Source organism: Blastococcus tunisiensis, from assembly GCF_900112815.1.
Lineage (GTDB): Bacteria > Actinomycetota > Actinomycetes > Mycobacteriales > Geodermatophilaceae > Blastococcus_B > Blastococcus_B tunisiensis.
The window spans coordinates 1-42161 of record NZ_FOND01000031.1; the positions used below are offsets into that span (position 1 = coordinate 1).

At 72.9% G+C, this 42161-nt stretch carries 39 protein-coding genes and 1 pseudogene; 29 read left to right on the forward strand and 11 right to left on the reverse strand.

Translation table 11 applies throughout. The features are described 5' to 3' along the window. Together BM142_RS23120 and BM142_RS23125 are read right to left on the reverse strand one after the other, a co-directional pair. Positions 1 to 231: pseudogene (locus tag BM142_RS23120) on the reverse strand (IS30 family transposase); the annotation flags it as partial. Positions 232 to 316: 85 nt separating this feature from the next. Further along, complete coding sequence (locus BM142_RS23125; RefSeq protein WP_092203739.1) at positions 317 to 1261, reverse strand: COX15/CtaA family protein; 945 nt, start codon at positions 1259 to 1261, stop codon at positions 317 to 319. Between the two features lie 166 nt (positions 1262 to 1427). Between BM142_RS23125 and BM142_RS23130 the strand changes: the two genes are divergently transcribed. From BM142_RS23130 to BM142_RS23165, 8 genes are read left to right on the forward strand one after another with little or no spacing between them, the layout of a single operon-like run. Beyond that, positions 1428 to 2228, forward strand: a complete 801-nt coding sequence (locus tag BM142_RS23130) for a helix-turn-helix transcriptional regulator (RefSeq protein ID WP_254791195.1) — start codon at positions 1428 to 1430, stop codon at positions 2226 to 2228. Further along, on the forward strand, positions 2225 to 3667 hold the full coding sequence (sufB, locus tag BM142_RS23135; protein WP_092203741.1) for a Fe-S cluster assembly protein SufB: 1443 nt from the start codon (positions 2225 to 2227) through the stop codon (positions 3665 to 3667). Before BM142_RS23130 ends, sufB begins: the two co-directional genes overlap by 4 nt. Continuing rightward, a complete protein-coding gene (gene sufD / locus BM142_RS23140) occupies positions 3667 to 4983 on the forward strand; it encodes a Fe-S cluster assembly protein SufD (protein WP_175527423.1) in 1317 nt (438 codons plus the stop codon). The genes sufB and sufD overlap by 1 nt, the downstream gene beginning before the upstream one ends. After that, a complete protein-coding gene (locus BM142_RS23145) occupies positions 4980 to 5333 on the forward strand; it encodes a Rieske (2Fe-2S) protein (protein ID WP_092203743.1) in 354 nt (117 codons plus the stop codon). Before sufD ends, BM142_RS23145 begins: the two co-directional genes overlap by 4 nt. 11 nt (positions 5334 to 5344) lie before the next feature. Then, positions 5345 to 6145, forward strand: coding sequence for a Fe-S cluster assembly ATPase SufC (sufC, locus tag BM142_RS23150; RefSeq protein ID WP_092203745.1), 801 nt, complete (start codon positions 5345 to 5347; stop codon positions 6143 to 6145). Further along, a complete protein-coding gene (locus BM142_RS23155) occupies positions 6142 to 7455 on the forward strand; it encodes a cysteine desulfurase (protein ID WP_092203747.1) in 1314 nt (437 codons plus the stop codon). Before sufC ends, BM142_RS23155 begins: the two co-directional genes overlap by 4 nt. Before the next feature lie 10 nt (positions 7456 to 7465). Then, entirely contained in the window at positions 7466 to 7990 is a 525-nt protein-coding gene (gene sufU, locus BM142_RS23160) for a Fe-S cluster assembly sulfur transfer protein SufU (protein ID WP_092203749.1), read from the forward strand. Beyond that, positions 7987 to 8388: a metal-sulfur cluster assembly factor gene (locus tag BM142_RS23165; protein WP_092203750.1), complete on the forward strand. Its 402-nt coding sequence runs from the start codon at positions 7987 to 7989 to the stop codon at positions 8386 to 8388. The genes sufU and BM142_RS23165 overlap by 4 nt, the downstream gene beginning before the upstream one ends. A gap of 114 nt (positions 8389 to 8502) precedes the next feature. Here BM142_RS23165 and BM142_RS23170 read toward each other — a convergent pair whose 3' ends face one another. Then, the gene (locus tag BM142_RS23170; protein ID WP_092203752.1) at positions 8503 to 10302 is read right to left on the reverse strand and encodes an SCO7613 C-terminal domain-containing membrane protein; all 1800 of its coding nucleotides are present in this window, start codon (positions 10300 to 10302) and stop codon (positions 8503 to 8505) included. A 65-nt stretch (positions 10303 to 10367) separates the two neighbouring features. Beyond that, positions 10368 to 12548, reverse strand: a complete 2181-nt coding sequence (locus BM142_RS23175; protein WP_092203754.1) for an SCO7613 C-terminal domain-containing membrane protein — start codon at positions 12546 to 12548, stop codon at positions 10368 to 10370. Positions 12549 to 12679: 131 nt separating this feature from the next. Here BM142_RS23175 and abc-f point away from each other — a divergent pair, with 131 nt between their 5' ends. The 8 genes from abc-f to BM142_RS23215 all read left to right on the forward strand — a co-directional run bounded on the left by abc-f (position 12680) and on the right by BM142_RS23215 (position 20227). Then, a complete protein-coding gene (gene abc-f / locus BM142_RS23180) occupies positions 12680 to 14281 on the forward strand; it encodes a ribosomal protection-like ABC-F family protein (RefSeq protein WP_092203756.1) in 1602 nt (533 codons plus the stop codon). Positions 14282 to 14561: 280 nt separating this feature from the next. Next, complete coding sequence (locus BM142_RS23185) at positions 14562 to 14789, forward strand: helix-turn-helix domain-containing protein (RefSeq protein ID WP_092203758.1); 228 nt, start codon at positions 14562 to 14564, stop codon at positions 14787 to 14789. Next, complete coding sequence (locus BM142_RS23190; RefSeq protein WP_092203760.1) at positions 14786 to 15568, forward strand: enoyl-CoA hydratase/isomerase family protein; 783 nt, start codon at positions 14786 to 14788, stop codon at positions 15566 to 15568. The genes BM142_RS23185 and BM142_RS23190 overlap by 4 nt, the downstream gene beginning before the upstream one ends. 249 nt (positions 15569 to 15817) lie before the next feature. After that, a complete protein-coding gene (locus BM142_RS23195; RefSeq protein ID WP_092203761.1) occupies positions 15818 to 17698 on the forward strand; it encodes an ABC transporter ATP-binding protein in 1881 nt (626 codons plus the stop codon). Positions 17699 to 17720: 22 nt separating this feature from the next. Then, the gene (locus BM142_RS23200; protein ID WP_092203763.1) at positions 17721 to 18344 is read left to right on the forward strand and encodes a GNAT family N-acetyltransferase; all 624 of its coding nucleotides are present in this window, start codon (positions 17721 to 17723) and stop codon (positions 18342 to 18344) included. A gap of 174 nt (positions 18345 to 18518) precedes the next feature. Then, positions 18519 to 18983, forward strand: a complete 465-nt coding sequence (locus BM142_RS23205) for an SgcJ/EcaC family oxidoreductase (protein ID WP_092203764.1) — start codon at positions 18519 to 18521, stop codon at positions 18981 to 18983. Between the two features lie 103 nt (positions 18984 to 19086). Next, positions 19087 to 19905 carry a sulfurtransferase gene (locus BM142_RS23210; protein WP_092203766.1) on the forward strand — a complete coding sequence of 273 codons (819 nt, stop codon included), beginning with the start codon at positions 19087 to 19089 and terminating at the stop codon, positions 19903 to 19905. Between the two features lie 43 nt (positions 19906 to 19948). Further along, on the forward strand, positions 19949 to 20227 hold the full coding sequence (locus tag BM142_RS23215) for a hypothetical protein (protein ID WP_092203768.1): 279 nt from the start codon (positions 19949 to 19951) through the stop codon (positions 20225 to 20227). Between the two features lie 2 nt (positions 20228 to 20229). Here BM142_RS23215 and BM142_RS23220 read toward each other — a convergent pair whose 3' ends face one another. From BM142_RS23220 to BM142_RS23230, 3 genes are read right to left on the reverse strand one after another with little or no spacing between them, the layout of a single operon-like run. Then, positions 20230 to 20940, reverse strand: coding sequence for a sirohydrochlorin chelatase (locus BM142_RS23220; protein WP_092203770.1), 711 nt, complete (start codon positions 20938 to 20940; stop codon positions 20230 to 20232). 58 nt (positions 20941 to 20998) lie between these two features. After that, positions 20999 to 21754: an SDR family oxidoreductase gene (locus BM142_RS23225; protein ID WP_092203772.1), complete on the reverse strand. Its 756-nt coding sequence runs from the start codon at positions 21752 to 21754 to the stop codon at positions 20999 to 21001. Positions 21755 to 21779: 25 nt separating this feature from the next. After that, positions 21780 to 24635, reverse strand: coding sequence for an aconitate hydratase (locus tag BM142_RS23230; protein ID WP_092203774.1), 2856 nt, complete (start codon positions 24633 to 24635; stop codon positions 21780 to 21782). Between the two features lie 246 nt (positions 24636 to 24881). Here BM142_RS23230 and BM142_RS23235 point away from each other — a divergent pair, with 246 nt between their 5' ends. The 7 genes from BM142_RS23235 (at position 24882) to BM142_RS23265 (ending at position 33623) form a co-directional block, all read left to right on the forward strand. Then, positions 24882 to 25925, forward strand: coding sequence for a phosphatase PAP2 family protein (locus BM142_RS23235; protein WP_092203776.1), 1044 nt, complete (start codon positions 24882 to 24884; stop codon positions 25923 to 25925). Continuing rightward, the gene (locus tag BM142_RS23240; RefSeq protein ID WP_092203806.1) at positions 25922 to 26677 is read left to right on the forward strand and encodes an SIR2 family NAD-dependent protein deacylase; all 756 of its coding nucleotides are present in this window, start codon (positions 25922 to 25924) and stop codon (positions 26675 to 26677) included. The genes BM142_RS23235 and BM142_RS23240 overlap by 4 nt, the downstream gene beginning before the upstream one ends. A 317-nt stretch (positions 26678 to 26994) precedes the next feature. Next, complete coding sequence (locus tag BM142_RS23245) at positions 26995 to 28530, forward strand: AMP-binding protein (RefSeq protein WP_092203778.1); 1536 nt, start codon at positions 26995 to 26997, stop codon at positions 28528 to 28530. A gap of 337 nt (positions 28531 to 28867) precedes the next feature. After that, positions 28868 to 30172, forward strand: a complete 1305-nt coding sequence (locus BM142_RS23250; protein ID WP_254791197.1) for a C40 family peptidase — start codon at positions 28868 to 28870, stop codon at positions 30170 to 30172. Between the two features lie 264 nt (positions 30173 to 30436). Next, positions 30437 to 31642: an AAA family ATPase gene (locus BM142_RS23255; protein WP_254791199.1), complete on the forward strand. Its 1206-nt coding sequence runs from the start codon at positions 30437 to 30439 to the stop codon at positions 31640 to 31642. Further along, positions 31639 to 32670 (forward strand): DUF58 domain-containing protein, encoded by a 1032-nt coding sequence (locus BM142_RS23260; protein ID WP_092203780.1) that lies wholly within the window; start codon positions 31639 to 31641, stop codon positions 32668 to 32670. Before BM142_RS23255 ends, BM142_RS23260 begins: the two co-directional genes overlap by 4 nt. Further along, positions 32667 to 33623 (forward strand): VWA domain-containing protein, encoded by a 957-nt coding sequence (locus BM142_RS23265; protein ID WP_092203782.1) that lies wholly within the window; start codon positions 32667 to 32669, stop codon positions 33621 to 33623. The genes BM142_RS23260 and BM142_RS23265 overlap by 4 nt, the downstream gene beginning before the upstream one ends. A gap of 34 nt (positions 33624 to 33657) precedes the next feature. Here BM142_RS23265 and BM142_RS23270 read toward each other — a convergent pair whose 3' ends face one another. Beyond that, positions 33658 to 34629, reverse strand: a complete 972-nt coding sequence (locus tag BM142_RS23270) for a quinone oxidoreductase family protein (protein ID WP_092203784.1) — start codon at positions 34627 to 34629, stop codon at positions 33658 to 33660. Positions 34630 to 34950: 321 nt separating this feature from the next. On the opposite strand from BM142_RS23270, the gene BM142_RS23275 reads away from it, so the two are divergent. Both BM142_RS23275 and BM142_RS23280 read left to right on the forward strand, forming a co-directional pair. Further along, a complete protein-coding gene (locus BM142_RS23275) occupies positions 34951 to 35154 on the forward strand; it encodes a hypothetical protein (protein ID WP_092203786.1) in 204 nt (67 codons plus the stop codon). Position 35155: 1 nt separating this feature from the next. Next, complete coding sequence (locus tag BM142_RS23280; protein WP_092203788.1) at positions 35156 to 35800, forward strand: hypothetical protein; 645 nt, start codon at positions 35156 to 35158, stop codon at positions 35798 to 35800. 60 nt (positions 35801 to 35860) lie between these two features. On the opposite strand, the gene BM142_RS23285 is transcribed toward BM142_RS23280, so the two are convergent. After that, entirely contained in the window at positions 35861 to 36562 is a 702-nt protein-coding gene (locus tag BM142_RS23285) for a hypothetical protein (RefSeq protein ID WP_139228997.1), read from the reverse strand. Positions 36563 to 36853: 291 nt separating this feature from the next. Here BM142_RS23285 and BM142_RS23290 point away from each other — a divergent pair, with 291 nt between their 5' ends. Further along, a complete protein-coding gene (locus BM142_RS23290) occupies positions 36854 to 37612 on the forward strand; it encodes a hypothetical protein (RefSeq protein WP_139228998.1) in 759 nt (252 codons plus the stop codon). Between the two features lie 480 nt (positions 37613 to 38092). Here BM142_RS23290 and BM142_RS23300 read toward each other — a convergent pair whose 3' ends face one another. Beyond that, entirely contained in the window at positions 38093 to 38536 is a 444-nt protein-coding gene (locus BM142_RS23300) for a winged helix-turn-helix transcriptional regulator (RefSeq protein WP_092203794.1), read from the reverse strand. A 96-nt stretch (positions 38537 to 38632) separates the two neighbouring features. Between BM142_RS23300 and BM142_RS23305 the strand changes: the two genes are divergently transcribed. Continuing rightward, the gene (locus BM142_RS23305; protein ID WP_092203796.1) at positions 38633 to 39979 is read left to right on the forward strand and encodes an MFS transporter; all 1347 of its coding nucleotides are present in this window, start codon (positions 38633 to 38635) and stop codon (positions 39977 to 39979) included. A 155-nt stretch (positions 39980 to 40134) separates the two neighbouring features. Here BM142_RS23305 and BM142_RS23310 read toward each other — a convergent pair whose 3' ends face one another. Then, positions 40135 to 40740 (reverse strand): dihydrofolate reductase family protein, encoded by a 606-nt coding sequence (locus tag BM142_RS23310; protein ID WP_092203798.1) that lies wholly within the window; start codon positions 40738 to 40740, stop codon positions 40135 to 40137. A 331-nt stretch (positions 40741 to 41071) separates the two neighbouring features. On the opposite strand from BM142_RS23310, the gene BM142_RS23320 reads away from it, so the two are divergent. Both BM142_RS23320 and BM142_RS23325 read left to right on the forward strand, forming a co-directional pair. Beyond that, positions 41072 to 41803: a dienelactone hydrolase family protein gene (locus BM142_RS23320; RefSeq protein ID WP_092203802.1), complete on the forward strand. Its 732-nt coding sequence runs from the start codon at positions 41072 to 41074 to the stop codon at positions 41801 to 41803. Positions 41804 to 41888: 85 nt separating this feature from the next. Then, positions 41889 to 42161: transposase (locus BM142_RS23325; RefSeq protein ID WP_175527424.1), on the forward strand; the 273-nt coding region annotated here is incomplete at its 3' end.

Genomic DNA, 42161 nt, shown 5'->3' on the forward strand with positions numbered 1-42161 from the left:
TGCCCGATCCAGGGCGATCTCCTCGCGCTCGCTGAAGGACAGGTATCGGCCTTTGGGCTCGGCCAGATGTACCGGCGGGATGCCGCCGGCCCCGAGGAACCACCGGCGCCCGGTGCTGCCGGTGACCCCGACAGCTGCCGCGGCGTCCTCGGTGGAGGATCCCGCGGCGATCAACCGCCAGAACCGTCGGCGCACCTCGTTCGGGAGCGGAACATGCCCGGTCGTACCCATCGACAACACCTCGTCTTCATCGAGGTGTTGCGTCGACTCCTTGAACCCGAGGGCCCAGAACTGCCGACCAGCGCACACCGTCCGATCAGCGGGTGGCGGCCGCGGGCTCCGTGCTCGGGGACAGCGGGACGTCGGAGGCGGGACCGCGGACCGACCAGACCAGCCGGGCGGTGTACGCGGTGATCAGCACCGCGCCCAGCATGTGCAGCAGCACCAGGGCGATCGGCAGGTCGGTGAAGTACTGGACGTAGCCGACGACGCCCTGGGCCAGCTGCACGATCAGCAGGTCCCGCGCGGCCCGGCGGACGCGGCCGGGGGAGTCGGTGGCGTGCAGCGCCACCAGCAGCGCGACCGTCAGGCCGAGGAGCAGGAAGACGGCGTCGGCGTGCAGCTGGCTCATCAGCCCGGGGTCGAAGCCCATCCGCACCGGTGCGGCCGCGGGGTCGTCCGGCACGTCGCCGCTGTGCGGCCCGCTGCCGGTGACGACGGTGCCCAGCACCAGGACGACGGCGGTGACGGCGGCGATGCCGTGGACCAGCAGCACGAGCGGCCGGCGCAGCAGCGGGCGGCCCACGCCCGGTTCCCGCGAGCGCAGCCAGAGCGTGGTCGCCAGCGCCACGAGGCCGGCGGAGACGAGGAAGTGCGCGGCCACCGTCCACGGGTTGAGGCCGGTCAGCACCGTGACGCCGCCCAGGGCCGCCTGCGCCGGGATGCCGAGGAACACGAGCACGGCGAGGGGGCGGAGGTCGCGCCGCGAGGAGCGCCAGACCGCCACCACGGTCGCGATCGCCGCCGCGGCGAGCACGAAGGTGAGCAGCCGGTTGCCGAACTCGATGACCCCGTGCCCGGCGAGCTCCGGCGTCGCCACAAAGCTCTCGTCGGTGCAGCGTGGCCAGGTCGGGCAGCCCAGCCCGGAGCCGGTGAGCCGGACGAGGCCGCCGGTCACCACGATCAGGCCGTTGGCCACGGCGTTGACCAGAGCGATCCGGGAGATCGTCGCGGAGGAGAAGGCGGTGGGCAGGACCGGCACGGCTCCGATGCTATGCGCCGCCGCCGCGGGGGCGGCCCGCTGCGGGGCCCAGGTCGCGGTCCGCGCGTGAGCCTGCTCACGGTCGGTCGCCCGCGGGGCTGATTCTTAGGTCGACCTTGGTTGCGATGATCTCGAAATAGGACACACTCGTGTTGTGGAAAGCGCTGTGGCACCCCCGCGTCCGTCGGCTCCGGCCGACGACGGGCGCACGCGCGACCGCGTCAGCGCCCTGCTCATGGAGCACGGGCCGCAGACCGCCACCGAGCTCGCCACCCGCCTGGGCATCTCCCCGGCCGCCGTCCGCCGGCACCTGGACTCCCTCGTCGCCGCGGGCCGGCTGGAGGAGCGGCTCACGCGGGACGCGCACCGCGGCCGCGGCCGGCCCGCCCGCCGCTTCCACCTGACCGACGCCGGACGGTCGGCCTTCCCGCACGCCTACGACGACCTCGCGCTCACCGCCCTGCGGTACGTGGCGGCCTCCGGCGGACCCGACGCCGTCCGCGCCGTGGCCGAGCAGCAGCTGGCCGGTCTGGAGCGGCGCGCGTCCGACGCCGTCGCGCAGGCCGCCGCGGCCCACCCCGGCGAGCCGGTGGACCGCGCCCAGGCCCTGGCCGCCGCCCTCACCGCCGAGGGCTACGCTGCCACCGCCTCGGCGCTCTCCGGCGGTGGGCAGCTCTGCCAGCACCACTGCCCGGTGGCGCACGTCGCGGCGGAGTTCCCCCAGCTGTGCGAGGCGGAGACCGCGGTGATCGGCCGGCTCGTGGGCACCCACGTGCAGCGGCTGGCCACGATCGCCCACGGCGACGGGATCTGCACCACACACATCCCCGGGCCACTGCGGCCGGGGAACAGATCAGCCCCCGCACGCCCTGTACCAGGTGAGCGAGCAGCGCCGCACCGCGAGCGCCCCGCACCGTCCACCACGAGCACCACCCCCACGATCGACCGGGAGAGGACGCCCGCATGACCAGCACCCAGCAGCCGGTGAGCAGCACGCCGCTGACGCAGGACGAGCAGATCGACCAGCTCGGCCGCTACAAGTACGGCTGGGCTGACGCCGACACCGCCGGTGCGTCGGCCCGCCGCGGGATCGACGAGGACGTCGTCGCCGACATCTCCCGCCGCAAGAACGAGCCCGAGTGGATGCTCGAGCGCCGGCTCAAGGCCCTGAAGCTCTTCGGCCGCAAGCCGATGCCCGACTGGGGCTCGGACCTGTCCGGCATCGACTTCCAGAACATCAAGTACTTCGTGAAGTCCACCGAGGCGCAGGCCACGTCGTGGGAGGAGCTCCCCGAGGAGATCCGCAACACCTACGACCGGCTGGGCATCCCCGAGGCGGAGAAGCAGCGGCTGGTCGCCGGCGTGGCCGCGCAGTACGAGTCCGAGGTCGTCTACCACCAGATCCGCGAGGACCTCGAGCAGCAGGGCGTCCTCTTCCTGGACACCGACTCCGCGCTCAAGGAGCACCCGGAGATCTTCCAGGAGTACTTCGGGTCGGTGATCCCGTCCGGCGACAACAAGTTCGCCGCGCTGAACACCGCCGTCTGGTCAGGTGGCTCGTTCATCTACGTGCCGCCGGGCGTGCACGTCGACATCCCGCTGCAGGCCTACTTCCGGATCAACACCGAGAACATGGGCCAGTTCGAGCGGACCCTGATCATCGTCGACGAGGGCGCCTACGTGCACTACGTCGAGGGCTGCACCGCGCCGATCTACAAGAGCGACTCGCTGCACTCGGCCGTCGTCGAGATCATCGTCAAGAAGAACGCGCGCTGCCGGTACACGACCATCCAGAACTGGTCGAACAACGTCTACAACCTGGTCACCAAGCGGGCCGTGGCCCACGAGGGCGCGACCATGGAGTGGGTCGACGGCAACATCGGCTCCAAGGTGACGATGAAGTACCCGGCCGTCTGGATGACCGGCGAGCACGCCAAGGGCGAGGTCCTGTCCATCGCCTTCGCGGGCGAAGGCCAGCACCAGGACGCCGGCGCCAAGATGGTGCACGCCGCCCCGCACACCTCCTCGACGATCGTGTCGAAGTCGGTGGCCCGCGGCGGTGGCCGCACCTCCTACCGCGGCCTCGTCCAGATCGACGAGGGCGCCTACGGCTCGAAGTCGACGGTCAAGTGCGACGCCCTGCTGGTCGACACGATCAGCCGGTCGGACACCTACCCCTACGTCGACGTCCGCGAGGACGACGTGGCCATGGGGCACGAGGCCACCGTCTCCCGCGTCAGCGACGACCAGCTCTTCTACCTGATGAGCCGCGGCCTGTCCGAGGACGAGGCCATGGCCATGGTGGTGCGCGGGTTCGTCGAGCCGATCGCCCGCGAGCTGCCCATGGAGTACGCCCTCGAGCTCAACCGGCTCATCGAACTGCAGATGGAAGGTGCCGTCGGCTGATGTCAGCCCCCGACCACACCAGCACGACCGACCTCACCACCCAGCCGAGCACCCTCGCCTCGGAGCTGTTCGCTCCGGGCGTGGGCGCCCAGGCCGGGCCGCCGACGACCCCGGCCGCCGACACCGGCAGCGCCGGGGAGGCGGTCCCGGGTGCGCACTCGCACGGTGGCCCCACCCCGACCGGTTCGCCGGCCGAGCGCTTCACCTCCACCGATCCGGACGCCTTCGGCGTCCCGACCGGCCGAGAGGAGACGTGGCGCTTCACGCCGATGAAGCGGATGCGCGCGCTGCTCGACGGTGCGCCGTCGGACGCCCACCTCGCGTGGACGACCGACCTGCCCGAGGGCGTGGAGCTGACCAGCGTGGAGGCCGACGACCCGCTGCTCAAGGGCCTGCCCGAGCCGGTCGACCGGCTCGCTGCGCTGACCCGCGCGCGCAGCGGCGGCGCCGCCGTCGTCCGCGTGCCGCAGGAGGCCCAGCTCGACCGGCCCGTCACCCTCGCCCTCGCCGGCAACGACGACGACGCGGTCGTGTGGGGCCAGCTGGTCATCGAGGTCGGCGCGTTCGCCACGGCCACGATCGTGCTCGACCACACCGGTCTGGCGAAGTACTCCGGCGGCGTCTCGGTGCTCGTCGGTGACAGCGCCCAGGTGAAGCTCGTCTCGGTCCAGGACTGGGCCCCCGGCACGGTCCACGGCGGCCAGTACGACGCCGTCGTCGGCCGGGACGCGACCTTCCAGCAGGTCGTGGTCACCCTCGGCGGCGACCTGGTCCGCCTGGTCAGCAACGTGCAGTACGCCGGTCCCGGCGGCAGCGCGGAGCTGTTCGGCGTCTACTTCGCCGACGAGACCCAGCACCAGGAGCACCGGCTCTGGGTCGACCACGCCGTGCCCAACTGCACCAGCAACGTGCTCTACAAGGGAGCGCTGCAGGGCGAGGAGGCGCGCACGGTCTGGATCGGCGACGTCCGTATCCGCCCCGCCGCGACCGGCACCGAGACCTACGAGCTCAACCGCAACCTGGTGCTCACCGACGGCGCGCGCGCCGACTCGGTGCCGAACCTGGAGATCGAGACCGGCGAGATCGTCGGCGCCGGCCACGCCAGCGCCACCGGCCGGTTCGACGACGAGCAGCTGTTCTACCTCTGCTCGCGCGGCATCGACGCAGAGACCGCGCGCCGCCTGGTCGTCCGCGGCTTCTTCGCCGACGTCGTCCAGCACATCGGGATCGACTCCCTGCAGGACCGGCTGATGGGCACCATCGAGGCCCGCCTCGGCGCCCTTCCTGGCCTGGAGGAGCAGGAGGTGCCGGCATGAGTTTCGAGCGCGTCTGCGCGCTGTCCGACATCAAGGAGCCGGGGTCGCTCCGGGTCGAGCTGGACGACATCGACATCGCCGTCGTCCGGTTCGAGGGTGAGGTCTACGCCCTCGAGGACCGTTGCTCGCACGCCGACGTCCCGTTGACCGACGGAGACGTCGAGGAGTTCAAGGGCGCCCCGACCATCGAGTGCTTCCTGCACGGGTCGTGCTTCGACCTGCGCACCGGCGAACCCACCAACCTGCCGGCCACCGAGCCGGTGCCCGTCTACCCGGTCCGCGTGGAAGGAGAGGACGTGTACGTCGACACCGAGTCGGACGGCGCCCTCCCCGCCGCGGCCAGCAACTGAGGAGCGAGAAGTTGTCCGTCCTGGAGATCCGCGACCTGCACGTCAGCGTCGGAGAGGGTGACGACGCCAAGGAGATCCTCCGCGGCGTCGACCTCACCGTCCGCTCGGGTGAGACGCACGCGATCATGGGCCCGAACGGCTCGGGCAAGTCGACCCTGGCCTACTCGATCGCCGGCCACCCCAAGTACACGATCACCGGTGGCACGGTGACTCTCGACGGCGAGGACGTCCTCGCCATGGCCGTCGACGAGCGGGCCCGCGCCGGCCTGTTCCTCGCCATGCAGTACCCGGTCGAGGTGCCCGGCGTCTCGGTGTCGAACTTCCTGCGCACCGCCGCCACCGCGCTCAAGGGCGAGGCGCCGAAGCTGCGCACCTGGGTCAAGGACGTCAAGACCGAGATGGCCGGCCTGGAGATGGACCCGGCGTTCGCCGAGCGCAACGTCAACGAGGGCTTCTCCGGTGGCGAGAAGAAGCGCCACGAGATCCTGCAGATGCGGCTGCTCAAGCCGAAGATGGCGATCCTCGACGAGACCGACTCCGGCCTCGACGTCGACGCGCTGCGGATCGTCTCCGAGGGCGTCAACCGGACCCGCGAGGAGGGTGACGTCGGCGTCCTGCTGATCACCCACTACACGCGGATCCTGCGCTACATCAAGCCCGACTTCGTGCACGTGTTCGTCGCCGGCCGCGTCGTCGACGAGGGCGGCCCGGAGCTGGCCGCGAAGCTCGAGGACGAGGGCTACGCCGCCTACATCAAGGACTCCAACGAGCAGGCGAGCGCCGAGAAGGCAGCGGAGGTCGTGCAGGCATGACCCAGACCGTCTCGCGTCCCGGAGCCGGGGCGCAGCAGGTGCCCCTGCCCCTGGACGTCGAGGCGATCCGGGCGGACTTCCCGATCCTGTCCCGCACCGTCCGGGACGGGAAGCGGCTGGTCTACCTCGACTCCGGGGCGACGTCGCAGAAGCCGCGCCAGGTGCTCGACGCCGAGCGCTGGTTCTACGAGAACGTCAACGCCGCCCCGCACCGGGGCGCCCACCAGCTCGCCGAGGAGGCGACCGGCGCCTACGAGGCCGCCCGCGCCACCATCGGCGCGTTCATCGGCGCCCCCGAGCGGGAGATCGTCTTCACCCGCAACACCACCGAGGCGATCAATCTCGTCGCCTACGCCCTCTCCAACGCCGCCACGGCCAAGGAGGAGGAGTTCCGCACCTACGCGGTGGGCCAGGGCGACGAGATCGTGGTCACCGAGATGGAGCACCACGCCAACCTGGTGCCGTGGCAGCAGCTCTGCGAGCGCACCGGGGCGACGCTGCGCTGGCTGGGGCTCACCGACGACGGCCGGCTGGACCTCTCCGACCTGGACAGGGTGGTCAACGAGCGCACCAAGCTGGTCGCCGTCACCCAGCAGTCGAACATCCTCGGCACGATCAACCCGCTGGGCGAGATCGTGGCGCGGGCACACGAGGTCGGTGCGCTGGTGCTGGTCGACGGCGCCCAGTCGGTGCCGCACCAGCCGATCGACGTCGCCGAGCTGGGCGCGGACTTCCTGGTGTTCTCCGGGCACAAGATGCTCGGACCCACCGGCGTCGGCGTGCTGTGGGGGCGCTACGACGTCCTCGACAAGCTGCCGCCGTTCCTCACCGGTGGCTCGATGATCGAGGTCGTGCGGATGGAGGGCAGCACCTTCGCCGCCCCGCCGCAGCGCTTCGAGGCCGGCGTGCCGATGACCGCGCAGGTGATCGGCCTGGCCGCCGCCGTCGAGTACCTGCAGGGGCTCGGCATGGACACGGTCGAGGCGCACGAGAAGGCGCTCACCGGCTACGCCCTGGAGAAGCTCGCCGAGATCCCCGGCGTCACGGTGATCGGCCCACCCGACACGGTGGCCCGCGGGGGAGCGATCTCCTTCGTCGTCGAGGGCATCCACCCGCACGACGTCGGGCAGGTCCTCGACGACTCCGGCATCGCCGTCCGGGTGGGGCACCACTGCGCGTGGCCGGTCGTCCGGCGGTTCAAGGTCCCCGCGACCACCCGCGCGACCTTCTACGTGCACACCGGGTACGACGACATCGACGCCTTGGCCGACGGAATTCGTGCGGCCCAGAAGTTCTTCGGAACGGTGTGAGGTCGGATTGATGCAGCTCGAGTCGATGTACCAGGAGATCATCCTGGACCACTACAAGAACCCGCACGGACGCGGTCTGCGCGAGCCGTTCGAGGCCGAGGTGCACCACGTCAACCCGACCTGCGGTGACGAGGTGACGCTGCGGCTGCACGTGCAGGGCGACACCATCGCCGACGTCTCCTACGAGGGCATGGGCTGCTCGATCAGCCAGGCATCCATCTCGGCCATGTACGACCTGGTCGTCGGCAAGACGGTGCCGCAGGCGCTGGAGGCCGGCGAGCACTTCATGACGCTGATGCAGGCCAAGGGCGACCCGGCCGTCGCCGAGAAGCTCGAGGACGAGCTGGAGGACGCCGTCGCGTTCGCCGGTGTGTCCAAGTACCCCGCGCGGATCAAGTGCGCGCTGATGAGCTGGATGGCCCTGAAGGACGCGTCCGCACGGGCCCTGTCCGCCGCCCCTGGATCCTCCGCCCACCCCGCCACCGCTGGATCCTCCGCCCACCCCGCCACCCCGACCGGAGGGAACGACCGATGAGCGAGACCACCGAGACCCCGGCCACCACCGACGAGACCCCCGCCGAGGTGCCCGCGTACAAGTCGGCCCTCATCGAGGACCTCGAGGAGGCCATGCGCGACGTCGTCGACCCCGAGCTGGGCGTCAACGTCGTCGACCTGGGCCTCGTCTACGGCCTGGACGTCGACGAGAGCAACGGCGACTCCAGCGTCGCCATCATCGACATGACGCTGACCTCGGCGGCCTGCCCGCTGACCGACGTCATCGAGGACCAGGCCCGCCAGGCGCTGACCGGTGGCCCCGGCCCCGGCCTGGTCGACGACATCCGGATCAACTGGGTCTGGATGCCGCCGTGGGGCCCGGACAAGATCACCGACGACGGCCGCGAGCAGCTCCGGGCGCTCGGCTTCCGCGTCTGACGCGGACGCGCGAGCCGGGTCCGGCGTGACCCGGGGAGGACACGCGGCCTGATGGGCAGCCGCGTCGTGGCGCGGCTTCCCATCAGCCGGTGCGGCCGGCCATGAGGAGCGAGGTCAGCGGAGGTCGGCGACGCGGACGCCGAAGCCGGCGATCGGGCTCCGTTCGCGCCGCATCCCCAGGGCCAGGAGCGCGCAGCCGACGACGAGTGCCGCCGCGAGCGGCCACGGCAGCGCGCGGGCGGTGAACCCGAGACCGAGGAACAGCGCCGTCCCGGCACCGATCGACAGCGGCGCCCGCACCCCCGTCCGGGCACCGGCCACGAGCACCGCGGCGGCGACGAGCAGCACGCTGACCGCCCGCTCGCCGTCCGACGTCGTGACGGCGAGGACGGCCGAGGGGACGGCGGCGACCAGCAGTCCTGGGCCCCACGCCGGCCAGGACGGTCCCTCCACCAGCCTCGGACCGGCGGCGATCAGCAGGCCGAGCGCCGCGGGCAGGGAGTACCACTCGACCGCCGCGAGCCCGGCGGCGGCGGCGAAGAACCAGGCGGCGGCCACGAACTGCAGCGCCCCGCCGCGCCAGGCCGTCGCGGACGTGGCGTCGAGCGGCTGGCCCGGGATGTGCGTGCGCCACGCCCAGCTCAGCGTGAAGGCGGACTGGACGGCGAGGAGCACCGCCAGCGTCGTCCGCTCGTCCTCGGCGCGGAGCAGCACCGCGGCAGCGAGCGCGCAGACCGCCGCGGCACGCGCCGTCGCGCTGCGGGAGGTGGCGTCCAGCCCGGCGCCGGCCAGCATGGCCACGCAGTAGAGGGCCGTGAGCAGCACACCCACCGCCACCGGCCCGAGCAGGCCGTCCGGCAGGGCGAGCAGGGCAGCGCCGGCCAGGCAGAGCACGGCCACCGGCAGCGCCACCGGCCGGTCGTCGGGCCGCCGGGCGGCGACCACGACGGTCGGCAGCGCGGTGAGCAGCAGCAGGAGGCTCAGCTCGGACCACCGCTCCCGGGCGACCAGCTGGGTGACCGACAGCAGGGCCATGGCGATCCCCGCCGCCAGGGCCACCGGCAGGAGCAGTCCCCGGCGCCAGCCGGTGAGCGTCGCCGCGGCGGTGTTCGCGAGCAGCACGCCCGCGTAGCCGGTGAGGGTCATCGCGACCGTGCCCAGCGACGAGAAGGCACCGGTGACCGCCGCCCCGGCGACGGCGCCGGCCACGACCGGCACGGCCACCGGTGGACCCAGCAGCGGCTCGAGCTCCGTGCGCAGCCGGGCCAGGAGCAGACCGGCGGCCGCCGCGACCATCAGCCCGGCCGAGAACCAGCGTTCCCCTCCGGTGCCGTTCCATGCGCTCGACGAGCCCCCGATGACGCCGGCCGCCCACCAGGGGGCCGTGGTGACCAGCGCGGCCCGCGCGACCAGCCGGCGGCCGAACAGCGCGACGCCCAGGCCTCCGAGGGCGACCGAGAGCAGCGCGCCCGTGTGCAGGGCCGGAGGGACGGCGTCCAGCGAGCGCAGTGCCGCCAGCTGCACGGCACCCCAGGCCGCCAGCGGCCAGGTCAGCGTGGTGGGCGCCGCCCACCGCAGCACGAGGAAGCCGGCGGCCAGCACCACGGCCGTGACCGGGTTGCCCTCGAGCACCGGGGCACCGAGCTCGGCGCCGGAGAGCACCAGCCCGACCGCCGACGCGGCCAGGGTCTCCTCCGAGCTGCGCAGGCGGGCGCGTGCCGCCCGGAGCGAGTGCCACACCGCCGCCCCGGCGAGCCCCAGCAGCAGGAGGCGCACGGGGTTCCCCCCGTAGGCGGAGGCGACCGCCCCCCCGGCGCTGACCAGCAGCACCGCGCCCACGCCGAGCAGCACCTGCGGCGGCCGCACGCGGTAGGGCAGCGGAGGGAGCGGAGCCGTGCTGACCGGCCGGCCCATGTCGCCCTCCTTCCGGTCCCCAAGGCGTTCCCACCGTAGGGCGGCCCACTCGCCGGGGCATCCGGTCAGCGCATCTGGGCCACCCAGGCGACGGCTTCGCGGGCCTGCTGACGACGGCGCTCGTAGGTGGCCCCGACGACCAGGAGCAGCAGCCCGGCGGTGCCCAGGGTGACCCAGCGGGGGAGGAGTGGCGCGTACGGGCCGAGCCGGCCGGCGGCGACGACCAGCAGCACGACCGCCCCGATGACGAACGGCGCCTGACGGTGCAGCAGCGTGCCCGCCACGGTGAGCAGGGCCGCCGTGGTGATCACCAGGACCAGGCGGAGCGCGGTCGGCTCCGCGACCACCACCAGTGCGGACGGCACCAGGGCCACTCCGGCGGCCGCACCCTCCGCCGCCCACGACGACGCCCCGGCGCGCAGCTGCGGCAGGGCGACCAGCAGCAGTCCGAGCGCGGCCGGCAGCGTGTAGGCCTCCGGCGTCTCGATCCCCGCTCCACCCACGGCGATCCACGTGGCGGCGACGAGGTCGGCGACGGCCGCCACGCCGACCCACCGCCGGGACGTCACGACCGCGTAGGCCCCGGCGGCCACCCCGGCGACGCCGAGCTGCAGGCCGACCTGTCCCCACGCCTCCACCGAGCCGCTCGTCGCGCCCGCAGTGAGCGCGGCGGCAGCGGCGGAGGCGGCCGCGCCCCACTCCTCGGGCCGCCCGGTGCGGAGGGTGGCCACCGCGAACCCCGCGGCGGCCAGGAGGGCCAGCAGCAGGCCGGCGACGGGAGCCGACAGCACGCCGGCGGCGTGGGTGAGCAGCGCGGCGGCCGCGGGAGCCAGGACGGCCACGGCCGTTGCCGGCGATCGCACGACGGGGAGCCGGATCGCCGCGAGCACCGCCGGCACCGTCGCGACCAGCGCCACGACCGCCAGCTCGCCGTAGCGCTCGCCGTCCGCGAGCACCGCCGCGTGCACGAGGGTCAGCGCCGCCCCGGCGGCGGCCAGACCGGCCGCCGGCGCGGTCCGGGCCGCGAGCAGGACGGCGACCACGAGCACCACCGGGCCCAGTCCGACGGCCACCCACGACCCGACGTCCCCGGCCGTCTGCAACGACGCGGTGAGAGCCACCCCGATGATGCCGCCGACCGCGGCCGGGATCCGCTCGGGGAATCGTGGCGGGCGGCCGGCGCGGACCCAGCGGTCGAGCAGCAGCGCGCCGGCCCCCGCGAGGCCGAGTACCGCCGTCGCCGTCCAGGAGTCGACGGCGTCCGCTCCGGCCGCCGTGGCCAGGCCGCCCAGAACGCCGGCCGCGCCGAGGACGCCCGCGAGGACGATCGCGACCGGTGCCAGGCCCGGCCGCAGCCGCCGTGACGCGACCACGTCGGCCGCGGCCATGGCGAGGGCGACGGCCACTCCCGGCGGACCGGTCAGCAGCTCCCCGGTCAGGAGCAGGAAGGGCAGCGGCTGCGCGGCGAGGAGGGCGGCGAGCGGCCAGGTCGCGGTGGTCCGCGTGAGGCGGGCGAGGACCAGGGCCACGACCAGGACGACGGCGCAGGACACCGCCCACCAGGTGCGGAGGGGGACGTCCTCCAGGCGAAACAGGCCGAGCGCGCGGGCCCCGCCCAGGTCGACGGCGAGAAGGGCGGCCCCGGCCGCGGCCAGCGCCTCCTCGGTGGCCCGCAGCCCGCGGCGGGCGCTCCAGGCCGACACGCCGCACGCGAGCGCGGTCACCACGATCATCAGACCGGCCTGGAACACCACGCCGAACCGCGTCCACGCGACCGCGACGAAGGTGATGGCCGCGGCGACGACGAGCAGTGCGCCCAGCCCCAGCAGGACCTGCTGCGGACTGAGGTGCGGTGGCCGGCGTCGGGCCGGGGGAGGGATGCCTGCGCCCGGCGCTGGTGCCGACCCGGAGGACGGGGGCATCCGGACGGGCTGAGGTGGGACCCACGGCGGGAGAGCCGCCGGTGGCGGCGCCGGCACGGGAGATGCCTGCACGGGAGGTGCCGGCGCGGGCGGCACCGGGGCGCGGACCGTCCCGGCGCCCGGCGCGGCGGCACGGAGGGTCGCCAGCAGCTGGTCCCGGTCGCGGACCAGGTCGTCGAGCGTCGTCCCGATCCGGGCGACGACCAGCGCGGCATGGGCGACGGCAGGCAGTCCGCACGACGGGCACGAGCCGGTGCCGACGTCCACCGCCGGGCGGCCGCAGACGGGGCAGGCCGGCGCCCAGGAGGCGCCGTGCGGGTTCATGGGGGCATCCTGGCGCGCCACGAGACCGCGCGGTGCCGATGCCGGGGACAACACGCCCGGGCGGGTGATCCCGCCCATGTCACCCCGCGTGCGGTCGTGGTATCGCGCCGGGAGCGCCTACCCTGGGATCAGTGATCACGACGACCGGCCTGGAGCTGCGCGCCGGCGCCCGCATCCTCATCAGCGACGCCGACCTCCGCGTGCAGCCCGGCGACCGGATCGGCCTCGTCGGCCGCAACGGCGCGGGCAAGACGACCACCCTCACCACGCTGGCCGGGGAGCGCGTCCCGCACGCCGGGAAGGTCGACGTCTCCGGCGAGATCGGCTACCTGCCGCAGGACCCGCGCAGCGGCGACCTCGACATCACCGCCAGCGACCGAGTCCTGTCCGGCCGCGGGCTCGACGTCCTGCGCGCCCAGCTGGTCAAGGCCCAGGTGGCCATGGCCGAGCCGGCCGACGACGCCGAGCGGGACAAGGCGGTGCGCCGCTACGGGCGGCTGGAGGACCAGTTCGCCGCCATGGGCGGGTACGCCGCCGAGAGCGACGCCGCCCGCATCTGCACCAACCTGGGGCTGCCCGACCGCGTGCTGGCCCAGCCGCTGCGCACCCTCTCCGGTGGCCAGCGCCGCCGGGTCGAGCTGGCCCGCATCCTGTTCTCCGACGCCGAGACGCTGCTGCTCGACGAGCCGACCAACCACCTCGACGGCGACTCGATCACCTGGCTCAAGGGGTTCCTGTCCAGCCACCGCGGCGGGCTCATCGTCATCAGCCACGACGTGGAGCTGCTGGAGGCCGTCGTCAACAAGGTGTGGCACCTGGACGCCAACCGCGCCACGGTCGACATCTACAACCTCGGCTGGAAGCGCTACCTGCAGCAGCGGGAGACCGACGAGCGGCGCCGCAAGCAGGAGCGGGCCAACACCGAGCGGAAGATCGACACGCTCAACGCCCAGGCGGACAAGATGCGCGCCAAGGCCACCAAGGCCAAGGCGGCCAAGAGCATGGACAAGCGCGCCGAGCGGCTGGCCGCCGGGCTGGCCGACGTGCGGGTGCAGGACAAGGTCGCCAAGCTGCGCTTCCCGACCCCGGTGGCCTGCGGGAAGACCCCGCTGACCGCCGAGGGGCTGTCGAAGAGCTACGGCTCGCTGGAGATCTTCACCGACGTCGACCTGGCGGTGGACCGGGGGACGCGGGTCGTCGTCCTCGGCCTGAACGGAGCCGGTAAGACGACGCTGCTGCGGATGCTGGCCGGCACCGAGAACCCCGACACCGGCGAGGTCAAGGCCGGGCACGGGCTGCGGGTGGGCTACTACGCGCAGGAGCACGAGACCATCGACATGGATCGCAGCCTGCTCGAGGTCATGCGGTCCGCGGCCCCGGACAGCACCGACACCGAGCTGCGGCGGATCCTCGGCGCCTTCCTCTTCTCGGGCGAGACGGTCGACCAGCGGGCCGGCACGCTGTCCGGTGGCGAGCGCACCCGGCTGGCGATGGCCACGCTGGTCATCTCCGGCGCCAACGTGCTGCTGCTCGACGAGCCGACGAACAACCTCGACCCGGCCAGCCGGGAGCAGGTGCTCGAGGCGCTGCGCACCTACGCCGGCGCGATCGTGCTGGTCACGCACGACGCGGGTGCCGTCCGCGCGCTGAACCCGGACAAGGTCATCCTGCTGCCCGACGGCACCGAGGACACCTGGAGCGAGGACCTGGCCGACCTGGTCGAGCTGGCCTGAGCAGGTCGGCGCACGGCCACCTGCGGCCCCGAGTGCGACGAAGCGGTGGTCGTCGACGCCTGATCGCCACCAGTTCGTCGCACTCGTCCTGATGTGGCCGGGGGGCCGCCTTCCGTCGGTCTCTCGCGTCGCGGGTGGCCGGATTGTGCGTGATCATGGCTGCAGGGACGTCGTGGTCAGCGGGACGGCGGCGCCCGAGGGGACGGACTGCCATTCCCCGCGGCGCTGACCGGCCGCATCCCGGGATGGCGCGCACCGGCGGCTGACACGGAGGAGAGTCATGGCCGACTCGAACACTGCCGAACTGGGCAAGGGCAAGCGCATCACCGGAGGGGACCGGTCGACGCTCGCCGACGAGCTGCGCAAGCGCTACGACGGCGGCGAGAGCATCCGCTCGCTGGCGACCTCCACGAACCGCTCCTACGGGTTCATCCACCGCCTCCTGTCGGAGTCCGGGGCGACCCTGCGCAGCCGCGGTGGGGCCAACCGGAATAGTAAGAAGGCGTGAGCACGGACGACCTCGAGACCGACGGCTGGGTCCGCACGAGCCGGGAGGGTGCCGTCCTCACGGTCACCCTCGACCGGGCGGACCAGCTCAACGCCCAGACCCCGGCCACCTGGTCGGCCCTCGCGGCCGTGGGTGCCTCGCTCGACGACGACGTCCGCGTCGTCGTGCTCCGCGGCGAGGGCCGGTCCTTCTCCGCGGGGCTGGACCGGAGCATGTTCAGCCCCGAGCCGTCCACCAACGGCGGCCTGGGCGAGCTCGGCCACCTGCCCGCGGAGGAGGCGCAGGAGCGGATCCGCGGCTACCAGGGCGGGTTCCGGTGGCTCCGCTCCCCGGGCATCGTGTCGGTGGCCGCCGTGCAGGGGCACGCGATCGGTGCCGGCGCCCAGCTGGCCCTGGCCTGCGACCTGCGGGTGTTCGCCGACGACGCGCAGCTGCGGCTGCCGGAGGCGACCCTCGGCCTGGTGCCGGACCTGACCGGGACCAGCACGCTCATGGAGCTGGTCGGCTACTCGCGTGCCATGGAGATCTGCCTGACCGGCCGCGCCGTGACGGCCGCCGAGGCGCAGGCGGTGGGTCTGGCCAACGCCGTCGTCCCGCGCGCCGAGCTGGACGCCGCGGTCGCCGACCTGGTCGCCGCGATCACCGCCGCGCCGGCGGCGGCCAGCCGGGCGACGGCGGCCCTCGTCCGCTCCGCCGTCCGCAACGACTTCGCGGCCCAGGACGCCGCCGAGCGGGCCGCCCAGGTCGAGCGGCTGCACGAGCTCGCCGGCGGCCGCTGAGCCGTCCACCGCAGGAGGTGCGACCCGGCGCCCGGCCACGGTCGTCGTTCCAGCGAGTGCGCGCACAGCGTGGCCATCCCACCCGGATGACCACGCTGTGCGCACACTCGCGGTGGCTCCACGCCGATCATGGCGACGTCCAGCGGGTCGGCTCTGTCGTAGGCGCCTGAGAGGCTCCGCGGAACAGCCCGGCGCGGATCGGTGTTGGCCGGGCTGACGAGAGGGGGCGGTGTGCACGGGAGTGGGTCCATGACCTCCATGGCCGCCATGCGGTCGTTCCGGCGCGACCCGTCGGTGACCGCGCGGGAGCTGCCCGAGGGCACGGTGCGCCGGATCCTCGGCATCGCCCGGCCGTACCGCCGGGAGCTGTCCTTCTTCCTGGCGTTGGTGGTCGGCTCCTCGCTGATCGGGGTCATCACCCCGCTGCTGGCCGGCAACATCGTGAACCGGATCGCGAGCCTGGAGGGCACGGCCGGCGACATCGTCCGGATCGCGTTGTTCATCGCGGCGCTGGCGGTGGTCGACGCCGTCATCTCCCTGGCCACCCGCTGGTACTCGGCGCGGATCGGCGAGGGGGTCATCTACGACCTGCGCAGCCGGGTGTTCGACCACGTCCAGCGCCTGCCGGTCGCCTTCTTCACCCGTACCCAGACGGGTGCGCTGGTCAGCCGGCTGAACAACGACGTCATCGGCGCCCAGCAGGCGTTCACCTCGACGCTGTCCGGTGTCGTCTCCAACGTGATCGGCCTGGTGCTGACCGCCGGCGTCATGCTCACGCTGTCGTGGCAGATCACGCTGCTGTCGCTGGTGCTCGTGCCGCTGTTCGTCCTGCCGGCCCGCCGGATCGGACGGCGGCTGCAGGACATCACCCGCGAGTCCTACGGGCTCAACGCCTCGATGAACGCGTCCATGACCGAGCGGTTCAACGTCGCCGGGGCGCTGCTGGTGAAGTTGTTCGGCCGGCCCTCGGCCGAGGCGGCGTCCTTCAGCGACCGGGCCGCCCGCGTGCGCGACATCGGCATCCTGTCGGCCATGTACGGCCGCTTCTTCTTCACCGCCCTGACCCTGGTCGCCGCGCTGGCCACCGCGCTGGTCTACGGGCTCGGCGGGTGGCTGGCGTTCACCGGGTCGCTGAGCCCGGGTGCGGTCGTCGCGCTGGCGCTGCTGCTGTCGCGCCTCTACGGCCCGCTGACCGCACTGGCCAACGTCCGGGTGGACGTCATGAGCGCGATGGTGAGCTTCGACCGGGTCTTCGAGGTGCTCGACCTCGAGCCGATGATCGCCGAGGCGCCCGACGCCGTCCCGGTGCCGGTCGACGACCGGTCGATCGAGTTCGACACGGTCTCCTTCAGCTACCCGTCCGCCTCCGCCGTCTCGCTGCCGTCACTGGAGGAGGTCTCGCTCCCCGAGCACGGTGGACCGGTCGACGTGCTGCACGACATCTCCTTCCGGGTCGAGCCCGGGCAGTTGGTCGCCCTGGTCGGGCACTCCGGGGCCGGCAAGTCGACGATCGCCAACCTGGTCCCGCGGCTGTACGACGTCACCGGGGGAGCGGTCCGCGTCGGCGGGATCGACGTGCGTGCGGCGACACTGGACTCGTTGCGGGACGTGATCGGCGTGGTGAGCCAGGACGCCCACCTCTTCCACGACTCGATCCGGGCGAACCTGCTCTACGCCCGCCCGGAGGCCACCGAGGAGCAGCTGTGGGCGGCGCTCGAGGGTGCCAGGATCGCGGCGCTCGTGCGGTCCCTGCCCGAAGGGATGGACACCGTCGTCGGCGACCGCGGCTACCGGATGTCGGGCGGGGAGAAGCAGCGGCTGGCGATCGCGCGGGTGCTGCTCAAGGCGCCCGGGATCGTGATCCTGGACGAGGCGACCGCGCACCTGGACAGCGAGTCCGAGGTCGCCGTCCAGCACGCTCTCGACGCCGCGCTCAGCGGCCGGACGTCGCTGGTGATCGCGCACCGGCTGTCCACGATCCGCAGCGCCGACCAGATCCTGGTCATCGACAACGGTCGCGTGGCTGAGTCGGGCACGCACGAGGAGCTGCTGGCACTCGGGCAGCGGTACGCGCACCTGTACCGGACCCAGTTCGCCGACGGCGAGCGCCGAACGGTCGAGGTCGCATGACCGGGACCGCGCTCCGCGGGGCATGAGCCCTGCGCCGCCGACCGTGCGGGCCTACCGCGACAGCGATCTCGCGGACGTGTACGACGTCTGCGTGCGGACCGGGGCCGCCGGCGCGGACGCGCGGGGGAGGTACTCCAGCGATGCGCTGATCTCCGACGTCTTCGCCGGTCCCTACCTGCACCTCGAGCCCGACCTGGCGGTCGTCCTCGACGACGGGGAGCGCGTCGTCGGCTACGTGCTCGGCACCGCCGACACCGCACGCTTCGTCGAGGCCTACCGGGAGCGCTGGATCCCGCGAGTGGCCCACCGCTACGAGGAGCCGGAGCGCGCGGGGCGCACGGCCGAGGAGGAGCTCGTCGCGACGCTGCTGCGGCCGGAGCGGATGCTCCGCGCCGAGCTCACGGGGTATCCGGCCCACCTGCACATCGACCTGCTTCCCGCTCACCAGGGCGCCGGCCACGGTCGCCGGTTGATGGGTGCCTTCCTGCGGGCGGTGGCCGGCGCGGGGGCGCCCGCCGTGCACCTGGGTGTGGCCACCGGGAACACCCGGGCCCGCACCTTCTACGACCGCCTCGGATTCCACGAGATCCCGTTGCCGGGCGGGGGGCAGGACACCACCTACCTGGGCCGGAGCACCTCATGGTGACGGATCGTCGCTCGCAGCGAGCGGTCGACCGGACACGCAGCGTTGTCGGCGCTCGGTGAGGGGCACATCTGCCTCCGCCGGACGCAGGTCACCGACGGCGAGCGTCGAACGGTCGAGGTCGCCTGAGCACTACCGTCACTCCTGTCCCAGTACTCGAAGAGGAGTTCCACGAGCGTGACCGCAGCCCACCCGCACGACGCCCAGATCCGTGCGCTGTACCACCAGTTCCTCGACGGGTGGAACCGGCGCAGCGGCGCGTCCGTCGCAGCGGGGTTCGCCGACGACGGGGACATCATCGGCTTCGACGGCAGCCACCACCGGGGCCGGCTGTCCATCGCCGCCGACCTGCGGGCGATCTTCGGCAGCCACCAGACGCCGGCCTACGTGGGCATCGTGCGCTCCGTGCGGCCGATCGCCCCCGGGGTGGCCGTGCTGCTGGCGCACGCCGGGATGATCCCGCCGGGGGAGAGCGACCTCGACCCCGACCTGCACACGGTGCACACCCTGGTCGCCGTCGACGAGGGCGGTGGCCGCTGGCGGATCTCGCTGTTCCAGTCGACCCCGGCCGCCTACCACGGCTTCCCCGAGGAGCGCGAAGCGCTGACCGAGGAGCTGCGCGGCCTGCTCGCGCCGCAGTGAGCACGGCTGAGGCGCGGTGAGCGGACAGGGCGGTACGCAGCGCAGCGAGGACCGAGCGAGGAGCGCAGCGTCCCGCGGCGGCGCACCATCCGGAGCAGCGAGCGTGCTGGTCTCCGCGGCGGACCTGCTGGCCGGCAGCCACGCCGGCCTCGTGCTGCTCGACGTCCGATGGGCGCTCGGCGACGACCACGGCCGCGAGCGGTACCTCGCCGGCCACCTGCCCGGCGCGGTCTTCGTCGACCTGGAGACCGAGCTGGCCGGTCCGCCGTCGTCCACTCAGGGCCGGCACCCGCTGCCCCCGGTACAGCGACTGCAGGAATCCGCGCGGCGCTGGGGGATCACCCGGGACAGCCGGGTGGTCGCCTACGACGCCACCGGCGGTCTCGCCGCGGCGCGGGCGTGGTGGCTGCTGGCGTGGGGCGGCCTGACCGACGTCCGCCTGCTGGACGGCGGGCTCGATGCGTGGCGCCGGGCCGGTGGGCCGGTGGAGACCGGGGACGTCGTGCCGACAGCGGGGGACGTGACGCTGGCCGGTGGTGGCCTGCCGGTGCTCTCGATCGACGAGGCGGCCGCGTTGCCGTCGTCCGGGGTGCTGTTGGATGCCCGGGCCGGCGAGCGATACCGGGGCGAGAGCGAGCCGGTCGACCCGCGGGCCGGCCACGTCCCCGGCGCGGTGAGCGCACCCACCAGCGACAACCTCGCGCCCGACGGCACCTTCCGGTCGCCGGACGAGCTGCGGCAGCGGTTCGCCGGCCTCGGCGTGCAGCCCGGCGGGGCGGTCGGCGTCTACTGCGGGTCGGGAGTCACGGCCGCGCACGAGGTGGCCGCGCTGGCCACCGCCGGCATCGAGGCGGCGCTCTGGCCGGGATCGTGGTCGCAGTGGTCGGCCGACCCCGGACGGCCCGCCGCGAGGGGGGAGTGACCGGTTCCCACCGGGCCGGCGCCTTCCCGGCCATACTCCCGCCGTGCCCACCGACACCGCCCGCTCGACCGGTCCGCTCGTCCTCGCCGGCCTGTCGGCGATCGCGCACCTGGTCGTCGGGTACTTCTACGCGGTGGGCGGTCTCGTCATCCCCGGCTACGCGCTGATCCCGCTCTGGCTGTTCTGGGTGGTGCTGGCGCTGTGGCTGATCCGGCTGGCCATCCTGCGCTCCTGGTGGACGCCGGCCGTGCCGGTGGTCGCCGCCGCCGTCCTCGCCCTGGCCCTGGTCGTGGGCGGGAACCTGCTCGGCTGGCAGGCCTGAGCTCAGCGCGGGGCGAGGGCCGCGTCGTAGCGGTCCAGCAGGACGGCGGCGATCCGGTCGTCGGGCAGCAGCGGCGCGGTGACCGCGTCGGCACCGGCGCCGGCCAGCTTGTCGTGGAAGTGCCCGGGTGCCAGCAGGTACGCGGCGACGACGACCCGTTCGGCCCCACCCCGCCGGGCGGCGAGGACGGCCTCGGGGACCGGCGGCTGCGCGGCCGAGCCGTAGCCGGTGGTCACCGGCCCGGCCCAGGACCGCTGGAGCAGGTCGGCGGTGTCCTCCACGTCGGCGACCGCGCGGGGATCGCTGGACCCGGCCGCGGCCAGGACGACGGCGGTCAGCGGGTCGCGCGGGTCGGCCCCGGCCTCCTGCAGCCGGTCGTGCAGCACCCCGACCAGGCGGGCGTCCGGCCCGAGCGGGCGGGCGGCGACGGCGGACCCGGCGCCGGCCACCGCGCCCGCGATGTCGACGTGCACGTGGTACCCGCCCGACAGCAGCAGGGGGACGACGACCGCCGGACGGCCCTCGGCGGACAGGCCGGCGACCACGTCGACGACGGTCGGAGGCTGGACGTCGACGAAGGCCGCCGTCGTGACCAGTCCCGGTCGCTGGGCGCGGGCGGCGAGCGCCAGTTCGGCGATCAGCCGGCGGCCGGTCGGGTTGCGGGTGCCGTGGGCGCAGGCGACGAGGACCGGTGATTGCGAATGTGCGCTCATCGGGGCATCCGTGCTCCTGTTACCCCGTTCCGTGCACAGTGGCGACCCCGCACGGGCATCACGGGGAACGGAGCCGGCCGCCGTCGACGGCGACCACCGTGCCGGTGACGTAGGAGGCGGCGGGGGAGAGGAGGAACGCGGCGACCCGGCCGAACTCCTCGGGCTGCCCGATGCGGCCCAGCGGGATGGCCGCCTCGGTCTGCGTGCGGTAGGTGTCGGCGTCTCCGGAGGCTTCCGCGATCTCGGCGATCCGCTCGGTGGCGATCGTCCCCGGCATCAGCCCGAACACGCGGATGCCCCGGGGGCCCAGCTCGTCGGCCAGCCCCTTCGCCGTCATCGCCAGCCCCGGGCGCAGGCCGTTGGAGATGGCCAGCCCGTCCAGGGGCTGGCGGACCGACGTGGAGAGCACGAAACCGATGCAGGCGCCGGCGGTGAGATGCGGGACGAGCGCCTTCACCAGCCGCAGTGGTCCCAGGAGCACGCTGTCGACGCCGGCCCGCCAGTCCTCCTCGGCGGTGCCGAGGACGGAGCCCGGCTTCGGCCCGCCGACGCTGATCAGCGCACCGTCGATCGTGCCCAGGCGGTCGAGCGCGGTGCTGACCAGCCGGTCGGCGTCACCCGGCTCGGCCAGGTCGGCCGGAACGCCGGACGCCGCCGTCCCCAGGGAGGAGACGGCGGCCTCGACCGAGCCGGCGGAGCGCGAGCTGATCAGCACCCGGGCCCCGTCGTCGACGAGGGCCCGGGCGGTCGCGAATCCCAGCCCCCGGCTCGCGCCGGTGAGCAGGTATCCGCGACCACCCAGGCCCAGTTCCATCAGCGGGTCCTCAGGTGCCCGTCGGTCAGGCCGCGCTGCCGCGCAGCGACCGCAGGACGTACTGCATGATCCCGCCGTTGCGGTAGTAGTTCGCCTCACCGGGGGTGTCGATCCGGACGCGGGCGTCGAACTCCACGTCGCCGGCCTTCACCTTCACCGTGCGCGGGACCGAGCCGTCGTTCAGCGCGGTGATCCCGGTGATGGTGAACTCCTCGTCGCCGGTCAGGCCGAGCGACTCCCGGTTCTGGCCCTCGGGGAACTGCAGCGGCAGCACGCCCATGCCGATGAGGTTGGAGCGGTGGATGCGCTCGTAGCTCTCGGCGATGACCGCCCTGACGCCCAGCAGCGCCGTGCCCTTGGCCGCCCAGTCGCGGGAGGAACCGGAGCCGTACTCCTTGCCGGCCAGCACGACCAGCGGGATGCCGGCGTCGATGTAGGCGCGCGAGGCGTCGTAGATCGTCGTCGTCTCGCCGGTCAGGTGATTCTTCGTGACGCCACCCTCGGTGCCGGGCACCAGCTGGTTGCGCAGCCGGATGTTGGCGAACGTGCCGCGGATCATGACCTCGTGGTTCCCGCGCCGGGAGCCGTAGGAGTTGAAGTCGCGGCGGTCCACACCGTGCTCGCGCAGGTACTTCCCGGCGGGGCTGTCGGCCTTGATGGAGCCGGCCGGGGAGATGTGGTCGGTGGTGACCGAATCGCCGAGTACCGCGAGGGTGCGGGCACCGGCGATGTCCTCGACCGGGGCCGGCTCGGCCGGCATGCCCTCGAAGTACGGAGGTCGCCGGACGTAGGTGCTGTCCTCGGCCCACTCGAAGGTGTCCCCGGTCGGGGTGGGCAGGTTCTGCCACTGCTCGGTGCCGGCGAAGACGTCGGCGTAGTCCTTGGTGAACATCTCCGCGGACACGGCGTGGTCGATCGTCCGCTGGACCTCCTGCGGGGAGGGCCAGATGTCGTGCAGGAAGACGTCGTTGCCGTCCTGGTCCTGGCCCAGCGGGTCGTTGTTCAGGTCGACGTCCATGGACCCGGCCAGGGCGTAGGCGATGACCAGCGGCGGCGACGCCAGGTAGTTCATCTTGACGTCCGGGTTGATCCGGCCCTCGAAGTTGCGGTTGCCCGACAGCACCGAGACGACGGCGAGGTCGGCGTCGTTGACCGCCTTGCTGACCGGCTCGGGGAGCGGGCCGGAGTTGCCGATGCAGGTGGTGCAGCCGTAGCCGACCAGGTAGAAGCCCAGCTTCTCCAGGTACGGGGTGAGCTCGGCCTTCTCGTAGTAGTCCATGACGACCTTGGACCCGGGGGCCAGCGTCGTCTTCACCCACGGCTTGCTGGTCAGGCCGCGCTCGACGGCCTTCTTGGCCAGCAGCGCCGCGCCGATCATCACCTGCGGGTTGGAGGTGTTCGTGCAGGACGTGATGGCCGCGATCACCACGTGCCCGTGGTCGACCTCGGTCTCCGTGCCGTCCTCCATGACGACCTTGGTGGGCGTGGAGGGGCGGCGGCTCACGTCGTGGCCGTCGAAGTGGTGCGGCTTGCCGGCCTCACCGTTGCCGTCGGACGACGGGGCGGCGGGGTCGGAGGCGGGGAAGGACTCGGCCGAGGCCTCGTCGACCGAGGAGGTGACGCCGTACGGCTTCTCCTGCGCGGGGACGCCGGCCTTGCGGTCCTCGCCGCCGGTCTCGTCGGCCTGCACGTAGTCGGCCAGCGCGGCCCGGAAGGCCGGCTTCGCCTCGGTGATCGCGACGCGGTCCTGCGGGCGCTTCGGGCCGGCGATCGAGGGGACGACGGTGGACAGGTCGAGCTCGAGGTACTCGGAGAACGCCGGCTCGCGGGACGGGTCGTGCCAGAGGCCCTGCTCCTTGGCGTAGGCCTCGACCAGGGCGACCTGCTCCTTCGAGCGCCCGGTGAGCTCCAGGTAGGTGATGGTCTCCTCGTCGATGGGGAACATCGCCGCGGTCGAGCCGAACTCCGGGCTCATGTTGCCGATCGTGGCGCGGTTGGCCAGCGGCACCGCGGAGACGCCGGCGCCGTAGAACTCGACGAACTTCCCGACGACACCGTGCTCGCGCAGCATCTCGGTGATCGTGAGGACCAGGTCGGTGGCGGTCGCGCCGTCGGGCAGCTCGCCGGTCAGCTTGAAGCCCACCACGCGGGGGATGAGCATCGAGACGGGCTGGCCGAGCATGGCCGCCTCGGCCTCGATGCCGCCGACGCCCCAGCCCAGCACGCCGAGCCCGTTGACCATCGTCGTGTGGCTGTCGGTGCCCACGCAGGTGTCGGGGTAGGCGATCGTGCGGTCCCCCTCCTGACGCGGGAAGACCACGCGGGCCAGGTGCTCGATGTTGACCTGGTGCACGATGCCGGTGCCCGGGGGGACGACCTTGAAGTCGCTGAACGCGCCCTGGCCCCAGCGGAGGAACTGGTAGCGCTCGCCGTTGCGCTCGTACTCGATCTCGACGTTGCGCGCGAAGGAGTCCTCCGTGCCGAAGACGTCGGCGATGACGGAGTGGTCGATGACCAGCTCGGCCGGCGCCAGCGGGTTGATCTTCTGCGGGTCACCGCCGAGGGTGGCCATGGCCTCGCGCATCGTGGCGAGGTCGACGATGCAGGGGACGCCGGTGAAGTCCTGCATGACCACGCGGGCCGGGGTGAACTGGATCTCCTGGTCGGGCTCGGCCGACGGGTCCCAGTTCGCGATCGCCCGGATGTGGTCGGCGGTGATGTCCGCGCCGTCCTCGGTGCGCAGCAGGTTCTCCAGGAGGACCTTCAGGCTGAAGGGCAGCTTCTCGGAGCCCTCCACCGCGTCGAGTCGGTAGATGTCGTAGTCGGAGCCCTCGACGGTGAGCGTCGACCGGGCTCCGAAGCTGTCCTTGCTGGCTGCCACTCTTCTGCGCCTACCCCTCGCTGGTTCGTCGCGGCTGGATCGTCGCGCTCGGTTCCACCCCCGATCATCCCAGCTCGGCGGCGGGAGCACCGGGTCAGGCCACCCTTCCTTCACCCGGTGACCTCGATCACCGGCAGCGTCCCGGCGGCCCCACCCGCCCCGGGGAGCCCCTCCGGCCACGCCGCCGGGTGAACTCGCCGCGAAATGCCCGCGACCGGGCGGTGCGGCCGCCTAGCGTCGCCCGCCATGACCGTGGCCGAGCCGGCGGCGTACACCGCCACGATCCCCAGCCCCCGCGCCCCCCTGCCCGACGAGCGGGTGGGCGGCGGCCGGGTCGCGGCCGGCGGCCCTGGGCGCGGGCGGCGCCGGGGGATCCGATGGCTGGCCCTCGGGGCCCTCGGGGCCGCCTTCGTCGTGACCTGCGCGGGTGTCGGGCTCCCGACCGACCGCGTGGTCCTGCTCGGCTGGGTCCTGGCCGGTCTGGTGCTGTACGCCGCCGCGGACGGGCCGCGGCGCGTGGTCCGGCTGCTCGTCGACTGGCTGCCGCTGGTGGCCGTGCTGCTGGCCTACGACGCCAGCCGGGGCCTGGCCGACGGGTTCGGTGCGACGGTGCACGTCGCCGAGCTGGCCACGGCCGACCGGTGGCTCGCCGGGGGCGGCCTGCCGACGGTGGTGCTGCAGCAGTCCTGGCAGGCCGACTGGTGGAAGGCCGTCGCCTCGCTCGTCTACGCCAGCCACTTCGTGGTGACACCGCTCGTGCTGGGCGTGCTCTGGGTCCGCAACCGCGAGCGGTGGACGACCTTCGCCCGGCTCGTCGTCGGGCTGTCGGCGGCCGGGCTGGCCACCTACGTGCTCTACCCGGCCGCACCCCCGTGGCTGGCGGCCAAGGAGGGCGTCATCGAGCCGGTCCGCCGGCTCAGCGGGGCCGGCTGGGAGGTGCTCGGGCTGCCCCGCGCCGGGGCGCTGCTCGCCGACAGCCAGGGCCAGGTGAACCAGGTGGCGGCCGTGCCGTCGCTGCACACCGCGTTCGCGGTCCTCGTCTGCCTCGTGCTCCTCCCGGTCGCGCGGCGGAGCTGGCAGCGGCTGGTGCTGCTCGGCTACGGGCCGGCGATGGCCCTGGTGCTCGTCTGGTCGGGGGAGCACTACGTCGTCGACACCCTGCTGGGTGCGGCCTACGCGGGAGCGGTCGTCGCCGTCGCGGCCCGGTGGCGGGCCCGGCGACGGCGGACCGCTCCCGCCCGGGCGACGGCCGGGGACGGGGCGGTGCGCGCCTCTACCGTGGACGCGTGACCGGAGCCGTTCCCGAGCCGCTGCCCGACTGGCTGACCGACGCCCGCCGGATCGTCGTCCTCACCGGCGCCGGCATCTCCACCGAGAGCGGCATCCCGGACTACCGCGGGCCGGACGGCGTGTGGACGAAGGATCCCGACGCCGAGAAGCTCGTGACGCTGTCCTACTACGTGGCCGACCCGGACATCCGCCGGAGGGCGTGGCTGATGCGCAGGGACCTGCGGGGCGACATCGCGCCGAACGACGGACACCGGGCGCTCGCCGAGCTGGAGCGCCGGGGTCGGCTGCGCGCGGTGCTCACCCAGAACATCGATGGGCTGCACCAGCAGGCGGGCAACTCACCCGGCGTCGTCCTGGAGCTGCACGGGACCATCCACGAGGTCGCCTGCCTGTCCTGCGGCGACCGGACGACGATGGACAGCGCCATGGCGCGCATCGACGCGGGGGAGCCGGACCCCGACTGCCGGCACTGCGGCGGGATCCTGAAGTCGGCGACGATCAGCTTCGGGCAGATGCTCGATCCCGACGTCCTCACCGCCGCGGCCGAGGCGGCTGCCGACTGCGACGTGTTCCTGGCCATCGGCACCTCGCTGACCGTGCACCCGGCCGCGGGCCTCACCGACATCGCCGCGGCGTCGGGCGCGCGGGTCGTCGTCGTCAACGCCGAGCCCACGCCGTACGACGAGAGCGCCGACCTCGTCGTCCGCGAGCGGATCGGCGCCGCCCTGCCGTGGCTGCTCGCCCCCGCCTGACCTCGCACCAGGTCGGGGCGCACCGAGCCCGAGCCGCCGGCCCGCATCCGCTCGGCCGGGGTCTCCCTGCGGGACCAGCTCCGGCTCACCCCCTCCCGGCGACGGGCCCGTCCGGGGAACTCCGGCCGGGTCGGGCAGCAAGCCGTCACCCGCCCTCGTGCACCAGCCGCCCGCCGCCGGTGCGATCGCCTCCATGCGCAGTCCGCCCGGAACCACTCGTCGTGCGGCGGGCGGCGGGTTAGCGTGACGGCGACCACGTCGAGCGGTCCTTCCCCGCGGATCTGCGCGCGGCGGGGCCACTGAGCCGGGAGCCGTCCATGCGCGTGCCCTTGACCACCCGTGACTTCCTCGACCGGGCCGAGCTGGTCTACGGCGACCGCGTCGGCATCGTCGACGAGCCGACCCAGCCCGCGCCGTCGCTCGGCGAGGTGAGCTACCGCGAGGTCGCCCGCCGGGGCCGCGCCCTGCAGGCCGGCCTGGACGAGCTGGGCATCGCGGAGGGCGAGCGGGTGGCGATCGTGAGCCACAACGCCGGCCGCCTGCTGGAGCTGCTGCTGGCGGTGCCGTCGTCCGGGCGGGTCGCGGTGCCGATCAACTTCCGGCTGTCCCCGGAGGAGGTCAGCTACATCGTCGGCCACTCCGGCGCCCGCGTGCTGCTGGTCGACCCGGAGCTCGAGTCCTCGCTCAAGGGGGTGGAGACCGAGCACCGTTTCGGCACGGGGGAGGAGTACGAGCAGCTGCTCCGTTTCGACACGGAACCGCGGCCGTGGTCGGCCCCCGACGAGGACGCCACCGCCACGATCAACTACACCAGCGGGACGACGGCGCGGCCCAAGGGCGTGCAGATGACCCACCGGAACCTGTGGGTCAACGCGGTCACCTTCGGCATGCACATGCAGGTCAGCGACCGCGACGTCTACCTGCACACGCTGCCGATGTTCCACTGCAACGGGTGGGGCCTGCCCTACACGATGGCCGGCGTGGGGGCCAGGCAGGTGGTGCTGCGCAAGGTCGACGGCGCGGAGATCCTCCGCCGGGTCGAGCAGCACGGGGTGACGGTCATGGCCGGTGCGCCCGCCGTCTGGAACGCCGTCCTCGAGGCGGCCGCCGACTGGGACGGCGAGATCCCCGGCCGGGACCGGGTGCGGATCATCGTGGCCGGCGCGCCGCCGCCGTCGAAGACCATCGCACGGGTCGAGGCCGAGCTCGGCTGGGAGTTCAACCAGATCTACGGCCTCACCGAGACCGCGCCGCTGCTCACCATCAACCGGCCGCGCGCCGAGTACGACGACCTCGAGCCGGAGGAGCGTGCCAAGCGGCTGTCGCGGGCCGGGGTCCCCGCCCTGGGGACGCGGCTGCAGATCAGCGAGTCCGGCGAGGTGCTGGCCCAGGGCAACACCGTGCTGGCCGGCTACTGGGAGAACCCGGACGCCTCGGCGGAGGCCCTCGACGGCGGCTGGTTCCACACCGGCGACGGCGGCACGATCGACGACGGCGGCTACCTCACGATCTCCGACCGCAAGAAGGACGTGATCATCACCGGCGGGGAGAACGTCTCCTCCATCGAGGTGGAGGACCTGGTGTTCAGCCACCCGGCGGTCGCGGAGGTCGCGGTCATCGGCGTCCCCGACGACAAGTGGGGCGAGATGGTCACCGCGATCGTCGTGGTCGGCGAGGGCGAGCAGGTGACCGCGGAGGAGATCATCGCCCACTGCCGCGGCAAGATCGCCGGCTACAAGATCCCCAAGCGGATCGAGTTCCGCGACGAGCTGGCCCGCACCGCCACGGGCAAGATCCAGAAGTTCAAGCTGCGCGAGTCGTTCTGGAAGGACGCCGAGCGCCAGATCAACTGAGGGAGCTCCCTCACCGCCGGCGCCGGATCCCGCCGGCCCCGCCTCCCTGCCGAGAGGGCAGTTGTGGTCGGCGACACGCGCCGACATGCCGTGCGCGGCGACCGCAACTGCTCGTTCGGCGGGGCGCGCCCGGATGACCCCGGGACGCCCCGGCGGCGCCACCGGCTGTCCTCCGTGCGTGTCGTCTCCCCCCGAGGGGTGAGACCGGCCGCCCGTTCCCTGTCCTGCTCACCCGAACCGGTCGATCTGGCCCGTGTGCACCTCCACGGTGCGCGACACCAGTCGAGACCGGTGACCCCCGCGAGGGGGTAGGCCGGGCAGCGGAGGAGTCGGGTTCGTGAGCGAGCAGGCCGGAGCACGGTTCGGGACGCAGCGGCGGGGTGCCCACTGGGTGCACCGCCTGATCGGGGCCGGAGCCGTCGCGGTCATCTGCCTGGTGGGCGCCCCGGGGGTGGCCGCGGCCGCGCCGCGGAACCCGAGCGACGCCCAGCTCTCCGAGGCCCAGCGGCAGAAGGCCGAGGCCGCCGAGCGGGTCGGCGCCATCGCCGCGCAGCTCGCCCAGGCCCGGGCCGATGCCGAATCGGCCCACCAGGCGGCGCTGATCGCGCTGCAGGACTACGAGGACAAGCAGGCGGCCTACGAGACCGCCCGCATCGCCGCCGACACCGCCGCCGCCGCGGCCGACCAGGCGGCGGCCGACCTGCAGGAGGGGCGCAAGGACGTCGCCGCCTTCGCGCGGGCCAGCTACATGCAGGGCACCACCGCCCCGGCGATGACCGCGCTGCTCAGCTCGGGCGGACCGGCGGAACTGGTGCAGCGCGCGGCGCTGCTGGACGCCGCCGGCGTGCACAAGACGGACGTGCTCTCCCAGCTCACCGTCCTCGAGGTGCAGGCCGGGGCCACCCGGCAGGCCGCCGTGCAGGCGGTCGAGGAGGCCGAGACCATCCAGACACAGGCCGCCGAGCTGCTGGCGAGCGCCCAGACGCAGGAGGTGTCGGCGCGGGCCCAGGCCGACGCCATCGACGCCGAGGAGGACGGCCTGCAGGCCGAGCTCCAGCAGGCGGAGCAGGTCCTGTACGGGCTGGAAGGCGCGCGCACCGCCGCGGAGCAGGCCGCTGCCCGGCAGGCCGCGGTGGCTCGCCCCACCGCGCCGGCCCCGTCGGCGCCCGCCCCGCAGGCCCCGCGGCCCACTCCCAGCACCCCGGCCGGCCCGCCGTCGGCATCGGCCGCGCAGACGGCCATCGCCGCCGCGCAGTCCCAGATCGGCGTGGCCTACTCCTGGGGCGGCGGCGGGCGCAACGGCCCGAGCTACGGCATCTCGCCGGACACCGCGGTGTTCGGGTTCGACTGCTCCGGGCTCACCGAGTACGCCTACGCCCGTGCCGGGATCTCCATCGGCGGGACCAGCCGCGACCAGTGGTGGCTCAACCGCACCAAGCAGGTGGCCACGGCGAACCTGCAGCCCGGCGACCTGCTCTTCTGGGGCGGCGACCGGAGCGACTACATGTCGATCACCCACGTGGCGCTCTACATCGGCAACGGCCAGATGATCGAGGCGCCGGACCGCGGGAAGACCGTGACGATCGCGACCGCGCGGACGTCGAGCTCGACCTACTTCGGCGCCGTCCGCCCCTCTGCCTGAGCAGTTCGCGGGCCGGGAAGTCAGGGCGTCGGGCAGCCACGGGGGGAGCTGCCCGACGCACCTTCCAGGCTAGCAGTCGCCCGGAGCGGGTGGCAGGGTTGTGGACGCCGTGGGCCAACTCCCAGCCGACTCCCAGCCAACCCTTCCCGCGTGCCCAGCCACCGGCCGGACCGATGTAGGACACTGGCACGGGGGACGGTCCTGCCGCCCCGCCGACAGCTGCTCGTCCCGGGCGGCCGTCGGCCGGCACGACCAGGGAGCTCCGTGACCAGCGCTGCCAGCACGCCGACCGAGATCTCGTCGGACCCTCGGGCCGCCGGCCCCGACGCACCCGTTCCGCCGTCGGTCGACGCCGCTCGGCTGGAGCGGGTGCTGTTCGAGATCAAGCGGGTCATCGTCGGCCAGGACCGCCTCGTCGAGCGCATGCTCGTCGCGCTGCTGGCCCGCGGTCACGTGCTGCTCGAGGGCGTGCCCGGCGTGGCGAAGACCCTCGCCGTCGAGACGCTCGCCACCGCCGTCGGCGGCCGGTTCGCCCGCTTGCAGTTCACCCCGGACCTGGTGCCGGCCGACATCATCGGCACCCGCATCTACAAGGCCGGCCAGGACGCCTTCGAGACCGAGCTCGGGCCGGTGTTCGCCAACTTCGTGCTCACCGACGAGATCAACCGCGCGCCGGCCAAGGTGCAGTCGGCGCTGCTGGAGGTCATGGCCGAGCGCCAGGTGTCCATCGGCGGGGTCACCCATCCGCTGCCCGACCCGTTCCTGGTGCTGGCCACGCAGAACCCCATCGAGAGCGAGGGCGTCTACCCGCTGCCCGAGGCGCAGCGCGACCGCTTCCTCATGAAGGTGCTGGTCGACTACCCGAGCCCGGAGGAGGAGCGCGAGATCGTCTACCGGATGGGCTCGGAGCCGCCGGTGCCGGAGACCGTCCTCGCCCTCGGTGAGCTGCCGCGGCTGCAGAAGGCCGCCTCGCAGGTGTTCGTCCACCACGCGCTCGTCGACTACGTCGTCCGGCTGGTCGTGGCCACCCGCACGCCGCGCGAACACGGCATGGAGGACGTCGCGTCGTGGGTGTCCTACGGCGCGAGCCCGCGTGCCTCACTCGGGTTGATCGCGGCCAGCCGCGCCCTGGCCCTGGTGCGGGGACGTGACTACGTGCTGCCCCAGGACGTCCTCGACATCACCGCCGACGTGCTGCGCCACCGGCTGGTCCTCTCCTACGACGCCCTGGCCGACGGCGTCCCCGCCGACCACATCGTCAAGCGGATCGTGCAGACGGTCCCGCTGCCGCAGGTGGCCCCCCGGCAGAACGCGACCGGCTTCGGGCCCGGGACGCCGGGCGGACCGCACGTGCCGCACTTCGGCCCGCCGCAGTCCCCGCCCCAGCCCGGGCCGCAGGGCGCACCGCAGGAGAACCCGCCCGGCGGGCCGTCGGCCAACGGCTACGGCAACGGGTCGCACCCGGCGTGATCCTGCGTCGTCGCGCCGCACAGCCGCCGTCGGCGCCGGCTCCGCAGCACCCCGGCCTGCTCCTGCACCCGGCGACGCCGGGGTCCGGGATCGAGGCGGGGACGGGGGACGGCGCGCCCCCGCGGTTCACCGACGGCCCGGCCGACGTGCTGCTGCGCCGGCTCGAGCTCACCGTGCGTCGGCGGCTCGACGGGCTGCTGCAGGGGGACCACCTGGGGCTGGTCCCGGGGTCGGGCTCGGAGGCCGGCGACTCGCGCACGTACCACCCGGGCGACGACGTCCGGCGGATGGACTGGCCGGTCACCGCGCGCACCCAGGTGCCGCACGTGCGGGAGACGATCGCCGACCGCGAGCTGGAGACGTGGGCGGTCGTGGACCTGTCCGCGAGCCTGGACTTCGGCACCGCCAACTGCCAGAAGCGCGACCTCGCGATCGCCGGGCTCGCCGCCGTCGGCCACCTCACCGTGCACGGCGGCAACCGGCTCGGTGCCGTCGTCACCACCGGGGAGCGGATCGACCGGCACCCGGCCATGCCCGGCCGGCTGGCCGCCGAGCGGCTGCTGCGCTCGGTGGTGGCCACGCCGCGGGCCTCGAGCGGGCGCCGCGGTGACCTGGCGGCGGCCCTGGAGACGCTGCGCCGTCCCGAGCGCAAGCGGGGCCTGGTCGTGGTGATCTCGGACTTCCTCGGCGACAGCGACTGGGAGCGGCCGCTGCGCGGGCTGTCGGCCCGGCACGAGCTGCTGGCCATCGAGGTGCTGGACCCGCGCGAGCTCGAGCTGCCCGACGTCGGGCTGCTCACCGTCGTCGACCCCGAGACGGGCCAGACGCTGGAGGTGCCCACCGGGGACGCGGAGTTCCGCGCGCGGTTCGCCGCGGGCGCGGCGGCCCAGCGGGAGGAGGTCGCCGCGGCGCTGCGCCGGGCCGGCGCCGGGCACCTGCGGCTGCGCACCGACCGGGACTGGCTGATGGACGTCGTCCGGTTCGTCGCCGAACGACGCCGGGCCGGCAGCGGAGGTGCGTCCCGATGACCTTCCAGGCGCCCTGGTGGTTGCTGGCCCTGCTGGTGGTCGCCGCGCTGGTGGCGGTGTACGTCGTGCTGCAGCTGCGCCGCCAGGCCTACGCCGCCCGGTTCACCAACGTGGCGCTGCTCGGGACGATCGTGCCCAAGCGCCCGGGCTGGAAGCGGCACCTGGCGTTCGGCCTGGTCGCGCTGGGGCTGACCGCGCTGGTGGTCTCGCTGGCCGTGCCGAGCACCGAGGTGCGGGTGCCCCGGGAGCGGGCGACGGTGGTGATGGCGGTGGACGTGTCGCTGTCCATGCAGGCCACCGACGTCGAGCCCGACCGCTTCTCGGCGATGCAGACGGCGGCCAAGGAGTTCGTCGACGTCCTGCCCGAGCGGATCAACCTGGGCCTGGTGTCCTTCGCCGGGACCGCCACGACCGTCGTCCCGCCCACGACCGACCGCCTGCAGGTGGCCGCGGCGATCGACAACCTCGACCTCGCCGAGGCGACGGCGATCGGCGAGGCGGTGTTCACCTCGCTGGCGGCGATCGAGAACTTCCAGTCCGCGCTGGACGCGGGGGAGGAGGAGGCGGCGCCGGCCCGCATCGTGCTCCTGTCCGACGGCTACAACACCGTCGGCCGCGAGGACACCCAGGCGATCGACGCCGCCCGCGAGGCCGGCGTGCCCGTCTCCACGATCGCCTTCGGCACCGACTACGGCACCCTCGACCTGGACGGCGAGACGGTGCCGGTGCCGGTCGACCGGGAGACTCTGGAGGAGATCGCCGACGCGACCGGCGGCAGCTACAGCGAGGCGGCCAGCGCGGCCGAGCTGGAGCAGGTCTACGAGGACCTGGGCAGCCAGATCGGGTACACGACCGAGCCGCAGGACATCAGCTACTGGTTCGTCCGCGTCGGCGTCCTGGTGTCGCTGATCGGCGTCGTGCTCAGCCTGCTCTGGACCAACCGCCTGGTGTGAACGGCCCCGCCGCGCCCGGCGGCGGGGCCGTCCGTCAGCGGCGGGGGTCGAGGACGAGCTTGCCGGTGGTGCGGCGGGCGCGGAGGTCCTGGTGGGCGTCGCGGACGTTCGACAGCGGGTAGCGGCCGCCGACGACCGGCTTCAGCGACCCGTCGGCCGTCATGGCCAGCAGGTCGTTCATGGCGGCGTCGAGCATCTGCGGTCGGGCCATGCAGTGCGCCAGCCAGAAGCCGATGACCGCGCGGCTCTTCTGCATGAGCGCACCCGGCGGCACCGACGGCGTCTCCTGGCGGGCGGCCATCCCGTAGGTGACCAGCCGGCCGAACGGGGCCAGCGCCGACAGCGACCCGGTGAACACGTTTCCGCCGGTCATCTCGAGCACGATGTCGACCGGCTTGCCGCCGTTGGCCTCGCGCAGCGCGCCGGTGAACTGCTTGGGATCGTCGTCGGCCAGGGCCGGGTCGACGGTGGCGTGCGCACCCAGCTCCTCGGTGAGGGCCCGCTTCTCCGGGCTCGACGCGGTGGCGATCACCCGGCCGGCGCCCCAGCGGCGGGCCAGCTGGACGGCGATCGACCCGACCCCGCCGGCTCCGGCGATGACCACCACGGACTCGCCCTCGGCCAGGTGCGCGGAGGTGCGCAGCAGGTGCCAGGCGGTCGAGCCCTGGAGGACGAGGGAGAGGGCCTGCTCGTCGCTGACGGCGTCGGGCACCGGCCAGGTGAGGACGTCGTTGGCCACGGCCCGCTCGGCGTAGCCGCCGCCGTCGAGCAGGCCGACGACCCGCTGGCCGCCGCCGACGGGAGTGCCGACGAACTCGGCGCCGGGAACCAGCGGGAGCTGCTGGGCGGCCAGGTAGGAGTTCTCGATCTGGTGGGTGTCGGCAAAGTTCACCCCCGCCGTCGAGACGTCGTACACCTTCTGGCCGGGACCGGCCTCCGGCTCGGGGACGTCGACGACGTCGAGGACCTCGGGCCCGCCGAAGCGGGTGATCTGCACGGCACGCATGCCCCGACCCTAGGGCCTCAGTCATGGGGCCTGCCTGCGACGACATGTCCAGGCGCTGTCGGCTTCAGCGACGCGGTTGGTCGGTCCGATCTGGAGAGCAAGACGTTCAAGCGAGCGCCCGGAAGTGGCTGTTTCTGCTGGATGGGTCACCCGTTGTTGTGAGCCGGCCCGAGGGGTTCGGGTGTCAAGACAGGACTGTCGGTGGGATGCTGTACACCTCGGGTGGACAGAGGTTGTCCATGTGAGGTGGACGGCGGCCGTAGTTTCCGGGTCCGGGAACAGCTTGGCCGCCGGTCCAACGGCAGAGGAAGAGGTGCTGACGTGACTGCGGTCCTCCCAGGGCGCGCTGAGGTCGTCAAGGCGAACGACGCTGATCTGCGTGAGGCGGTCAAGCACGCACTCAACCGGTCGGGATGCACCTTCGAACAGCTCGCCGAGCAGGCCAAGACGGGGCACTTCGACACCGTCCGGGCGCGGATGGCCTGGGTCACCATCGCCGACCTCAAGGACTTGGCCGACCGCTGAGGTGAATCTCGGCAAGGAGGCCGCCCGATTCGCCACCGAACTCGGCGACTTGCTGAACGGAACGATCATGACGGGGATCCGTCTGACATCGGTCCTCGTCCGTGGCACTGCTGTGGTGGGGTACCAGATCAAAGCCACCGACCTGACGACGGTGGGCATCCCGGTAACCCTGGGGAGCAAGCAGCCGACTGGCTACCTGGGCCTGTCGTTCCGTCTCGTGCCGGACGAGCACAAGCAGTTCCTCATGGTGCAGTCGTCCGTCGCCGGGTTCTTTGTGGACGCTGAGCTTGACCGGCCCCTGATGCACTACGACTACGAGCGGGACAAGGGCGACGGATACCCGGAGGCGCATCTCCAGGTAGAGGCTGACTCCGAGGCTTGGAACGAGCTGTGTGAGCGGATCGGTATCGGAGAGCGCCCGCTGGCCAAACTTCACTTCCCCGTCGGCGGCCGGCGGTTCCGGCCGACCGTGGAGGAGTTGATCGACTTCCTCGTGACCGAAGTCCACGTTGACGCGCTGCCAGGGTGGACCGCCAAGGTCGAAGCGGGACGCGAGCTGTTCGAAGAGCGTCAGCTCAGGGCGGCAATCCGTCGACGGCCGGAGTGGGCGCTCGATCAGCTCCGCAAGATGGGGCGCATCGAATAGAGCCCCAGCCGGCCGCCACCGCGGACCCATGCGCGACGGGCGGCACGACCGGAGGCTGCCTCAGCTCTCGCGACGGGGATCGAGCATGAGCAGGCAGCGCTCACCCAGCGGAGCGACTACCCAGGTCGCTGGTCCAGGAGTGGCCGCGTAAGACGTGCCTGTGGCATCACGGATCAGCCCCTGGCCGCTCAGTACAGCCAGGAGCGCGTCCATGACGTTCCCCAGCGCCGGAATGGCCTCGCCAAGGATGCCGACTTGCCATCCGGGGGTGCCCGGATGTGTATCCGGTATGAAGTCCCCGGTTGGCAGAGGGTGCTCTGCGAGATACCCGAGGACTTCTATGTGCGGTGCCTCCAAGACGGCGAGCCCTGAAGCGAGTAGCAGGGCCTCGGCGGTGTCGCCGTTCGCGCTGAGCCCCAGCGCAAGCACTCGGCCGAGCGCGTCGATCTTCTCGGTGACGGTGGAACGCGCTGATGCCTCTATCACCCGAGCCATCAGCTTCAGCCGCTCGTCGTAGGCAGTCGAGCGCTCCAGGAGGATGTCTAGGCCGACGCCCATGTGGTCGGCAGCCACCTGTAGGGCCTGCGTGCTGTTCTTGACCCAGCGGGCCCGCACCGCCGCTGCTGCCTGCACCACAAGTGGAGCGGTTGCTGCCGCGATCGTCTGAACGGGGTCATCGCCGGCGGCGAGGGCCGCGACGACCGCGCTGCTGCTCATCGCAACGGCCAGCGGCAGTTCGCGGTCGGGGGAGTCGTCGGCCACGGCGGTGAGCTTGCCCTTGGCGTTGCCTATGTGGTCTAGGTGGGGTCTGCGACGTTCCGGACCGGACGGCACTGCCTCACGTCCTCTCCAACGGTCACCTGGGGGTGGTGAGGGTCGGCAACGAAGGGCAGAAAGGCCATCGCATGGAATCAGCGTGTGCGGAGGATCGGTCCGGTCGCCACGGTGGGCCCATCCTCCGTGCTGCCGGCACTCGCCGGTTCAGGACGTCTCCGTAGCCGAACTACTGTCTACCGCAGCGCCGAGCCGCGCGTAGAGGGATGGGGTGCAACTTTGAACGAGCGAGTGCTCGTCCTTGAGGAGCTCGTTGACTGCTTCGACAGGAAGGGTCACGTGGGGGCCGGGATGGTCGCTGCTGCGGAAGGCGAGGCCATCCTCGTGCAGTTGCTTCGCCACGCCCTCGCGGGCTATACGGGCGCGGCTGCAGAGAGTCCCTCAACCCTTGTCGGGCAGTGGCGGGTCGTGGACGAGCGTGTGAGAGTGGCAGAGAACGGCAAGAACGCCCTATTGGACGCGGTGCTAACCGATGGCAAACGTCGGAATATCGGCGAGTGCAAATTTCGTACCGCGAATAGCTTAGACGCTCGCACCAAGTTTCTGGACCGACACGCCTCCGTGAGGGAGGTGTGGGATGCCGCGTTCGACGCGTGGACGGAAGATTCGTCGATATGGCGTGACGCAAAGCGAAGCGGTATGAGCTACGGGCAGTTCGTTGCCGGCTGGCCCGACATCGCCAAGGCCTTTTGGATGCAGGTCTACGGGCCTGACAGCGCTGGTGACGAGCGAATCCTAGCAATCTGGCGACCGGTGACTTCGGTACCCTTCGTCGGGGGGCGAGATCTTCCCTTCCTCTCCAGCACATACATCGACCACACAGCTACGCAGCACCTGAAGTCCCCGGGATGGATCTTCAGTGGATCGTTGTACGTTCGGACACTTCTCGACAACGGCTGTAAGACGTTGTCCATCCCGGGCGGAAAGCAAAATCAGGTCAGTGGTGCGGCACTCATCATCGGCAAAATCTTCCAATGACGGTCTAGAGTGGCGTCGCACGTAACGCTCCGAATTGCTGCCTGCGGCTGAGCCGGTGCATGGGACTGGGGGCTTCTATCGAGCGTCGCAACCGCTCGGGAGTGCAGACCGGCGTCGCCGGCTAAGCGCTTGTATGCCGGCAGGGCGTGCGACGCTCTTCCCCCTCTCCCATCGGCGCAGTTGGTGACCGCGGACTGGCGGGTCTAGGCGTGGTGGGTGTCGGCGACGTTCACGCCGGCGGCGGAGACGTCGTAGACCTATGGCCGGGACCGGCCTCCGGCTCGGGGATGTCGACGACGTCGAGGACCTCGGGGCCGCCGAAGCGGGTGATCTGCACAGCACGCATGGTCGTCAGGCTAGGTGTGCTGCTGTGTCGGAGCGCGACCGCATGACCGCATCGACCGCGGCCCACTCCACCTGACGGTCCGTGCGGCCGGACGGCTGCGCGGGGAGAGCCGAGGGGCGGCGCCTGCCTGCGGCTCAAGCCTGGACGGTCGACCGTCTGGTGACGTCGGTCGGCTCGACGGCCTCCCCGCAGGCGTGGCACGTCGTCTCGGGGACGAGTCGATGCCCGCAGCGATGCTCGAGGACCAGCGGAGGTCCGTCGCGGCCGGCGAGGTGCTGGTCGCCCCAGTGCAGCAGCGAGAGGATGACCGGGTAGAGGTCGCGGCCGGCGTCGGTGAGGCGGTACTCGAAGCGCGGCGGGTGCTCGCTGTACCGGCGCCGCTCCAGGACGCCGGCCCCGACGAGCGTGCGGAGCCGTGCGGTGAGCGTGTCGCGCGGTGCTCCGGTGCGCCGGACCATCTGGTCGAAGCGGTGGTTCCCCAGGAACACCTCACGGACGACCAGCAGCGCCCATCTCTCACCCACCACGTCGAGGGTGCGCGCGATGGAGCAGACGCGGGGCTCCGCCGGTGCGGCCATGGGTCCAGCCTAACCGAGTCGGTCCGAATCCTGGACCAACTCCTGTGGTCGGGGCTACGGTCCATCCAGAATCCGGACTAACCAGGGGGAGCGGTCATGGCTCTGGGCAAGCGACCGCCGTCGGCTGCGGGAACCGGACCGGTTCGGGCGGACGGGACCGCACCGGTCGTCGCGGTGCTGGCGATCGCGGTGTTCATGTCCAGCCTCGACCTGTTCATCGTGAATCTGGCCTTCCCGTCGATCGCGGGGGAGTACCCGGGCGTGGGGCTGGGCTCGTTGTCCTGGGTCCTCAACGCGTACACGATCGTCTTCGCGGCGGTGCTGATCCCCGCGGGACGCTGGGCCGACCAGGTAGGGCGCCGGCGGACGTTGGTCGCGGGGCTCGCGGTGTTCACCGGCGGATCGCTGCTCTGCGGATTGGCCCCCGGGGTCGGCTGGCTGGTGGTGGCCCGGGTCGTGCAGGCGGTCGGCGCCGGTGTCATGGTGCCTGCGTCGCTGTCGCTGCTGCTCGCCGTCGTGCCGACCGAGCTGCGAGCCCGCGCGCTGGGCACCTGGTCGGCGCTAGGCGCGCTGGGCGCGGCGCTGGGACCGGTGATCGGTGGCGGTCTCGTCGGGCTCGGCTGGCGGTGGGTGTTCTGGGTGAACCTGCCCGTGGGCATCGTCGCGATCGTCCTCGCGCTGCGCGTCGTCCCCGAGAGCCGGGACGTCGCACGGCGGGATCGACCCGACCTGCTCGGTGCACTGCTCCTCGCGCTCGCCGTCGGTCTGGTCGCGGGGGCGCTGGTCAAGGCGCCGGACTGGGGCTGGGCGTCGGCCGCCTTCCTGGGCACCCTCGGGGCGGCCGGCCTGTGCGGAGCGGCGCTGGGCCTCCGCTCGGCGCGTCACCCAGCTCCGGTGCTCGAGCTGGCATTGTTCCGGTCCCGGACCTTCGCCGGTGCCACGGCGGCATCGGTGCTCTACTTCGCGGCGTTCGGCGCGTTCGTCCTCAACACGGTGGAGTTCCTGACCGGTGTCTGGGACTACTCGCCCGTGCAGGCGGGGCTGGCCATCGCCCCGGGGCCGCTGATGGTGCTGCCGTTCGCCCGGCTGGTCGCGCCCAGGTTGATCCCGCTGCTGGGCGGGGTGGGACGGGTCGCGGTTCTCGGCTGCACCGTCAGCGCGGTCGCGCAGGTGCTGTGGTTGGTCCTCATCCAGATCGAACCCGCCTACGTCACGCACCTGTTGCCGGCGCAGCTCCTCGGCGGCGCGGGGGTCGGCCTGGCGATCCCGTCCCTGCTGGGCTCCGGCAGCGCCGGGCTGCCCGCGGCACACTTCGGAACCGGCAGCGGCATCCTCAACATGGCGCGCCAGGTCGGCGTGGTGCTCGGTGTGGCGGCGCTGGTCGCCGCGCTCACCTCCCCGGCGGCCGACCCCTGGTTCCGTTCCGGCACGGCATCGTGCTGACCGTCGCCTTCTTCGGCGCTGCGGGGGTGGTCTGCCTGGCCCTCCTCGTGCGGCGTGCCGGGCCGGGAGCGGCTGTCGCGGCGGCCCCGGGTGCACGACCGCAGGAGGCGGCCTGACATCGCAGGGAGGAGCGACGACGCATCCTTCCCGCGACGTCACGCAGGGGCGTGGAGCGGCGGGTGCTCGAGCACGCGTGGCGTGTACTCGAGCAGCTGGATGCGGCCGTCGAAGGTGCGGTGCTCGATCATCTCGAGGGCGACGTCCGGGTAGCCGTCGTAGATGCGTTCCTCGCCCGTGGCCCCGGTGATCACCGGGAACATGCCGACCCGGAAGCGGTCGACGAGCCCGGCCGTCAGCAGGGACCGGCACAGGCTGAGGCTGCCGATCGTGCTGAGGAGCCCCGAGCCGTTCTCCTTCATGGCGCGGACCGCTTCGACGGCGTCCCCGCGGACGAGCGTGCAGTTGGCCCACGCCAGTGGCTCCTCGAGCGAGGAGGAGAACACCACCTTGGGCGCCTGCGTGAGCTCGTCGACGGACGCCTCTTCCTCGGGCCGGAACTCCGCTTGGCCATCCGGCACCTCGCCCGCGGCGAAGCCCGACATCAGGCGGTAGGTGTTCGCTCCCATCAGGTAGGTGGCCTCGGGCTGCTCGGCGAGCCAGGCGAGGTACTCCGGGCCCTCGAGGCCCCAGAAACCGGGCCAGCCCTCTCCCGACGCATAGCCGTCGAGGGAGGTGATGAAGTCGACGAGAAGCTCTGCCATGGCGGTGTCCTTTCCGGGGAGTCACGCGCTTGGACCGGCCGGGAGCTCCGAACTCATCGGCCGCGCTCAGGGGGCATCGAGCACCCATCACGCTGCGGCCGACCGTGCCTGCCGGCGCTGCGCCGAGCGGACCGATGCCTCCCGTCGGCGGAGCGACGACGGAAACGGACCAGCCGGTGGAGCCGACCACTGCTAGCTTCCTGTCGACCGCGCGAGATCGAGGAGGTGGTACCCGTGAACGCACAGCTGGCATGGGTGCTCCCCTCCGGGGTTGCGGTCGGGCGACAGGTCGTCCGGGAGCGCCGTTCGAGCACTCCCGGAAGGCACGACCATGAGGTTCACCTCTGAAAGTCGCCTCGACGACCACGTCCTCGAGCGCGAGTTCACCCTCGGCGAGATCCCCGGCGTCCTGTGGACGGCAGGATCCGCGTCCGCACCGGCTCCGCTCGTCCTCCTCGGTCACCCCGGCGGACTGCGGCGCATGTACCCGCGGCTGCTGGCCCGGGCCTCGCACCTCGTGGCGGACGGCTTCGCCGCGACCACCATCGAGCTCCCCGGAGGTGGTGACCGACCCCGGTTCGCCGCCGTGGAGGAGGCACGCGCCGAGCTGCACCGGGCGTTGGCGGCCGGGGAGCCGGTCGACGACGGGATCGTCGACCGGCTCGTGCTCCCCCTGGTCGACGAGGCGGTCCCGGAATGGCGGGCGTGCCTGGACGCCCTCCTCGCACTGCCCGAGATCGACGGTCCGGTCGGCTATGCGGGTGGCGTGATCGCCATCGGCGTCCGGATGGCGGCGGTGGAGCCACGCATCGCGGCGGCTCTCCTGTTCGCAGGGAGCTACGTGCCCCGCGCCGTCCTCGACGAGGCCCGGCGGGTCGCGATCCCGCTGCACGTCCTGCTCCAGTGGGACGACGAGGGCAACGACCGTCAGATGGCGCTGCAGTTGTTCGACGCCTTCGGCTCCCAGGAGAAGACGCTGCACGCCAACATGGGCGGGCACACCGGCGTCCCTTCGTTCGAAGGGGAGGCCGCGAACCGCTTCTTCGCTCGGCACCTGAGGTGACCGCGGGGCACCAGGCCTGGCCGCGTCACCGACTGTCTCGCCCCGGGTTTGATGGAGGCTCTCAATCCACGTGAGGATGAGAGTCATGGCGGCACCGAGGAAGTACCCCGACGAGCTGCGTGAGCGGGCGATCCGGCTGGCGGTCGACGCCCGGCGTGACCCGGCCACTCGGACTGGAGCGTTGAAGCGGATCGCCGAGCAGCTGGGCATCAACCCCGAGACGCTGCGCAACTGGGTCATCCAGGCCGAGGTCGACGAGGGGCACCGGCCCGGGACAACGACCGATGACGCCACTCGGCTGGCCGAGCTCGAACGGGAGAACCGGGAGCTGCGCCGGGCGAACGCGATCCTGAAGAGC

Coding starts and splice junctions, on each gene's coding strand:
- BM142_RS23155 (WP_092203747.1), top strand. CDS start 6,142: ATGACCCAGACCGTCTCGCGTCCCGGAGCCGGGGCGCAGCAGGTGCCC.
- BM142_RS23245 (WP_092203778.1), top strand. CDS start 26,995: ATGCGCGTGCCCTTGACCACCCGTGACTTCCTCGACCGGGCCGAGCTG.
- BM142_RS23305 (WP_092203796.1), top strand. CDS start 38,633: ATGGCTCTGGGCAAGCGACCGCCGTCGGCTGCGGGAACCGGACCGGTT.
- BM142_RS23145 (WP_092203743.1), top strand. CDS start 4,980: ATGAGTTTCGAGCGCGTCTGCGCGCTGTCCGACATCAAGGAGCCGGGG.
- BM142_RS23200 (WP_092203763.1), top strand. CDS start 17,721: ATGAGCCCTGCGCCGCCGACCGTGCGGGCCTACCGCGACAGCGATCTC.
- BM142_RS23175 (WP_092203754.1), bottom strand. CDS start 12,548: ATGAACCCGCACGGCGCCTCCTGGGCGCCGGCCTGCCCCGTCTGCGGC.
- sufU (WP_092203749.1), top strand. CDS start 7,466: ATGCAGCTCGAGTCGATGTACCAGGAGATCATCCTGGACCACTACAAG.
- sufD (WP_175527423.1), top strand. CDS start 3,667: ATGTCAGCCCCCGACCACACCAGCACGACCGACCTCACCACCCAGCCG.
- BM142_RS23235 (WP_092203776.1), top strand. CDS start 24,882: ATGACCGTGGCCGAGCCGGCGGCGTACACCGCCACGATCCCCAGCCCC.
- BM142_RS23320 (WP_092203802.1), top strand. CDS start 41,072: ATGAGGTTCACCTCTGAAAGTCGCCTCGACGACCACGTCCTCGAGCGC.
- BM142_RS23165 (WP_092203750.1), top strand. CDS start 7,987: ATGAGCGAGACCACCGAGACCCCGGCCACCACCGACGAGACCCCCGCC.
- sufB (WP_092203741.1), top strand. CDS start 2,225: ATGACCAGCACCCAGCAGCCGGTGAGCAGCACGCCGCTGACGCAGGAC.
- BM142_RS23225 (WP_092203772.1), bottom strand. CDS start 21,754: ATGGAACTGGGCCTGGGTGGTCGCGGATACCTGCTCACCGGCGCGAGC.
- BM142_RS23170 (WP_092203752.1), bottom strand. CDS start 10,302: ATGGGCCGGCCGGTCAGCACGGCTCCGCTCCCTCCGCTGCCCTACCGC.
- BM142_RS23185 (WP_092203758.1), top strand. CDS start 14,562: ATGGCCGACTCGAACACTGCCGAACTGGGCAAGGGCAAGCGCATCACC.
- BM142_RS23310 (WP_092203798.1), bottom strand. CDS start 40,740: ATGGCAGAGCTTCTCGTCGACTTCATCACCTCCCTCGACGGCTATGCG.
- BM142_RS23220 (WP_092203770.1), bottom strand. CDS start 20,940: ATGAGCGCACATTCGCAATCACCGGTCCTCGTCGCCTGCGCCCACGGC.
- BM142_RS23300 (WP_092203794.1), bottom strand. CDS start 38,536: ATGGCCGCACCGGCGGAGCCCCGCGTCTGCTCCATCGCGCGCACCCTC.
- BM142_RS23270 (WP_092203784.1), bottom strand. CDS start 34,629: ATGCGTGCCGTGCAGATCACCCGCTTCGGCGGGCCCGAGGTCCTCGAC.
- BM142_RS23265 (WP_092203782.1), top strand. CDS start 32,667: ATGACCTTCCAGGCGCCCTGGTGGTTGCTGGCCCTGCTGGTGGTCGCC.
- BM142_RS23195 (WP_092203761.1), top strand. CDS start 15,818: ATGACCTCCATGGCCGCCATGCGGTCGTTCCGGCGCGACCCGTCGGTG.